Source organism: Bradyrhizobium sp. CCGUVB23 (assembly GCF_024199885.1).
Lineage (GTDB): Bacteria > Pseudomonadota > Alphaproteobacteria > Rhizobiales > Xanthobacteraceae > Bradyrhizobium.
The window spans coordinates 1,250,080-1,307,750 of sequence record NZ_JANADQ010000001.1; the positions used below are offsets into that span (position 1 = coordinate 1,250,080).

Annotated in this window: 49 protein-coding genes (2 of these 49 only partly in view); 19 read left to right on the plus strand and 30 right to left on the minus strand. The window is 64.4% G+C overall.

All coding sequences use genetic code 11. The features are described 5' to 3' along the window. The 3 genes from NLN62_RS05905 to NLN62_RS05915 all read left to right on the plus strand — a co-directional run. Positions 1–336, plus strand: partial view of an HAD family hydrolase gene (locus NLN62_RS05905; protein WP_027522830.1) — the 3' end only. 402 nt of this gene lie to the left of the window's left edge; 336 of the gene's 738 nt are visible here — the last part of the coding sequence; its start codon lies beyond the left edge, outside the window; its stop codon occupies positions 334–336. 267 nt (positions 337–603) lie between these two features. Beyond that, positions 604–1,542, plus strand: a complete 939-nt coding sequence (locus tag NLN62_RS05910; protein ID WP_254107919.1) for a hypothetical protein — start codon at positions 604–606, stop codon at positions 1,540–1,542. A 104-nt stretch (positions 1,543–1,646) separates the two neighbouring features. Further along, positions 1,647–1,874, plus strand: a complete 228-nt coding sequence (locus NLN62_RS05915; protein WP_254107921.1) for a DUF2158 domain-containing protein — start codon at positions 1,647–1,649, stop codon at positions 1,872–1,874. Between the two features lie 272 nt (positions 1,875–2,146). Here NLN62_RS05915 and NLN62_RS05920 read toward each other — a convergent pair whose 3' ends face one another. Genes NLN62_RS05920 through NLN62_RS05940 form a run of 5 tightly spaced genes read right to left on the minus strand, consistent with a single transcriptional unit; the run spans position 2,147 to position 5,720 of the window. Next, positions 2,147–2,917 (minus strand): TSUP family transporter, encoded by a 771-nt coding sequence (locus tag NLN62_RS05920; RefSeq protein WP_254113349.1) that lies wholly within the window; start codon positions 2,915–2,917, stop codon positions 2,147–2,149. After that, on the minus strand, positions 2,914–4,179 hold the full coding sequence (locus NLN62_RS05925) for a CCA tRNA nucleotidyltransferase (RefSeq protein ID WP_254107923.1): 1,266 nt from the start codon (positions 4,177–4,179) through the stop codon (positions 2,914–2,916). The genes NLN62_RS05920 and NLN62_RS05925 overlap by 4 nt, the downstream gene beginning before the upstream one ends. 10 nt (positions 4,180–4,189) lie before the next feature. Continuing rightward, positions 4,190–4,453: a DUF6111 family protein gene (locus tag NLN62_RS05930; protein WP_027522823.1), complete on the minus strand. Its 264-nt coding sequence runs from the start codon at positions 4,451–4,453 to the stop codon at positions 4,190–4,192. Continuing rightward, positions 4,450–5,121, minus strand: a complete 672-nt coding sequence (locus NLN62_RS05935; RefSeq protein WP_027522822.1) for a CoA pyrophosphatase — start codon at positions 5,119–5,121, stop codon at positions 4,450–4,452. Before NLN62_RS05935 ends, NLN62_RS05930 begins: the two co-directional genes overlap by 4 nt. Next, positions 5,118–5,720: a DUF1285 domain-containing protein gene (locus NLN62_RS05940; RefSeq protein WP_027522821.1), complete on the minus strand. Its 603-nt coding sequence runs from the start codon at positions 5,718–5,720 to the stop codon at positions 5,118–5,120. The genes NLN62_RS05935 and NLN62_RS05940 overlap by 4 nt, the downstream gene beginning before the upstream one ends. A gap of 247 nt (positions 5,721–5,967) precedes the next feature. Here NLN62_RS05940 and NLN62_RS05945 point away from each other — a divergent pair, with 247 nt between their 5' ends. The 6 genes from NLN62_RS05945 (at position 5,968) to NLN62_RS05970 (ending at position 15,764) form a co-directional block, all read left to right on the plus strand. After that, positions 5,968–6,966, plus strand: coding sequence for a MoxR family ATPase (locus tag NLN62_RS05945; protein WP_027522820.1), 999 nt, complete (start codon positions 5,968–5,970; stop codon positions 6,964–6,966). After that, the gene (locus NLN62_RS05950; protein WP_027522819.1) at positions 6,966–7,910 is read left to right on the plus strand and encodes a DUF58 domain-containing protein; all 945 of its coding nucleotides are present in this window, start codon (positions 6,966–6,968) and stop codon (positions 7,908–7,910) included. Before NLN62_RS05945 ends, NLN62_RS05950 begins: the two co-directional genes overlap by 1 nt. After that, positions 7,907–10,717, plus strand: coding sequence for a DUF4159 domain-containing protein (locus NLN62_RS05955; protein ID WP_254107925.1), 2,811 nt, complete (start codon positions 7,907–7,909; stop codon positions 10,715–10,717). The genes NLN62_RS05950 and NLN62_RS05955 overlap by 4 nt, the downstream gene beginning before the upstream one ends. Before the next feature lie 15 nt (positions 10,718–10,732). After that, positions 10,733–12,796 carry a hypothetical protein gene (locus NLN62_RS05960; RefSeq protein ID WP_254107927.1) on the plus strand — a complete coding sequence of 688 codons (2,064 nt, stop codon included), beginning with the start codon at positions 10,733–10,735 and terminating at the stop codon, positions 12,794–12,796. 158 nt (positions 12,797–12,954) lie between these two features. Next, positions 12,955–13,347, plus strand: a complete 393-nt coding sequence (locus NLN62_RS05965; protein WP_254107929.1) for a DUF2946 domain-containing protein — start codon at positions 12,955–12,957, stop codon at positions 13,345–13,347. A gap of 170 nt (positions 13,348–13,517) precedes the next feature. Further along, on the plus strand, positions 13,518–15,764 hold the full coding sequence (locus tag NLN62_RS05970) for a TonB-dependent receptor (protein WP_254107931.1): 2,247 nt from the start codon (positions 13,518–13,520) through the stop codon (positions 15,762–15,764). A 92-nt stretch (positions 15,765–15,856) separates the two neighbouring features. Here the strand turns inward: NLN62_RS05970 and NLN62_RS05975 are convergent, their stop codons facing one another. Then, positions 15,857–18,859 (minus strand): hypothetical protein, encoded by a 3,003-nt coding sequence (locus tag NLN62_RS05975; protein WP_254107933.1) that lies wholly within the window; start codon positions 18,857–18,859, stop codon positions 15,857–15,859. A gap of 449 nt (positions 18,860–19,308) precedes the next feature. Between NLN62_RS05975 and NLN62_RS05980 the strand changes: the two genes are divergently transcribed. Beyond that, positions 19,309–20,274 carry an AraC family transcriptional regulator gene (locus tag NLN62_RS05980; RefSeq protein WP_254107935.1) on the plus strand — a complete coding sequence of 322 codons (966 nt, stop codon included), beginning with the start codon at positions 19,309–19,311 and terminating at the stop codon, positions 20,272–20,274. Between the two features lie 200 nt (positions 20,275–20,474). Here NLN62_RS05980 and NLN62_RS05985 read toward each other — a convergent pair whose 3' ends face one another. The 7 genes from NLN62_RS05985 to NLN62_RS06015 all read right to left on the minus strand — a co-directional run bounded on the left by NLN62_RS05985 (position 20,475) and on the right by NLN62_RS06015 (position 27,982). Continuing rightward, on the minus strand, positions 20,475–22,094 hold the full coding sequence (locus NLN62_RS05985) for an amidohydrolase family protein (protein WP_254107937.1): 1,620 nt from the start codon (positions 22,092–22,094) through the stop codon (positions 20,475–20,477). 9 nt (positions 22,095–22,103) lie between these two features. After that, positions 22,104–23,423, minus strand: a complete 1,320-nt coding sequence (locus NLN62_RS05990; RefSeq protein ID WP_254107939.1) for an MFS transporter — start codon at positions 23,421–23,423, stop codon at positions 22,104–22,106. 271 nt (positions 23,424–23,694) lie between these two features. Beyond that, positions 23,695–24,465 carry an IclR family transcriptional regulator gene (locus NLN62_RS05995; protein ID WP_027522811.1) on the minus strand — a complete coding sequence of 257 codons (771 nt, stop codon included), beginning with the start codon at positions 24,463–24,465 and terminating at the stop codon, positions 23,695–23,697. 124 nt (positions 24,466–24,589) lie between these two features. Then, positions 24,590–25,105 carry a GNAT family N-acetyltransferase gene (locus NLN62_RS06000; RefSeq protein WP_254107941.1) on the minus strand — a complete coding sequence of 172 codons (516 nt, stop codon included), beginning with the start codon at positions 25,103–25,105 and terminating at the stop codon, positions 24,590–24,592. Beyond that, on the minus strand, positions 25,102–26,091 hold the full coding sequence (locus NLN62_RS06005; protein WP_254107942.1) for a glycosyltransferase family 2 protein: 990 nt from the start codon (positions 26,089–26,091) through the stop codon (positions 25,102–25,104). Before NLN62_RS06005 ends, NLN62_RS06000 begins: the two co-directional genes overlap by 4 nt. Further along, a complete protein-coding gene (locus tag NLN62_RS06010) occupies positions 26,088–27,239 on the minus strand; it encodes a hypothetical protein (RefSeq protein ID WP_254107944.1) in 1,152 nt (383 codons plus the stop codon). The genes NLN62_RS06005 and NLN62_RS06010 overlap by 4 nt, the downstream gene beginning before the upstream one ends. 251 nt (positions 27,240–27,490) lie before the next feature. Then, positions 27,491–27,982, minus strand: a complete 492-nt coding sequence (locus tag NLN62_RS06015; RefSeq protein WP_027522809.1) for an NUDIX domain-containing protein — start codon at positions 27,980–27,982, stop codon at positions 27,491–27,493. A 118-nt stretch (positions 27,983–28,100) separates the two neighbouring features. On the opposite strand from NLN62_RS06015, the gene NLN62_RS06020 reads away from it, so the two are divergent. Next, the gene (locus NLN62_RS06020) at positions 28,101–28,985 is read left to right on the plus strand and encodes a metallophosphoesterase (protein ID WP_254107946.1); all 885 of its coding nucleotides are present in this window, start codon (positions 28,101–28,103) and stop codon (positions 28,983–28,985) included. Positions 28,986–29,078: 93 nt separating this feature from the next. Here the strand turns inward: NLN62_RS06020 and NLN62_RS06025 are convergent, their stop codons facing one another. The 3 genes from NLN62_RS06025 to NLN62_RS06035 all read right to left on the minus strand — a co-directional run bounded on the left by NLN62_RS06025 (position 29,079) and on the right by NLN62_RS06035 (position 31,778). After that, entirely contained in the window at positions 29,079–29,633 is a 555-nt protein-coding gene (locus NLN62_RS06025; RefSeq protein WP_027522807.1) for a hypothetical protein, read from the minus strand. Positions 29,634–29,903: 270 nt separating this feature from the next. Continuing rightward, on the minus strand, positions 29,904–30,116 hold the full coding sequence (locus tag NLN62_RS06030) for a hypothetical protein (RefSeq protein WP_027522806.1): 213 nt from the start codon (positions 30,114–30,116) through the stop codon (positions 29,904–29,906). A 24-nt stretch (positions 30,117–30,140) separates the two neighbouring features. Then, positions 30,141–31,778, minus strand: coding sequence for an isocitrate lyase (locus NLN62_RS06035; protein ID WP_254107948.1), 1,638 nt, complete (start codon positions 31,776–31,778; stop codon positions 30,141–30,143). A gap of 233 nt (positions 31,779–32,011) precedes the next feature. On the opposite strand from NLN62_RS06035, the gene NLN62_RS06040 reads away from it, so the two are divergent. After that, positions 32,012–33,457, plus strand: coding sequence for a short-chain fatty acyl-CoA regulator family protein (locus NLN62_RS06040; protein ID WP_027522804.1), 1,446 nt, complete (start codon positions 32,012–32,014; stop codon positions 33,455–33,457). Between the two features lie 193 nt (positions 33,458–33,650). On the opposite strand, the gene NLN62_RS06045 is transcribed toward NLN62_RS06040, so the two are convergent. After that, positions 33,651–33,944, minus strand: a complete 294-nt coding sequence (locus tag NLN62_RS06045) for an antibiotic biosynthesis monooxygenase (RefSeq protein ID WP_027522803.1) — start codon at positions 33,942–33,944, stop codon at positions 33,651–33,653. 193 nt (positions 33,945–34,137) lie between these two features. Here NLN62_RS06045 and NLN62_RS06050 point away from each other — a divergent pair, with 193 nt between their 5' ends. Next, positions 34,138–34,500, plus strand: a complete 363-nt coding sequence (locus NLN62_RS06050) for a hypothetical protein (RefSeq protein WP_027522802.1) — start codon at positions 34,138–34,140, stop codon at positions 34,498–34,500. A gap of 219 nt (positions 34,501–34,719) precedes the next feature. Beyond that, positions 34,720–35,679: an IS5 family transposase gene (locus NLN62_RS06055; protein ID WP_254107950.1), complete on the plus strand. Its 960-nt coding sequence runs from the start codon at positions 34,720–34,722 to the stop codon at positions 35,677–35,679. 147 nt (positions 35,680–35,826) lie between these two features. On the opposite strand, the gene NLN62_RS06060 is transcribed toward NLN62_RS06055, so the two are convergent. Together NLN62_RS06060 and htpX are read right to left on the minus strand one after the other, a co-directional pair. Further along, positions 35,827–36,468, minus strand: a complete 642-nt coding sequence (locus tag NLN62_RS06060; protein WP_027522801.1) for a tetratricopeptide repeat protein — start codon at positions 36,466–36,468, stop codon at positions 35,827–35,829. A 568-nt stretch (positions 36,469–37,036) separates the two neighbouring features. After that, positions 37,037–37,972, minus strand: coding sequence for a zinc metalloprotease HtpX (gene htpX / locus NLN62_RS06065; protein WP_027522800.1), 936 nt, complete (start codon positions 37,970–37,972; stop codon positions 37,037–37,039). A 399-nt stretch (positions 37,973–38,371) separates the two neighbouring features. Here htpX and NLN62_RS06070 point away from each other — a divergent pair, with 399 nt between their 5' ends. The 5 genes from NLN62_RS06070 (at position 38,372) to NLN62_RS06090 (ending at position 44,863) form a co-directional block, all read left to right on the plus strand. Then, the gene (locus NLN62_RS06070) at positions 38,372–39,643 is read left to right on the plus strand and encodes an HlyD family secretion protein (RefSeq protein WP_371260484.1); all 1,272 of its coding nucleotides are present in this window, start codon (positions 38,372–38,374) and stop codon (positions 39,641–39,643) included. Continuing rightward, positions 39,640–41,574, plus strand: a complete 1,935-nt coding sequence (locus tag NLN62_RS06075; RefSeq protein ID WP_254107952.1) for a glycosyltransferase — start codon at positions 39,640–39,642, stop codon at positions 41,572–41,574. Before NLN62_RS06070 ends, NLN62_RS06075 begins: the two co-directional genes overlap by 4 nt. Positions 41,575–41,654: 80 nt before the next feature. Then, positions 41,655–42,953 carry a lytic murein transglycosylase gene (locus NLN62_RS06080; protein WP_027522798.1) on the plus strand — a complete coding sequence of 433 codons (1,299 nt, stop codon included), beginning with the start codon at positions 41,655–41,657 and terminating at the stop codon, positions 42,951–42,953. Positions 42,954–43,059: 106 nt separating this feature from the next. After that, positions 43,060–43,563, plus strand: a complete 504-nt coding sequence (locus tag NLN62_RS06085; RefSeq protein ID WP_027522797.1) for a DUF1993 family protein — start codon at positions 43,060–43,062, stop codon at positions 43,561–43,563. 196 nt (positions 43,564–43,759) lie between these two features. After that, positions 43,760–44,863: an alkene reductase gene (locus tag NLN62_RS06090; RefSeq protein ID WP_027522796.1), complete on the plus strand. Its 1,104-nt coding sequence runs from the start codon at positions 43,760–43,762 to the stop codon at positions 44,861–44,863. Positions 44,864–45,039: 176 nt separating this feature from the next. Here the strand turns inward: NLN62_RS06090 and NLN62_RS06095 are convergent, their stop codons facing one another. The 11 genes from NLN62_RS06095 to NLN62_RS06145 all read right to left on the minus strand — a co-directional run. Beyond that, positions 45,040–46,182: an alpha-hydroxy acid oxidase gene (locus NLN62_RS06095; RefSeq protein ID WP_254107953.1), complete on the minus strand. Its 1,143-nt coding sequence runs from the start codon at positions 46,180–46,182 to the stop codon at positions 45,040–45,042. Next, positions 46,182–47,042 carry an IclR family transcriptional regulator gene (locus NLN62_RS06100; RefSeq protein WP_027522794.1) on the minus strand — a complete coding sequence of 287 codons (861 nt, stop codon included), beginning with the start codon at positions 47,040–47,042 and terminating at the stop codon, positions 46,182–46,184. Before NLN62_RS06100 ends, NLN62_RS06095 begins: the two co-directional genes overlap by 1 nt. A gap of 16 nt (positions 47,043–47,058) precedes the next feature. Continuing rightward, positions 47,059–47,964: a 4-hydroxy-tetrahydrodipicolinate synthase gene (dapA, locus tag NLN62_RS06105; RefSeq protein ID WP_027522793.1), complete on the minus strand. Its 906-nt coding sequence runs from the start codon at positions 47,962–47,964 to the stop codon at positions 47,059–47,061. A 31-nt stretch (positions 47,965–47,995) separates the two neighbouring features. Further along, positions 47,996–49,804 (minus strand): ABC transporter permease subunit, encoded by a 1,809-nt coding sequence (locus tag NLN62_RS06110; protein WP_254107954.1) that lies wholly within the window; start codon positions 49,802–49,804, stop codon positions 47,996–47,998. A gap of 4 nt (positions 49,805–49,808) precedes the next feature. Beyond that, positions 49,809–50,903, minus strand: coding sequence for an ABC transporter ATP-binding protein (locus NLN62_RS06115; protein WP_254107955.1), 1,095 nt, complete (start codon positions 50,901–50,903; stop codon positions 49,809–49,811). 21 nt (positions 50,904–50,924) lie between these two features. After that, positions 50,925–52,010, minus strand: a complete 1,086-nt coding sequence (locus tag NLN62_RS06120; RefSeq protein ID WP_254107957.1) for an ABC transporter substrate-binding protein — start codon at positions 52,008–52,010, stop codon at positions 50,925–50,927. A gap of 2 nt (positions 52,011–52,012) precedes the next feature. Beyond that, a complete protein-coding gene (locus NLN62_RS06125) occupies positions 52,013–53,488 on the minus strand; it encodes an FAD-binding oxidoreductase (protein WP_254107959.1) in 1,476 nt (491 codons plus the stop codon). Positions 53,489–53,866: 378 nt separating this feature from the next. Beyond that, positions 53,867–55,663: an ABC transporter substrate-binding protein gene (locus NLN62_RS06130; RefSeq protein WP_035662217.1), complete on the minus strand. Its 1,797-nt coding sequence runs from the start codon at positions 55,661–55,663 to the stop codon at positions 53,867–53,869. Positions 55,664–55,735: 72 nt separating this feature from the next. Next, the gene (locus NLN62_RS06135; RefSeq protein ID WP_254107961.1) at positions 55,736–56,065 is read right to left on the minus strand and encodes a DUF2160 domain-containing protein; all 330 of its coding nucleotides are present in this window, start codon (positions 56,063–56,065) and stop codon (positions 55,736–55,738) included. Positions 56,066–56,075: 10 nt separating this feature from the next. Further along, a complete protein-coding gene (locus NLN62_RS06140) occupies positions 56,076–56,882 on the minus strand; it encodes a carbohydrate ABC transporter permease (protein WP_027522785.1) in 807 nt (268 codons plus the stop codon). After that, positions 56,882–57,671, minus strand: the 3' portion of a protein-coding gene (locus NLN62_RS06145; protein WP_027522784.1) for a carbohydrate ABC transporter permease. Its footprint extends 185 nt past the window's final position; 790 of the gene's 975 nt are visible here — the last part of the coding sequence; the start codon falls outside the window, past its right edge — the gene reads right to left on this strand; the stop codon is at positions 56,882–56,884. Before NLN62_RS06145 ends, NLN62_RS06140 begins: the two co-directional genes overlap by 1 nt.

The following is a 57,671-nucleotide window of genomic DNA, read 5'->3' on the forward strand; positions in this document are numbered from 1 at the left end:
GTCAAGCTCGCGCTGGTGACAAATGGCGCCGCCGACATGCAGCGCGCCAAGGTCGAGCGTTTCGAGTTGACCCACCGCTTCGACCACATCCAGATCGAGGGCGAGCATGGTTTCGGCAAGCCCGAGGAGCGCGCCTATCTGCACGCGATGGACACGCTCGGCGTCAGCGCCGGGGATACCTGGATGATCGGCGACAATCTGGAATGGGAAGTCGTGACACCGCAGCGCCTCGGCATCTACGCTGTCTGGATGGACGTGCATGGCGAGGGCTTGCCTGCGGGATCGCCGATCAAGCCCGACCGCATCATCCGCTCGCTGACCGAGCTGTTGCCCTGACCGGTTGGATGATGGTCCTGCGGACGGGCGGCGGCGATTTCACCGTGCCGTGATGTATGACCTAGCTCACAGTGCAAGGAGCGGCAATCGGAGATCGTATCGGCTCGGTTCCTGACCGAACACCCTTGGAGGTCACCGGTGTCCCAGGACGATGCAGCCAAGCCAGGCTCTGACGCGAAAGCGCCTCCGCCATCCGAACCGCCACTATCGTGGCTGGAGAAATTCGATCGCGGATTTACGCTCTTCAAAAGCCTCTCGCTGGTGACGATGCTGGGCAGCCTCCTCGTCGGCTCCTTCCAGTATCTGAACTCCTATCAGGATAAGGTGAGCGCCCAGGCCAAGGAAAACATGCTGGCTGCGGCGAAGACGTTCGACGATATCTCGACGAAATTCTCCCTGGTGCAGGCGCTGCAACAGCAGCTGTTCTCTGATTATTCGGCTGCGCTCGACGATCGCGCCGACGCCAACGAACGGATCCTTGCCGTCAAGAACGCTCAGGACGTTCTCAAGGTCTACGAAACGGCCCAGCTGGCGTTGTTTGAAACCGGCGATCTGCTGGCACGAAACGCAGAGATATACATCGACTGGGCTTCGAACTTCAAAGGCGATCCGGAAGTACGGCTGACCCCAAACAGTGACCCGCTCGACCAATCCCTGCTTCGCGCCTATGACTTCGATTGCGATCACCACTTGCCGCAATTCACGCCCACGAATGGCAGCGCGTCGACCACCCCTCGCATAACTGCCGAGGATGCCTGTTCGATCGATGCCCGATACAATTGGGACCCGGCATATTCGTATGTCGATGTTTGCCCGAAGAACCGGGAAAAGGCGGGAACGAACGATTCCGTCGCGATTCACTGGTTCAGCGCGAAGCATCAGGTGCTGGTGATGCACTATTGTCTCCGCAACCTGCACGAAAGACTGGCGCCGGTGCGCTACTGGGCCTCGCAACCCGAGGCGAAGTCCGCGAGCAAGGCTTCACTCCAGGTCGACCGCGACCGCCTTCAGACCGCGATCGACCTTCAAGCCAAGCGCCTCAATGCCTTTATGAGCCTCGCGACCTTCCAGATGGACGGGATTCGCGAGAGCTATCGCCCGGACAGCTTTGCCTGCCATGTGCCGGTCGTCACAACCGTGGTGGGCTTTTTCAACGATGCATGCACCCCGATCAAGACGACGCCGATCATCGTCGCCAGGCGCTGATTCGGCATCACCTTGCGATCGACCGATCGCAGCCGTCCGTGATCGCCCTGTCATGACGGCTTGCTAGCGTCGAGCCCGTGTCGATCAACACGGAGAAGAAATCCATGGAACTGAAAGCCGGCGATGTCGTGATGCTGAAATCCGGCGGCCAGCCGCTGACCGTCGTCGATGTCAAGGAGGAGGACGTGCTCTGCCTCTGGATGGGCATGGAAGGCAATCTGTTTCGCGAGACGCTGCCGCTCGCCGTACTCGAACAGGCCGGGCCCGAAGAGGACGAAGACGACGAGGATGAGGAAGAGGACGAAGAGGAAGACGACGAGGACGAGGAATAGGCACACCCAATCGCGGTCCAGGAGAACGCCACCTGGACCGCGACGTTCCGAAAAGCGCGATCAGATCGGGTTCAGCCTCGGACTTTCGCCCGGTCCGGCAAAAACCCCGAAAACAACCCCATGCAAAGTAGCCGGCGACGGTCGACGCGACGCCTTGCGGACGACGTGAACGCTTTGCGGATTTTACGAAATTGCTTCACGCGTCGGGCAAATCAGGGGCAAGATGCCATCATTGCAAAATTTGGGATGACCGACCCCAATCTCGTCATGCCTTAGGCGACGAGTTGCTTCACCGCAGCCGAGATCATCACGAGCCCGCCCGTGATCACCGCAACGTCGAGGATCGCGGCGTGGATATGCACCGGCATCCGCTCGACAAAGGCCTTTGCCAGGAACGCGCCCGGCACTGCCATCCCGCCGATCAGAAGCGCGAACGCCAGCACCTGCGCGGTCAAAGCGCCAGCGAGGCCGAACACCGAGATCTTGATGAGGCCGGTACCGAGCGAGATCATCGCGTCGGTGGCGATCACCGCCGCGCCTTCGAGGCCCGCGGCCATCAGCAGCGAGAGCAGGATCACGCCAGAGCCCGAGGTGCCGCCGACCAGCACGCCATAACCGACCGACCCTGCTGCAAGACCCGTATTGCCGATCTTGACCTGGCGGCGGCGTAGCACGCGGCGCAGCGGCACACTCAGGATCAGCATGGTGCCGATCACCAGCGCCGCGCCGGCATTGGTGAGGCGCGTGTAGCCGTAGGCACCGAGTGCCGTCGTCAGCGCCGCGCAGGCGAGCACGACGAGCGCGCGGCGACGATCCGCATAGCTGACATAGGCAATGGCGCGGCTGAGATTGGTGAAGATCGCGGAGATCGCGATGATCGGCACCACGGGCTCGGCGCCGACCATCGGCACCAGCGCCAGCGGCATCAGCGCGCCGGTGCCGTAACCTGCAAGCCCACCGATGATCGAAGCAAACAACGCCATCAACGCGACCAGCAGAAGCTGCAGAAGCGAGATATCGGCGAAGGCTGATACGATGGTCAGATTCTCTGATCGCGGCTGACGCGTGCCGCAGCTTGATCGGCGATGGAAGCGAGCGCCGCCTCCTCTAGGGGAAAATCCGCGGCAAGCCAAGCGTCCTCAGCGAGCGTCAACACACGTCCGAGCGCGGGGCCTTCCGCCATGCCGCGCGCGATGAAGTCGGCGGCTTTCAGCGGGAATTTCGGCGGTGTCCAGCGTTGCGGCAGCTCGGCGAGCTCGCGCCAGCGCGCCGAATTCACCTCGCCGGCGTCCCTCGCCCAGGCCAGCAACACGCGATCGTGATAGCGCTCGGCGCCTAAGCGATAGAGCAGCCGCCGCGCATTGGACTCGTCCTTGTTGGCGAAGTTGGCGAACCGCCACCAGCGGTGCCCCATCGAATCCAGCGCCTTGGCCTCGGCATTGCTGAGCCGGAGCCGCGACGCGACGCGCTTGGCGTCCTCGGTGACGGCGACGGTCAACCCGGCGAGACGCCGGGTCGCGCTCGCCGGCAGGCCGAGCTCGTGCTCGATCGCAATCATCCTCGCCAGCGGGCCGGTATAGGCGACGCCGCCGATCAGCGACTGCAGGAGGCCCCCGTCGGCCATGGCGAGCGCCGCGGCCGCAGCACCGCCGGCGACCAGCAGCTTGAGTATTTCCATGCGCACCCGCTCGGCCGAGAGACCGGCAAGCCCGGCGCGGCCGCGGATGCAGGCGAGATAGCCGTCGCGGTCCGGCTCACCGGCGCCGAAGGCGGCGTGGATGCGGAAGAAGCGCAGGATGCGCAAGTAATCTTCCGCGATGCGCTGGTCGGGATCGCCGATGAAGCGCACGCGCCGCGCGGCGACGTCGGCAAGCCCGCCGACGTAGTCGTGCACCACGCCGTGTCCGTCGACCGACAGCCCGTTCATCGTGAAGTCGCGCCGCTCGGCGTCCCTCACCCAGTCGCGGCCGAACGCGACCTTGGCCTTGCGGCCGAAGGTCTCGGTGTCCTCGCGCAGCGTGGTGACTTCATAGGGGTGCCCGTCGATGACCAGGGTGATGGTACCGTGGTCGATGCCGGTCGGCACGCTCTTGATGCCGGCGCTCTTTGCACGCCGCATCACCTCCTCCGGCAGTGCGGTGGTCGCGATATCCATGTCGCCCGGCCGCAAGCCGAGCAGTGCGTTGCGCACGGCGCCGCCGACCACGCGCGCCTCCTCGCCGTCCGCGTTCAACAGTTGCAGGACGCGCGCGGTCCCGCCGGAGGTCAGCCAGGAAGCATCGGCAAGCAGCGGCTCCGCGCTCATCGGCCCGCCCCTATTTCTCGACGCCCGGCACGAGCCTGCCGTTCTCGACATGCGCGGGGACGTAGGTCGAGTTCGGCGATGCGCCGGTGAAATGCGCAAGGCCCACCAGGCTGGCGATCACCAGCACCAGCGCGACCAGCCCGAGGCGGGCGATGGTATAGACCGGCCAGGACGACTGCACGAACAGGCCGGAGCGCGTCGCGACCAGGAACAGGGCATAGACCGCGAAGGGAACGAGGAAGATTCCGATCTCGGTCAGCGCCGGCCGGATCATGGCAAATAGATCCGCTCATACAACACACGCAATATGCCGGCGGTCGCGCCCCAGATGTACCGCTCCGCGAACGGCATCGCGTAATAGAAGCGCTCCATGCCGCGGAATTCCTTGCTGTGCACCTGGTGGTTCGCCGGATTCATCAGGAAGGATAGCGGCACCTCGAAGGCGTCATCAACCTCGGAATGGTTGATCACAAGCTCAAATCCAGGCCGGATCCTTGCAACCGTCGGCAGGATGCGGAAGCCGAAGGCGGTGCCGTAGAGATCGAGATAGCCGACCGGCTCGACGAAGTCACGCAACAGCCCGACCTCTTCCTCGGCCTCGCGCAACGCCGCATCGCGCGGCGAGGCGTCGATCGCGTCGATCTTGCCGCCGGGAAAGGCGATCTGCCCGGCGTGGTCGTTCAGATGCGCCGAGCGCTGCGTCAGCAGCACGGTCGGCTCGGGCCGATCGACGACCGGGATCAGGACCGCCGCGGGGCGGACCGGCTGCTCGCGCGCAACGATCTCGAGCATCTTGTCGGTGCCGGGATCACCCGACATCGGCACGATGTTGGGATCATAGAGGGCCGGCGGCACGTCGAAGGTCAGCCGCGCCTTGGAGCGGGCGAAAAAATCCGCCGCGCCCAACCGGGCAGGTTCGTCCTTCGGTAGCGGCTTGGTCAAAGCGCGGCCCTCACCTGCTCAGCATCCGCCATGGCGAAGAATTCGCCGGCCGACTCGACACCGAACATTGGCTGGCCATCGACCACCCGCTCCTCGCCCATGTCAACCAGATCGTAATAGAGCGCGCGTGTCACCTTGGCCCAAAGGTCAGAGCGCACGTGCAGATAGGGTGTCAGCCCGCCGTCGGCCGCCTGCTCGAAGCGCAAGCGATGCGCAGCATCGCACCTCACCCAGTCGTCGACATTGGTGCGGAAGCTCAGCACGCGATGGTTGCCCTCGCCTTCCGTCAGCATCTCGACCGCCATGAACGGCGCGTCATCGACGCGAATCCCGACCTTCTCGACAGGCGTGACGAGAAAGTGCTTGTCCCCTTCGCGTTTCAGGATGGTCGAGAACAGGCGCACCAGCGCCGGGCGGCCGATTGGCGTGCCCATGTAGAACCATGTACCGTCGGAGGCGATTCGAATGTCGAGATCGCCGCAAAACGGTGGATTCCACAGATGCACCGGAGGCAGCCCTTTTTGGGCAGCGCCGGCGTTCTTGGCGGCGGCGGTCAGCCCGTCAAGACCCCGATTGGTGCTCTGCCCTTGGTTCGCCATGGTTTGCCCTGACTTTGTCTTTGGCACGATTGGTGCAGGTCTACGTTGTACCTCGGTGAGCGGTTCCACACCGGAATCATCCGGTGTGCAAGGTCGCCACTTCGTGATGCCGTACATATCCCGAAGCCGATAAGGTGGGGATAGGTTAATTCAGCGAATACAGAGCCTTCCTGCAAGCCTAGCATGGGGGCCATGAGCTGACATGACGACGCAAGCAGGCCGCGTAAGAGGCTTAAGGAGCTGACGGATGGCGGAAAGTGTCGAAAAACTCGAGGACGTGATCGTCCGCTCGGCAGAGCAGGTGTCGGGGCAGATTCGCGCCGCCAAGGACGCGATCGCAACCGTCATCTTCGGCCAGGACCGCGTGATCGAGAACACGCTGGTGACGATCCTCTCCGGCGGTCACGCGCTGCTGATCGGCGTTCCGGGTCTCGCCAAGACCAAGCTCGTCGAGACGCTCGGCGTCACGCTGGGTCTCGATGCCAAGCGCATCCAGTTCACGCCCGACCTGATGCCATCGGACATTCTCGGCGCCGAAGTGCTCGACGAGAGCACCGCCGGAAAGCGCTCGTTCCGCTTCATCGCCGGCCCGGTCTTCGCGCAGCTCCTGATGGCCGACGAAATCAACCGCGCCAGCCCGCGCACGCAGTCCGCGCTCCTGCAAGCGATGCAGGAGCAGCACATCACGGTAGCCGGCGCGCGTCATGACCTGCCGAAACCGTTCCATGTGCTCGCGACCCAAAACCCGCTGGAGCAGGAAGGCACCTATCCGCTGCCGGAAGCGCAGCTCGACCGCTTCCTGATGGAAATCGACGTCGACTATCCCGATCGCGACGCCGAGCGGCGCATCCTGTTCGAAACCACCGGCGCCGAAGAGACGCTGGCAAAGGGATCGATGACGGCGGATGCGCTGATCACGGCCCAGCGGCTGGTGCGGCGGCTGCCGGTCGGCGATTCCGTGGTGGAGGCCATCCTGTCGCTGGTGCGCTCGGCGCGTCCCGGCCCCGACGGTGGCGAAACCGGCAAGCTGATTGCCTGGGGACCCGGTCCCCGCGCCAGCCAGTCGCTGATGCTGGCGGTGCGCGCACGTGCGCTGCTCGACGGCCGCCTCGCGCCGTCGATCGACGACGTGCTCGACCTCGCCGAGCCGGTGCTGAAGCACCGCATGGCACTGACGTTCCAGGCGCGCGCCGAAGGCCGCACGATTCCGGACGTGATCCGGCAATTGAAGACACGGATCGGTTGATGGCCGCAGACAACGGGCACACGGCGAGGGAGATCATTGCGATCCGACGTGCCGATGGCGAAAGCCGTACGCTCGCCGCTTCGCTGCCGCGCCTGGTGTTAGAGGCCCGTCGCATTGCCGCCAACGTCATCCACGGCCTGCATGGCCGCCGTCGCGCCGGCTCGGGCGAAAGTTTCTGGCAGTATCGCCGCTTCGTCTCCGGCGAGCCGTCGCAGAACGTCGATTGGCGCCGCTCGGCGCGTGACGACCATCTCTATGTCCGCGAGCAGGAATGGGAGGCCGCGCACACGGTATGGATCTGGCCCGACCGCTCGCCTTCGATGGCATTTGCATCAAGGAACGCACGCGACTCCAAGCTCGAGCGCACGCTGATCGTGGCATTCGCGCTGGCCGAGCTGCTCGTCTCCGGCGGCGAACGCGTCGGCATTCCCGGCCTGATGGCGCCGACCGCGAGCCGCAGCATCATCGACAAGATGGCGCAGGCGATGCTGCATGACGACGCCGAGCGGCCGAGCCTGCCGCCGTCCTTCGTGCCCTCGGCACTCGCCGAGACTGTCGTGCTGTCCGATTTCTGGTCGCCGATCGCGGAGATCAGGAGCACGCTCGCGGCGCTCTCCGGCTCCGGCGCCCATGGCACGCTGGTGCAGATCGTCGATCCCGCCGAGGAGACCTTCCCCTATTCCGGCCGCGTCGAATTCGTCGAGCCCGAGGGCTTTGGCGAGATCACGGCGGGGCGCGCCGAAAGCTGGGCCCAGGATTACACCGCGCGGCTCGCGCTGCATCGCGACCAGATCCGCGACGAGACCAACAAGCTCGACTGGCTGTTCGCCACCCACGTCACCGATCGCTCCGCCGCCGAACTGCTGCTGTTCCTGCATGCCGGCATGCAGGTGAGCAAGTCGGGCGCGCGCTCGACCACCGTCAAAGCGGGACCAGCCGCATGATCGGAAGCCTGCCGCTCGCCTTCACCGAACCGCTGCTCCTGATCGGGCTCGTCAGCCTGCCGGTGCTGTGGTGGCTGCTGCGCGTGATGCCGCCGCGGCCGCGCCGCATCGAATTCCCACCGACGCGCCTGCTGTTCGACATCGCGCCGAAGGAAGAGACGCCCTCGCGCACGCCCTGGTGGCTCACCGCGCTGCGCCTGCTCGCCGCGGCGCTGGTGATTTTCGCTGCCGCCGGCCCGATCTGGAATCCGCAGACTGGGCTAGCCGGCAGCAAGGCGCCGCTGATGATCCTGTTCGACGACGGCTGGAGCGCGGCCTCGAACTGGGACACGCGGATCAAGGCAGCCGACGAGCTGATCGCGAATGCCGACAGCAACCGCCGCGCCATCGCGCTGGTGCCGCTCTCGGAGCCGAACCGCGACATCACGTTGATGCAGGCCGGGGCGGCGCGCGTTGCGCTGCGGCAACTCGCACCAAAACCCTATTCCATCGAGCGTGTTGAAACTCTCACCGCGATTGATCGTTTCCTCAAGGCAACCGGCGATTGCGAGATCGCCTGGCTCTCGGACGGTGTCGATACGGGCCGCGGTGAGGAGTTCCTGCAAGGCCTGACGAAGACGATCGGAGACCGCAGCTTGACGGTGTTTGAAGGCGGCACACCCTCCCCGCTGGCGCTGGTCGCCGCCGAGAATGCGGCCGCCAAGATGGTCGTGAAGGTGCTGCGCACCGACAGCGGCATTGCCGCCGGCACCGTGCGCGCACTGGACCAGAAGGGCTCGCCGATCGGCGAAGCCCGCTACACCTTCGCCCCGCAGGACAAAGAGACCGAGGCCGCCTTCGACCTACCGGTCGAGCTGCGCAACGACATCACCCGTCTCGAAATCTCCGGCGAGCGCTCCGCCGGCGCCGTGCAACTGCTCGACAAGCGCTGGCGGCGCCGCGCCATCGGCATCGTCTCCGGCGCAACCAGCGAGACCGCGCAGCCGCTGCTGGCACCGACCTTCTATCTCACCCGCGCGCTGGCGCCGTTCGCCGACGTCCGCCTCGCCGACAAGGGCGCGCCGCAACAAGGCATCACGCAATTCCTCGACCAGAAGCTGCCCATGATCATCCTGGCCGATGTCGGCACCATCGCCCCTGAAATTCGCGAGCGCCTCAACGCCTGGGTCGACCAGGGCGGCGTGCTGGTGCGCTTCGCAGGTCCCCGCCTCGCGCAGGCCGAGGATGACCTCGTGCCGGTGAAGCTGCGCAAGGGGGGCCGCACGCTCGGCGGCAGCCTGACCTGGGAGAAGCCGCAGCATCTCGCCGCCTTCACCGCGGACGGTCCGTTCGCCGGCGTCCCCGTCCCCAAAGACGTCACCGTGAGCCGCCAGGTGCTCGCAGAGCCCGATGCAGTGCTGGCGACCAAGAGCTGGGCCTCGCTCGAAGACGGCACGCCGCTCGTCACCGGCGAGCATCGCGGCAAGGGTCTGGTCAGCCTGTTTCATGTCTCGGCCGACATGCGCTGGTCGGACCTGCCGATGTCGGGCACCTTTGTCGACATGCTGAGGCGGATCGTCGACATGTCCGGCTACACCTCCAAGCCCGGCCCCGGCGTCGCCGGTGAGGCCAGCACCGAGACAGTGGCGCCGCTGCGCATCCTCGACGGTTTTGGCGCCTTCGGTCCGCCGCCTGCGACCGCAAAGCCGCTGTCGGCCGATTACCGCGACCGCGCGACATCAGATCATCCGCCCGGCTTCTACGGCCCGGCCGAGGGACCACTGGCCGTGAACACGCTCGCCGCCGCCGACCGCATCGCCCCGCTCAACACCGCGAGCCTGCGCGCCCGGCACGCAACCTACACCAACGCCGAGCCGCGCGATTTGCGCGGCTGGCTGCTCTCGACCTCGCTGGCGCTGTTCCTGATCGACGCCATCATCGTCGCGCTGCTCGGCGGCGGCCTCGCCGCGCTCCTGCGCCGGCGCGCGGCACCCGCCGTGCTCGCGATCGGACTGGTACTCGCCAGCCTCGCCTCGCCTGCACCATCGCGCGCCGACAGCCCTGCCGACGATTTTGCGATGAAAGCGGTGTCGCAGACTCGCCTGGCCTATGTCGTGACTGGCAATGCCGACGTCGATTCCATCGTCAAAGCCGGCATGTCCGGGCTGACGCTGTTCCTGGCGCAACGCACCGCGCTCGAGGCCGGCGATCCCGTCGGCGTCGATCCGGCGCGTGATGAGCTCGCCTTCTTCCCGCTGATCTACTGGCCGATCGTGCCGGGCGCGCCAAAACCGCCGCAGGACGCCATCAACAAGATCGACGCCTACATGAAGCAGGGCGGCACCGTGATCTTCGACACCCGCGACGCGGTCGAGGCGCCGCCCGGCGACAACGGCGCCTCGCAGACGCCGGGCATGCAGGCGCTGCGCGAGATCCTCTCCTCGCTCGACGTGCCCGAGCTCGAGCCGGTGCCGCGCGAGCACGTGCTGACCAAGACGTTCTATCTGCTGCGCGACTTCCCCGGCCGCTTCAACACCGGCCAGACCTGGGTCGAGACCCTGCCGCGCGAGGAAGAGGACGAGAGCGCGCAGCGTCCAGCGCGCGGCGGCGACGGCGTCTCGCCGATCATCATCACCTCGAACGATCTTGCCGGCGCCTGGGCGATCCGTCCCGACGGCCAGCCGATGCTGCCGCTGACCCAGAGCGAGCCGCGCCAGCGCGAATTCGCCTTCCGCGCCGGCGTCAACATCGTGATGTACACGCTGACCGGCAACTACAAGGCCGACCAGGTGCACGCGCCGGCGCTGATCGAGCGGCTCGGGCAATAGGAGCGACATGAATACATGAATTACGGCATCGCGTTCACGCCGCTTGTTCCCACGATCGTCTTGTGGATCGCGCTTGCCGCGATCGTGGTCATCGCTATTTTCCTGCTGCTTGCGCGCGCACGAGGCGCGGCGGTGCGCGTCGCCGCGCTGGCGCTGTTCCTGCTTGCGCTCGCAAACCCCTCCTTCACCCGCGAGGACCGCGATCCCCTCACCTCGGTCGCCGCCGTCGTCGTCGACAAGAGCCCGAGCCAGAACTTTGGCAATCGCACCAAGGAAGCCGCCCAGGCGCAGGAGGCGCTGGTCGACAGCCTGAAGCGGATCAAGGGACTCGAGGTGCGCGTCGTCGAGGCTGGACAGGCCGACGGCGAGACCGACGGCACAAAACTGTTTGGCGCGCTCACCTCCGCGCTCTCCGACGTGCCGGTCGATCGCGTCGCCGGCGCGTTCCTGATCACCGACGGCCGGGTGCATGACATCCCGGCGAATGCCGCCGCGATCGGCTTCCAGGCGCCGGTGCATGCGCTGATCACCGGGCAGAAGAACGAGCGCGACCGCCGCATCGCAATCACCGCCGCACCGCGCTTCGGCATCGTGGGCCAGACCCAGACCATCACCTACCGTCTCGACGACCAGGGGGTGACTGGCGAACGCGCCAAGGTCACCATCCGCCGTGACGGCGAGACGATCAGCGAGCGCACGCTGTCGAGCGGCCAGACCGCAAGCGTCGACGTCGACATCAAGCATGCCGGTCCGAACATCGTCGAGATCGAGGCCTCGCCGCTCGAGAAGGAGCTGACGCCGGTCAACAACCGCGCCGTGGTGGCGATCGACGGCGTGCGCGACAAGCTGCGCGTGCTGCTGGTCTCCGGTGAGCCGCATTCCGGCGAGCGTACCTGGCGCAACCTGCTCAAGTCCGACGCCAGCGTCGATCTCGTGCATTTCACCATCCTGCGCCCGCCGGAGAAGCAGGACGGCACGCCGATCAACGAATTGTCGCTGATCGCGTTTCCGACCCGCGAATTGTTTCAGCAGAAGATCAACGAATTCCAGTTGATCATCTTCGATCGCTATGCCCGCCAGGGCGTGCTGCCGATCGCCTATTTCGACAACATCGCGCGCTATGTGCGCTCGGGCGGCGCGGTGCTGGTCTCGGCCGGTCCCGACTACGCCTCCAACACCAGCATCTGGCGCACGCCCCTGGATTCGGTGCTGCCGGCCGAGCCGGTCGGCGTCACCGAGAAGCCGTTCTATGCGCACCTCTCAGACACCGGCAAACGCCATCCCGTGACGCGCGGCCTCGAAGGCTCGGCGAGCGAGCCGCCGCATTGGGCCCGATTCTTCCGTACCGTCGACACCAGGAATGCGACCGGCTCGCCAGTCATGACCGGCGCCGACGGCAAGCCGCTGTTGTTCCTGTCGCGGTTCGGCGAAGGCCGCGTCGCGCTGCTGCTCTCCGACCACATCTGGCTGTGGGCGCGCGGCTATGAGGGCGGCGGACCGCATCTCGATCTGCTGCGGCGGATGTCGCACTGGCTGATGAAGCAGCCGGATCTCGACGAGGAGGCGTTGCGTCTTCAGGTGCAGGGCAAGGATCTCGTCGTGGTGCGCCAGACCATGTCCGACAGCGTGCAGCCGGTGACAGTGACCTCGCCCTCCGGCGTGACGCGCGATCTCACGCTCAACGCTGGCGACCCCGGCGAATGGCGCGCCAGCCTGCCGGCCGGCGAGTTAGGTCTCTGGCAGGCCACCGACGGCACCCTGAAGGCGCTGATCAATGTCGGTCCAACCAATCCGAAGGAATTTTCGGAGGTCACCTCGACCGCCGAGACGTTGAAGCCGCTGACGCAGGCGACCGGCGGCGATGCCGTGCGCGTCGTCGACGGATCGAGCGTCGATCTGCCGCGTGTCGTGCCGGTTCGCTCGGCTAGCGTCTTCCACGGCGACGGCTGGATGGGGGTCAGGATGCGCGATGCCAGCGTGGTGAAAGGCGTCGGCGTGCTGCCGATCTTCGCCGGGCTGATCGGGCTGCTGCTCCTGCTCGGTGCGTTCGCCGCGACCTGGGTGCGCGAAGGGCGCTGAGCCCCACGAATTCCGTTGCATGAAGATCACATCGGGAGGCCGGCCACAGCGGCCGCGCCTCCCGCAGTTGACATGCGCGCCACGATCCTGCGATGTTACATTGTAACATCGTGATGGCCGGGGGATTGGCCCGCCGCGATGCGGGGGTGCGTTTTCGAATGAAGTGGTTCCGCTCGAACGTCAGGCATGGCGCCCGGCTCGCGATCTTCGCGATGCTGATGCAGCTCGCGCTGACCTTCGGCCACAGCCACTGGTTCGCGCAGGCTGCCCCCCTGCTCCAGTCGTCGCAACAGGCGGGCGGCATCGCGTCCGTCGATCGTGCAGCACTGCAGAAGCAGTCGCCGGCCAACCCCGACCACGACCAGCAGGGCGACGACAATTGCGCCATCTGCGCCGTCGTCTCGATGGCGAGCACGGTCGTGTTCGCGACGCCGCCGCTGCTGCATCTGCCGCAGGCGGTCGAATTCCTCTACCGCACCACCGACGCCGAATTCATCCATCTGAAGTCGGCCGGCCACGCGTTCCAGCCGCGCGCCCCACCCGCTTCCTGATCTCCGTCGATTGAACCGCCCAACGGGCTGCCGCCGTCGTGCGCGCAAGCCTCCGTCGGGCTTTCGAAAATTGATCCGCCGCGTGTCGGCGGCAGGCGCTCGTTGTCGAAGCCGGATTTCGGCCGCGCCTGATCGGAATCAGGACGATGTTGGTATCTTCAGGACCCCGCTTGGCGGGCGCAGGCATAGCCACGCTCACGCTTTTCTATCTCAACAGCACCGCCATGGCGCAGACCGCCGCGCCGAGCGCCGCCACGACCTTGCCCAGCGTTGAGGTCACTGCCCCCCCACGCGTGCATCCATCGCGTCCACCGAAGGTTCGCACCGTACGAAAGCGTCTCCAGGCGCCGGAAACGCCGCCGTCGACCGAGGCGCAGACCGTGGCTGGGCAGAATGCGCAGTTCGACCAGACCCGCGACAACGTCGTCGCCCCCATCGGCGCCACCTCGCACACGATGAACCGACAGGCGATCGAGGCGCTGCCCCAGGGCAACAACGCGACGCTGGACAAGGTGCTGCTGCAATTCCCCGGAGTGACCCAGGATTCGGCGGCCAGTGGCGAGTTGCACGTGCGCAACGAGCACGCCAACTTGCAGTACCGCATCAACGGCGTCATGCTCCCCGACGGCGTCGGCGCATTCGGGCAGATCCTCGATACCGGGATTGTCGGCAGCATGAGCCTCCTCACCGGCGCATTGCCCGCGCAGTACGGCTTCCGCACCGCCGGCGTGCTGGACATCCAGACCAAGGCGGACGCCTTCAACAATTCCGGCGTCGTCGGCGTCTATGGCGGCAGCAACGGCACGATCTCGACGAACGTCGAATATGGCGGGACCGCCGGGCAGACACAGTATTTCGTCTCGGGCCGCTTCCTCCAGAACAATCTCGGCATCGAGAATCCGACGGCATCTGTGAACGCGATCCATGACCGCACCAATCAGGAGAAGGGATTCCTCTATATGTCGACGGTGCTCGATCCCACCAGCCGCCTGACCTTCATGAGCGGCGTGTCGAACGCGACGTTCCAGATCCCGAACAATCCCGGACAGACGCCGAACTTCACGGCATTCGGCGTGTCCAATTTCGACTCGTCGAAGCTCAACGAGCACCAGAACGAGTTCAACCAGTTCAACGTCGCTGCCTACCAGAAGTCAGTCGGCGAATGGGACACCCAGATCGCCTATTTCAACCGTTACAGCCAGTTGCACTTCTACCCCGACCCGATCGGCGATCTCGTCTTCAACGGCGTGTCCTCCGACGTCTACCGGCAGAGCCTCGTCAACGGCATCCAACAGGACACCGCCTGGCGCGTCGGCTATGCCCACACGCTGCGCTTCGGCTTCAGCGTCAGCGCGGAGCGGACATTGGTCAACAACGGCTCGACCGTGCTGCCGCTGGCCGACCCGACCGATCCTGCCGCAGGCACGATCGATGCGCCGTTCTCGATCTTCGATTCCAATGCCAAGACCGGCTGGTTGATCGGGACCTATCTCCAGGACGAGTGGCGGATCGCCAGCAATCTGACCCTGAACGCCGGATTGCGTTTCGACCAGATGTACCAGTATGTGAACGCCAACCAGCTCAGCCCTCGCGTCAGCCTGACATGGAAGCCGTTCGACGGTACCACGTTCCATGCCGGCTATGCGCGCAACTTCACTCCGCCGTCGCAGGTGATCGCCTCGCCCACCAATCTTGCGCTGGTGACGCCGCCCAACGTGCCAGCGAACACGCTGACGCCGGAGGTTCCGGTCAGCAGTCCGGTATTGCCGGAGCGGTCACACGTGTTCGACGTCGGCGTGGTGCAGAAGATCTATCCGATCCCGGGCCTCGAGGTCGGGGTCGACGGCTACTACAAGATCGCGCGCAATCTGCTCGACGACGGCCAGTTCGGCGCGGCCTATGTGCTGAACGGCTTCAACTACGATCGCGGCGAGAACATCGGCCTCGAGGTCAAGTCGACCTATCACAATGGCAATTTCAACGCTTATGCCAATCTCGCCTGGGCCAGGCAGATCGCGACCAACATCGTCTCGAACCAGTACCTGTTCGGCCAGGACGAGCTCAACTACATCGCGACCCACTATGTCTCCACCGACCACGCGCAGACGCTGACGGCCTCGGCGGGCGCGTCCTATCTGTGGGACGGCACGCGCTACAGCGTGTCGATGATCTATGGCAGCGGCCTGCGCGCGGGCTTTGCCAACACCGATCACCTGCCCGCCTACACGCAGGTGAACCTCGGCCTGTCGCACGACTTCAACATCGTGGCGCCGAACAAGCCGACGACGGTGCGCTTCGACGTGGTGAACCTGTTCGACACGATCTACCAGATCCGAGACGGCACCGGCATCGGCGTGTTCGCGCCGCAATACGGGCCGCGACGCGGCTTCTATGTCGGCGTCTCGCAGCGGTTCTAGGCGCGCTTCCTGCTCCCGTCGGGGCCGGCCGGCCCCGACGCTTGCGGACGCTTCGTGGCATGCCCACGAGCACCGTCCGCCTTCCGCATCGTTCAACCCCGAATGACCATGCGATGAACCTTCGAACGGTCATGCTTCAGAGCGAAAGCAGATAGAAGCAACCGGTCCCTGCATGCCCTCAGGAGCAGCTCTCCCACTTGCCGCTCGCGCGTCTTGAAGGCATGCGTCGTGCAGCAGTCGGCGAGCACAAAGCCCTCGAGTTCGCCGAAGCAATCGAAGATGATCTCGGCGACCTTCCCTGTGTACTCGACGACATCGAGGCAGGGACTTGGGACTTCGACCGGCGCGCCATTCGGCGACGGTGGAATGGCATTGGGATCGCCCCCAAGCCCGGCGACGCGGTCCGCCAGGAATGCGACATACCGCTGCAGCACGGCAAACCACCGGTTTGACGGCGCAGTCTGCTGCAATCGCCATTTCATGATCGCCAGGGTGTCTTCCTCGGGACGCAGCATCACGGCAGACGTCGAGACTGGAATCTTGATCTGAAACGTTCCAATGACATATCGCCAGGAAAATGGTTGGCGCGGAACAGCGACGTCCGGACTGGCATTCCTCTCGAGAACTGGCCTCTGGATCGAAACGTCGCGTTTCGAGACTTGCCGTCCCACGCGCCTGACGATCACATTGAATTCCTCACCGGTGACGACGGTGGTGGGAAGGTCCACCGTGAGGAGACCTGCGAAGTTTTCGCCCGCATTCATCGGGATCGGCACATAGGTGACGCCGCCCGTGATCTTGCACTGGATCGTATTCGTGTCTCCTGCCGTCAGGGAATGTGCAGGATAAAGCTGCGATGCGAGCGCAAGCACGTCGGTGGCCTGAACCTGCGGCCAATAGATCGAGGCGACGCTCCCATGTGGAATTTTGCCCCAGTCGATCATCAGCTCGTCGACGAGCGTCTTTCGGCTGACCATGGTGCTCGGCCGGATATCGAACGTTTGCGGGATCCGGTGCGTCGAGGCGGGCCCGGGATTGTCCGAGACCGTCACCTGGAGATTGCGCTGCGCCAGCTTGTCCGACGCCTCGGGACGTGCCCCGATGAAGATCGGAGCATCGTCGAACGCGATCTGGGCCACCAGACAGTGGTGAGTTCCGGCAAGCCACGCCAGAGCCTGCTTGCCGTCGATCACGTTGGCGGAATCATAAAGGTTCAGGAAGCACCCGTAGTAGACCCAGATGCTGTCCTTCCCGCTCGTGATCTCGATATCGCGGTTGTTGACGCCACCTTTGTCGTAATCGGTGTTACCGGCGAGATTTCCGGTCGCGAAGAACGGTAGCGTGACGTGACCGGCGCCGACCTGGGGCGAACCGGGCAAGCCCGCCGCATCCGGATTGAAGGGGTAGGTCGTACTCGTTTGATAGTCCGTATCGGGGCTCTGCGTCACGAACAGCCTGAAAAACACGCGGGCATTCTTGGCTTCGCCTGCCGGGCCCGCGGTGCCGCGCATGCGGACTCTCGCCACCGCGAAGTTGTAGTTGTTGAAGATCCTGAACGTCGGCGGGAACGTGGGCGTGAGCTGGATGGTGAATGGGGTCACGGAGGAATCGGCCTGCAATGCCGCCCCCTGGCTCGGAAGAATCGAGTTGAAGGGATCGGCCCCGGCCGGATCGCTGAAATTGTTGTTCAGGAACGTGAGCAGGTCCTGGACATAGGTGAATGCGCCGTTGACGCTGTCACTTGCAAAGGCCGGCGCACCGGCAACCGGATGCTGGGACAGGCCGGGCGTCGCAGTGAAGACCCTGAGGTCCTGGCTCAGATAGAAGACATTGTTCTGGGTCGGATCGACATTGGTGAAATAGGGGTCTGCACCCGCCACCAGTTCAAACAGCGTCGAAGCGTTCGTGCCCGGCACCTGGTTGCCGTCGGTCGCAAGGAAGGCATCGAGCTCTAAGGTCTGACTGCCGGACGCCGGGAAATGCGTGAGGGCCGCGTTCGAGAACGTGATGTCGAACGGGACTCGTATCCTCTGCTGCGCGCCGGGGTCTGCACCGTTCTCAAAATCGATGTTTGAATTTTGAGTGATCGAGATCCCGCTGAGGTTGGCGAACGCTCCTGTCGGCAGCGGGACCGTGACGTTGAGAGAGCTGAACGTGTTCTTGCTGAATCCGTCGACGACGAGCCAGAACGCCTGCTCGAACGTCCCGCCGCTGGTGTTGATGACATCCTGCACTTCATCCTTGCCGAAGGTGTCCTTGTCCACCAGGAAGGTCAAAGTGCCGGTTGGGAGGATGCAGGCGTTGTCCGCCTTGCTCCAGTAAGCCTGGACGGAGCAGCTGACGCCGTTGACGTCGATCGTCGCGAACTGGTTGTTGCAGGTGTCGCCGATCTCGTCGTTCGTGACCGTCGAACCGTCGGGGTTGGTGCCGTTGACCAGAATGCTGTTGTTCGAGGTATCGACGTCGGGGTTGGTGCACGCCTCGATCAGCTCGTGCGAAAAGACCTTGGTGACGCAATTATGCCCCGTCAGCGAACCCGTATTGTCCACCCAAGCATAGTATCCTGTGACGCCCTTGTAGGTGAAACTCTGGTGCTGGCCCACGAAGTTGTTGGTGGTCGTGAGCTTGTTCCTGATGCCCGGCGGCACGATCACGGCGTAGAAGCGATTATGGCCTGATGCCGGAGGCGGCATGCTCGTGTGGTCGAGCCGATCCTTGAGCATCGTCTTCACGTCGTCGTCGGTATATTGATCCACCGGACTCGTGCTGTCGTTGAGATCGGTGAAGATCAGCGTGCCCTGCGCGACGCCGCGATACTGGCGCAGGCCGCCCATGTAGGGACCCGTGAGGATGCCGATAATCGCTTGCTTGTACTCGTCGCTGGAAGGAGACGGAGCAGGCGTCGTGGTCCAGAAGCTGCCCCAGAAGACCAGAATCACCTCGACATCGGTCAGCACGCGTCCGCCGCCGTCGGTTGTGCTGGTCACCGTATAGTCTGCGGAAAACTGCTCATCGCCCGATCTCGGCTGGCTATCCGGATGCGCGCGCTCGACGATCCCGCTCAATTTTCTTGATCGGCTGGCCTTCCTGGGCATCTCTCCCTCCGCTCCACTGGCCACCCCGTTTGAAGAATACTACCTGTACGGGCGTTTCCGTGTGAACTGGCTCACCAGTCGCGACTGCCGAAGCGGGGTTACGTCGGTGGCGTGTGGTCTTGCGGCAATAGCCAGCACCAACGTGGAAGGCGGAGCAGAAGCGCCGCGCCCGGGGCAATGGGGATCCACAACGGAAAGTTGCACAACAGGAAATGGCACACCGAACCCTCGTGAGAGGCTACCGAGCAGGGTTCGCTGTCTTGGAATAGAGCGCCATTCGCTTCGCTCCCAGCGCCCTTCGGAACGTAGCGGCGCGATCAAAGCGCAGGAGATACCGGTTTCGCCACGATAGGACTCCGGCGCCAATCGTGTAGATTGATGCGATATCCACTGGCCCGGCCTTTCGCTCAGGAAACCTCGGGATACGGTTGGCCGTCGAAGGAGTCGTGATGGATAAAGCGGGCGTGCCGAATGTCTTTGTCACTGGCTACTCGGGCCCGCCGCATGGACGCGATTACGAACGATGGCGCGAGGAATTCTGCCGGTCCACTCTCCGCGTCGACGTTCAGCCGGGCAACAGCGGCAACATCGAGTGCACATTGCAAGTCAGCCTGGTGGGCGGTCTCGCGCTGGCTGCTCCCGGCGGATCGTCGGCGCGCTTCTCGCGCACGCGCGAACTCCTGAACGACGGTTACGACGACATGTGCCTCCTCATCGCCACGTCCGGTCGGGTGCGCATATGGCACGAGGGACAATCGATCGAACTGTCGGAATCGCAAATGTGTCTCGGGGACATGAGCGTGCTCTGTGGCGCGCACGTCAGCAACGAAGGCGAGAGCAAGAGCATTCGCATCCCGCGATCCCTGCTCCTCACGATCTGCCCCAAGGCGGAGGACCGGATGGCGCGGGTTCTTGGCGATCAAGATCCCATAAGAGAAGCCATCATACGCTACCACGCACTCGCCACCGAGGTTGGCCCGCAAACAGACGCGATCGGCCAGCACCTGATAGCCCAACACATGGTCGACCTCATCGGGCTGTTGCTGAGAACGGACGCCGACCGCACAGAACTTGCGAACAACAGAGGTCATTCCGCCGTACGGCTCGACCTCATGCGCGCCGAAGCCATCGCCAATTTGAGCCGGGGTGATCTGACGATCCACTCGATCGCTCAGAAGGCGGGCGTCAGTCCGCGGCATGCACAGCGGATGTTCGAACAGGCGGGGACCACGTTCACCGAATTCCTCCTTGAACAACGCCTGCTGCTCGCTCGCAGGCTGCTGCTCGATCCCCGCAACCGAGGGCGCAAGGTCAGCGATCTCGCGCATTCGGCAGGATTCGTGGACATCTCCTATTTCAACCGCGTGTTCCGACGGCGGTTCGATGCCACACCGTCCGACATTCGCCGTGCTTGAAGGAAGCGCGCCATTTCAGGTGTCTGCGCGATCATTAGTACCGTTCGCGCATGAACTCCTGACGCTTGGCGCGCGTAACCGGCACGCTGATCGGCTCTGCTTGAAAGGATCGGACGTCATCGATCAAGAAACTCCGCAACAACAGGTGACGAAGTTCGGATTCGGGACGTCGGAGAGACGAGCCATTGGCGGCGGCTCCGTCATCCGGTGATCAGGGCCCGGCCCGGACGCGCGAAGGTACTGCGTCCGTCGGCGACCACGGCCTCGCCTGCGACGAATACCGAACGGATGCCCGCGGGCATTTCCGTCGGCGCCTCGAACGTCGCCTTGTCCATGATGGTATCGTCGAACAGAGTCATATCCGCGATCATGCCCGGTCGCAGGATGCCGCGGTCGGACAGGCCGAAGCGCTGGGCGGGCATCGCGGTCATTCGCCGCACGGCATCTTCCAAAGTCAGCCAGCCTTGCTCACGCGTCAGCCGGCCGGCGACGCGCGGGAAACTGCCATAGGCGCGCGGATGCGGCTTGGTGCCCGGGCGCGGAATGCCGTCGGAGCCGACCATGTGCAGGCGATGGGTGAAGGCCGCACGCAGGTCAGCCTCATCGAGCTGGAACATGATGATGCCGGTCTGACCCTGGTCTTCCTCGATACACCGAACCATGAGATCGAACGGCGAGATGCCGAGCTCGCGCGCGGCGTCGACCATCGACTTGCCCTCGAGCGGTTTCAGCGCGGGATTGCCGGTGCCGGAAATGCGCACATTATGCCAGCCGATCAGCACGATCTTGGACTGCGCGGCATGCGGATCGGGATCGCCTTCCTCCACCAGCACGCGAAGCTGCTCGCGCTTGCCCGGATCGCGCAACCGCGCGCGCAGCGCGTCGATGCCGCCTTCGAGCGCGGCCGGCGGTAGCAATTGCAGCATGTAGGAGCTGCCGGCAGGATACGGATACATGTCGAAGGAGATATCGATCCCCTCCGCTCGTGCGGCCTCGAGCCGGTCGAGCGCCTTAGGGATAGCGCCCCAGTTCGGCTTTCCTGCCGACTGAAGATGCGACAGCAGACCCGCCGCGCCGGAGACGCGCAGGATCGCGATGAACTCGTCGATGGAGCTCAGCAGGCCCGCTTCGTAGCTGCGGACATGCGCCGTGAGCAGCTTGCCGTGAGCGCGCACGGTCGCTGCCAGTGCGCACAGTTCATTGGTGTCGGCATAGGCGCTCGGCGGATAGACGAGGCCGAGCGACAGGCCGGCTGCGCCCTGGCTGAGCTGCTCTGCGAGCAGTGCCTGCATGGCCGCGACCTCCCGGTCCGTCGCCGCGCGGCGTTCGTAACCGAGAACTGCGAGCCGGATCGCGGCATGCCCGACCAAGGAGACGAGGTTGAGCGCCACGCCCGGCCCTTCCAGGGCCAGCCGGTAGCCGTCGAAACTGTCGAAGACTTCGTTCGCGCGGGTTTCACCCGCGAGGCCCGAGAAGTGCTGGCGCAGCATCTCGGCGGAGTTTGCGGTCGCTGGATAGAGCGAAAAGCAGCAATTGCCGACCACGAGCGTGGTCACGCCTTGCAGTGCCTTCTCGGGCCTATCAGGCTCGCGCAGGCAGATCAGATCGTCATGGCAGTGAGCGTCGATGAAGCCCGGCGCGAGGTAGCATCCGCGCGCGTCGATGATTTCGGACCCGTCCGCGGGCAAGGAGGCGCCGATCGCCGCGATGCGGTTGCCGCTGATGCGCAGGTCGGCCTCGAACCACGGCGCGCCCGTGCCGTCGATCAGCCGGGCATTGCGGATGAGGGTATCCCTACCCTGGTTCGGACCTTGGGGCATGCTCCCTCCTCAGTGAACGGCCACGGCGTCTCGCGGCATTTCCTCGGCGAAATCGGGAATCGATTCGATCCGTCCCAGCACCACGACATAGAAGAAGATGCCGATCAGCAGCACGACGCCGGCGATCATGAAAGCGCCGGCAAAGGATTGAGTCCAGTCGACCACGATTCCGGTCACGATGGGCGCGAGGACGCCCATCATGTTGTTGGTGAAATTGAGAATGCCGCCGACCGTTCCCGCGCCGCCCTTGGGCGCGATCAGCGACACGATCGAGGACCCGACGGGCGCCGCGGCTGACAGCCCCGAGATCGCGATCGACAGCCACAGCAGCGCCCAGCCTGGCTTCACGGTGAACGCGGCGCCGATCACGGCAAGCCCCATCAGCATGCCGACGATGATCACCGACTGGCGCACCCTCGTGCTGTCGTAGCCACGCGCGATCAAATGATCCACCAGGAACCCGCCGATCAGGAGGTCCGACAACGTCGCGAAAATCCAGGGGATCGTCGAATAGCCCGCGGCCGACATCAGATTCATATGCATGGTCTGGGCGAGATAGCCCGGAAGCCAAGTGAGGAAGAGATAGAAGGTATAGCCATAGGCTGAGAACCCGATGGTCAGCCCCCAGACCTTGCGGTTGCGCAAGAGGTAGCCGAGCATGCGGCTCTGCCCCGCCGTCGCCGGGCCTTCCGGCGTGCCGCCGCCGGCGACGATGTAGTGATGCTCCGCCTTGGACAGCTTCGGATCCTCGCTCGGATTTCGATAGATGACGTAGTAGGCGATGAAATACGCAAAGCTCAGCAGCGCCGTGACGCCAAAACCCCAGCGCCAGCCGTAGAGAAAGATCACATAGGCAACCAGCGGCACGCCGATCACGTTGGAGAATTTGGCGGCAGAATCGAAGATCGCGGTCGAACGCGCGCGTTCGTCGAGCGGAAACCAGTGGCCGGTCGCTTTCTGACTTGCCGGAAATGCCGGCGCTTCCGCGACTCCGAGCAACAGACGTGCGGCGGCGATACCCCAAAGTCCGCTGGCGAGCGCAGTGATGGTGGCGGCGACCGCCCAGAGGAAGCTGCTGGCGCGGCCGACCGCGGTGACGCCAAAGCGGTCCAGCACCATGCCGCCCGGGACTTGCAGCAACGAATAGGTCCAGAAGAACGCGCTACCGAGCAGGCCGATGTCGGTGGCGGTGAGGCCAAGCTCCCTGGTGAGCTCGGGCGTCGCGGCGGAGAGCCCGACACGGTCGATGTAGTTGATGAGGATTCCGACGCCGAGGAGACAACCGATCAGCCAGCGTCGCCCGGGTACTTGTCGGCCTGCGTTCGTCATTTCGAATCCTCTCCAAGCCGCGGGACCATGTCTTTCGTCCCGTCGAAATACGGAACCGAGAGAAACCTCGTCGCGCCGGCCATTGTTATAGTCTCTTATAGTGGACAATAGTATCTTATAGCGTCATGCTAGATATTCCCGAGCCGTGATGTCAAGCCTGGACGTTCCGGACCGCCTCACCTGAATGCGTCGCGCACGCGGCGAGAGCAGCGCGAGGACAGCGCACGAAACGATGCGGATGCATCGTGCGTACGCTGCCTGTCGGCTCGGCTCAGCGGCGATCTGAGAGTTCGGTTGCGGTGGCGACGAGATCGTCGAGCAGCGCGGTCCTGCGTTCCTTCAGCGAGTCCGCGGGAACGACGAAGCAGAGCGTCGCGACCGCGACCCCCTTCTTGTCGCGGATGGGCGCGGCAAGACACGACGTAAACCGATCGGACAGTGCCGTCGTCACGCATCTGCCTTCGCGCCTCGCGCGCGCGACGTCCTTGATGAAATCACCGACGTCGAGCAGGCGTCCGTCCGGAAGACGAAAATCCTCCTTCGGAACGAACGCACGAATCTCCGAAGGGCTCATGTGATCCAGCAGCAACCTGCCGGATGCAGTCCACGGCAGCGGCACCTCGATGCCGACATCCGTAGTGATCCGGAACAGGCCCGACCCGTCCCTTGTATCGACCACCACGTATTTGCGGCCACGTAGCGCGCAGAGTTGCGCGGTCGCGCTATGCTCGGTCGCCAGCCGGTCGAGGGCTTCGCGGCATCGGCGATGCAGGGGATTGGCCTCCGCATAGGCCCGGCCGTAGAGATGCACCGCCTTGCCGAAATAGACCTGACCGCCCTCGCCGACGCTCTCCAGCAGGTCCGCCTCGATCAGGCGGTTGGCGATGGCATAGACCGTCGACCGCGGCGCGCCCATCTGCTTCGCGAGGTCGCTGAGCTTGGAGGGCGCGCGCAAATGCAGCAGCGCTTCCAGGAGATCGATGGTCCGATCAATCCCGTTCTGGCGTTCCGCGGGCTCGGCGCCCTTCTTGGATGCGGCCAAACTTCACATGTCCTTCGTCAGCTTCGTGCCCGCGGTTTTGGCACAAACCGCGCCGAAGGTATAGCGTATCCGGCTTTCGCATTCAGGATCGATCAATCGGCGTTGGATGAACCCACGCCCTCTCCTACCCCCGCGCCTTGCTCCAGTCGGGACCGACAGGGCCCGACACGTCTTCGAACGCGCCATCGACGAGTTCGAAGACGAGGATACGGCTGGCGTCGACCGGGCCCGGCATGATGATGCGGCCCTTGGGCACCGGCTTGAAGCCAACGCGGGTGTAATAGGGCTCATCGCCGACGAGCAGCACGAGGGCGTGGCCTTGCGCCTTCGCGTCCTTGAGCGCGCGCTCGAGAAGTAAGTGCCCGACGCCGCGGCCGCGGAACGGCGGCTCGACGGTGAGCGGACCGAGCAGCAGCGCCTTGGTATCGCCGATCGTGATCGGCAGTTGGCGCACCGAGCCTACCATCAGCGTGCCGATGCGGGCGGTAAAGGAGAGCTCGAGCAGGTGATCGACGTGCTCGCGGATGCGGTAGGCGCTGAGCACGAAGCGTCCGGGCCCGAAGGTGCGCTCGTGCAGGCGCTCGATCGCCTGGGCGTCGCCGGCAGCCTCGGGAAGGATGGTGACTGAGAGATCGTTCATGTCAGTTCGCGGGTTAGCATCTGGGAGTGCGAAGGTCCACCGGCAAGGCTTCCGTTCCTTTTCAGCGCCGGCTGGGACAGGTAGGCGAGCATCTTCATTTCCCGCCGTCCTCGCGTGACCGTGTCGAGCACGAGCCCCGACGACACCGACAACAGTGCCATGATCATCAGGCCCATCGCCAGAAAGGCAGTCGGGAAGCGCGGCACGAGACCGGTCTCGATGAAGGTGATCACGATCGGGATCGCCAGGACGATCGACATCAGCGCCAGCAGAATTCCGATCAGCGTGAAGAAGCGCAGCGGCCGCTCGGAGCGGTAGAGCTTGAGCATGGTGCCGAGGATGCGAAAACCGTCGCGCCAGGTGTTGAGCTTGGAGAACGAGCCCTCGGGGCGCGCGTAATAGGGCGTCTCGACCTCGGCGACCGGCAGCGACAGCTCAAGCGCGTAGACCGCGAGCTCGGTCTCGATCTCGAAACCGTCGGAGAGCACGGGGAAGGACTTGACGAACCGGCGCGAGAACACGCGGTAGCCGGACAGGATGTCCTTGAAGGCCTGGCCGAAGCTCGACGACAGGAAGCCCGTCAGCATGCGGTTGCCGGTGCGGTGGCCGAGCCGGTAGGCGGCCTGTGTCTGATCGACGCGAAGGCCGACGACCATGTCGAGATGTTCGTCGAGGAGCTTGTCGATCATGCGGGATGCGCTCGGCGCATCATAGGTCGCATCGCCATCGACCAGCACATAGACGTCGGCCTCGATGTCGGCGAACATCCGGCGTACCACGTGGCCCTTGCCCTGCCGCCGCTCGCTGCGCACGATCGCGCCGGCCTCGCGCGCGACGCTTGCGGTGCGGTCGCGCGAGTTGTTGTCGTAGACATAGATCTCGGCCGAGGGCAGCGCCTTGCGGAAATCGGCGACGACGGTCGCGACCGCCGCCTCCTCGTTGTAGCAGGGCACCAGCACGGCGATGCGAAGCGCTGTCGATGTCATGGCGACAGCGCTCCAACGCTTGCCGCCCTTTCACATAGCGGCGCCTCTTGAGAGGCTTCCACCGGCTGCATCAGCTCGGCAAAGGACAGGCTCCACAGCGTCAGCATCGCGATCGGCACGACGTAATAGGGCGTGAAGACCGGGTGGCTTAGGAAGAAGACGAGATTGACCAGCAGATTGCCGGCGGCAATGAGAGCGACTTGGCGCACGCCGCCCTCGCCCATCCGGAGCTGCCAGGCGGTCGAGCCGATCGCGAGCGCGGTCAGCCCGAGCTGCGGGTCCCCGAGGTATTGGCCGAGCACGCTCACATTGAATTCGGGTGCGGACACGTCGGCGCCGCCATAGGTCGTGGTGAAAGGACTACCGGCATTGATCGCATTCGCGATCAGCGTCGGCGCCATGCCGATGACGAAGGCAACACCGAAGCCCGAACTTTGCACGAACTCCGCAAGCTTGCGCGTCCGAAGAAAGGAGATGCCGAGATACAGGACATAGCCGGAGACCAGAAACAGATTGGACAATCTGAAATTCACGGACAGACCGAGCAGGAGCCCGATCGACATCACCAGCCACAGATTGCGCTTCGCCTTGACCAGCCACAGCGCGGTCAGCAATCCAGCGATGGCGCAGAGCGCCATGGTCGGTGCGATCGAGTAGCTGGCCTTCGCCGGATTAATCATGAGGTAGCTTGCGAGCGCGCCCAAGCTACCTGCTCCCACGGTCAACGGCAGGGTGCGCGCCGCGAGGATGCCGAGCAGCGCGAGGACGCACACGATCAGGTTTGCAAAAACGTAGAGCGGCGCCACCTGATGTCCTTCCGGAAACAGCGCCAGCAGAAAGCCGGTGCCCGGCGGATATTGCAGCACGAACTTGTTGTCGGGCTGCGAGGTATGGCACGGCGCCATTCTCTGCGTATTCCAGTCGGGGAACTCGATCTCCTTCAACTTGCCTTCCAGAAAGTGGTCGTCATTCCGTGAAATATCGGTGTCGATGCCACCGAGCCCGAAGCGCTGGAACAGATGTGCCTGACGCAGATAGCAGATGTCGTCATAGACGCCGCGCGCCTCGTTCCAGCGCGACATCGTCACGATGTTGCTGGCGAGGATCGCAAGGCAGATCAGGCCGAAGGTAATTTTGAGGCTCTTCATCCGTTGTCCCTGGCGCGCTGGGGACGCGGCGCCCTGCCAAAATATCGGGTCTGATTGCGAGCCACGAAGCAGGTGCGCCCCTCTCCCGCTTGCGTGGGAAGGTGGGGTGTGTCCGCAATCGATACTCCCAATTTGGAGAGAGCCCCCACCCGCGCTTCGCGCCGACCTCCCCCGCAAGCGGAAGAGGTTGAGCGAGCCCGGGGCCCCATCCACTCAACCCAGACTCATCCTTGCTTTAGCATAGCCGCGCCTCATCGCCACGTCGCAATCGGCGGGCGGCCCTCCAGCACCTCCGCTATCCGCAGCCGCGTGCCGGGCGTGGTGCCCTCGGGGAGGGCTGAGCTTGCGAAGAACCCGCATTCGATGATCTCGCGGTTGGGCTCCGGCAGGCGCTCCTGGCTGAACTCCCTGACCACATAGACCGCGACATGGTCGCGGCGCGAGACGTGGCTGTTGAGGAAGATGCCGTGCAGCGCCGCACCCCCGGTGAGGTCGATGTCGCCCTCCTCCTTCAATTCGCGCCGCATCGCAGCTTCCATGGTTTCGCCGAGATCGACACCGCCGCCCGGCAGATACCAGCCGTTGACATAGCTGTGCCTGACCAGGAACACGCGATTGTCCCGGTCCAGCACCACGGCGCGGACGCCGAGCGTCATGCCGCGGGCGAGCAGGAAGTAGGAGTGAAAGACACGCCGCAGCAGGTACTCGTATTTCCGTCGCATCTTGTCCAGACGTCCTGCCATCAGGCTCCTTCCAAAACTCCTTGCAAGCTTTCCTTGAAGCTTTCCTTGAAGCTTTCCTTGCGTCGCAAGACAGACCTTGCCATTACAGCACGGGAATAGCGAGGCAATCGCGCATCTGATGGCACCGTTCATACTCGCGCATCTGTCCGATCCGCATCTGGCGCCGCTGCCAAGGCCCCGGCTGATCGAGCTCGCAGGCAAGCGTGCCCTCGGCTACGTCAACTGGGCGCGCAACCGCCACAAATACCAGCGCCGCGAGGTGCTCGACGCACTGGTCGCGGACATGAAGGCGCAAGGCCCCGACCACATCGCGGTGACGGGAGACCTCGTCAACCTGGCGCTGGAGGCGGAGTTCGCGCCAGCGCTGGCCTGGCTCGAAGGCGTCGGTCCGCCGGATCGCGTCACCGCGATCCCCGGCAATCACGACGCCTATGTCAGTGCGACACGCCAGCGCTTTGGCGAAACCTTCCTGGATTACATTGCCGGCGACGAGCCTGCGGCGAGCTTTTTTCCCGCCGTGCGCCGGCGCGGACCGGCGGCGCTGATCAGCCTGTCGACGGCAGTGCCGACGGCGCCGTTGATGGCGACGGGCACGCTCGGCCGCGACCAGCTCGCAGCGCTCGCAGAGGTGCTGGCGCGGCTTTCGAGCGAAGACGTGTTTCGCATCCTCCTGGTCCATCATCCACTCAGGTCGAAGTCGCGCAACAAGCGGCTGACCGATTCGGATGCGTTGCTCGCGCTGATCAGGCAGCACGGCGTCGAGCTGATCCTGCACGGCCACGACCACGTGCATTCGACGATGTGGTTCGAAGGGCCCAACGGCAACGTGCCCGCGGTCGGCGTTCCCTCGGCCTCGGCGCTGGCGCATGGGCGCTACCCGGCGGCGGCGTATAATCTGTTCGCGATCGAAAAGGACAATGCCGGCTGGCGCTGCGAGCAGGCCGTACACAGTCTGGATCATGGGTTGCAGGTTCGGCAGATCAAGCACGTGCGGCTGGTTTAGTTTCGCCGTCATTGCGAGCGCAGCGAAGCAATCCAGAATCCCTCCGCGGAAACATTCCTGGATTGCTTCGCTGCGCTCGCAATGACGAGGTCTTCACCAGCTCTGCAACGCCGCAAGCAAGGCGAGGCCGAACAGGGCGGCGGCGCCGAGGACGAAGCCGAAAACGAAGGGCCAGATGCGGGAGCGACGCGGCTTCTCCGGCTCCGCCGCCTTCGGCTCGGGCGGCACGACCATCGCGTGCTCGCGCTCGATCATGCGGCGCGCGACGTAATCCGTCACCGCCTCGACGATCACGGCCGTGTCGTGCGACTCGGCGAGCACGATACGGCCGAAGCGGGTGTCCTGGACGAAGCGGTACATCCGCTTGTCGCGTCCCATCATGATGTGGGCGACGACGTCGATCCACAGCCGCGGCGTTTCGCCCTGGCTGACGCCGCGGTCGAACAGGTCGATCTGCTCCGGGACCTGAGCGAACAGGGGATCGAGCGCGTCGTTGAGGATCTCCAGCCGCGCCACCTCGGCATCGCGCAGGTCGACCACGACGCCGGTCCGGTCGGCGGCCTCGATCCGCGCCTTCAGAAGCGCATCGCGCAGCCGCACGGTGCGCGGTTGAGGGGCATGGGTCCCGGCGATCTCGGGCTCGGACATGGTTCGGCTCCTGGACGAGGTCCGTTAACCTATCAGCAACCATGATCGCCGCAAAGGCCGTACAATTCCAGATACTTAAGGCCCCGGGGGTCAGTTTTCCCTGTCCAAAAACAGACGATCCCACCCAGGCAAAGCCTGGATGGGACCGTCCGTCCTTGGACGTCTTCTTCGATTTTGGGCCGTCAGAAGCCGTTATTGTTTTGAGCATGATCTTCCGGAAAACCGCTGCACACTTTGCGCTAACGCGGCCCTCCGGGTCCGGATCATGCTCTAGGCTGCCGGAGCGCGGTGCGGCTCTTCCACGATGGAGAAGCGGACGCCGGCCTTGTGGCGGTTCTCTTCCGACACTTCACGCCAGCAGTCTTCGGCCTCCTTGCGGGACTTGAAGGGGCCTTTGACCTGGGCCGAGCCTTCCACGAGCTTGTGGAAGTTCATCGAACCGAACTCGCCGCCGATCACCCAGAAATTGCTGCCTTTGCTCATTGTCAGTCCTCCTCAATTCCACCGTTAGCCGAACTGGTTCATCGTGTTGTGCGCGCCGCCCGCCTTCAGGGCAGCCTCGCCGGCGAAGTACTCCTTGTGATCGTCGCCGATGTCGGAGCCCGCCATGTTCTGATGCTTCACGCAGGCGATACCCTGACGGATCTCGGCGCGCTGGACGTTCTTCACATAGCCTAGCATGCCCTGCTCTCCGAAATATTCCCTGGCGAGATTGTCGGTGGACAGCGCGGCCGTGTGATAGGTCGGCAGCGTGATCAGATGGTGGAAGATGCCGGCGCGCTTGGCGGAGTCGGCCTGGAAGGTCCGGATCCGCTCGTCGGCTTCGATCGCCAGCGGCGTGTCGTCGTATTCCGCCTTCATCAGCTCCGCACGGTTGTACTTGCTGACATCCTTGCCGGCTTCCTTCATCGCATCGTAGACCTGCCAACGGAAGTTGAGCGTCCAGTTGAAGGACGGCGAGTTGTTGTAGGCCAGCTTCGCGTTCGGAACCACCTTGCGGATCCGGTCCACCATGCTGGCGATCTGCTCGATATGCGGCTTCTCGGTCTCGATCCACAACAGGTCAGCGCCGTTCTGCAGCGAGGTGATGCAGTCGAGCACGCAGCGATCTGCACCGGTGCCGGGACGGAACTGATAGAGGTTGGAGGGCAGCCGCTTCGGACGCATCATCTTGCCGTTCTGGTTGATGATGACATCGCCGTTGCGGGCGTTCGCCGCCGTCACTTCCTCGCAATCGAGGAAGCTGTTGTACTGATCGCCGATGTCGCCGGGCTTGTGGCTGACGGCGATCTGCTGCGTGAGGCCTGCGCCGAGCGAGTCGGTACGGGTCACGATGATGCCGTCTTCGACGCCGAGCTCGAGGAAGGCGTGACGGCAGGCGCGGATCTTCGCCAGGAAGACCTCGTGCGGCACGGTGACCTTGCCATCCTGGTGTCCGCACTGCTTCTCGTCGGAGACCTGGTTCTCGATCTGAAGAGCGCAGGCGCCCGCTTCGATCATCTTCTTGGCGAGCAGATAGGTCGCCTCGGCGTTGCCGAAGCCGGCGTCGATGTCGGCGATGACGGGCACGACATGGGTCCGGAAGTTGTCGATCTTCTCGATCAGCTCCTTCTCCCTGGTCTTGTCGCCTTCCTTGCGCGCCTTGTCGAGGCTGCGGAAGATGTCGTTGAGCTCGCGGGAGTCGGCCTGACGCAGGAAGGTGTAGAGCTCCTCGATCAGGGCCGGCACCGAGGTCTTCTCGTGCATCGACTGATCCGGCAGCGGCCCGAACTCGGAGCGCAGCGCCGCGATCATCCAGCCGGAGAGATAGAGGTAGCGGCGATCGGTGTTGCCGAAGTGCTTTTTGACCGAGATCAGCTTCTGCTGGGCGATGAAGCCGTGCCAGCAGCCGAGCGACTGGGTGTACTTGGTGCTATCAGCGTCATAGGCGGCCATGTCGGCACGCATCAGCGCCGCGGTGTAGCGGGCAACATCCAGGCCGGTCTTGAAGCGGTTCTGCAGGCGCATGCGCGCCACGGCTTCAGCGGTAACGCCGTTCCAGGTCTCCTTGGTCTTGAGGAGCGCTTCGGCCGCCTCAATCTCGCTCTGATAGGAAGCCGGACCGTGGAGCGCCCGGTCGCTCATCTCACGCGGTTGGAAATTCATATCCGTGATCCCTTGGCTCGCGACAAACTGCAGTATTGGTTGTCGACATTTTTGACAGTGCATTGCGAAATGCGTGGTGAGAGCTAAACGCGAGAATCCCTAGCTCGTATAGTAGGCTTGTATTTGAATGGTGATGTCATGTAACATAAGAACATGTCACAGGTGTTATTTTGTAAAGTTTGTAAAAAATATGGGTCAGCGAATCTGTCCCTACCGGCTCTGGAGAAGCGCTGATGGCCACCGATTCCGGGAAGAAACTGTTCGTCGGCCCGCGCTTCCGGCGGATCCGGCAGCAATTGGGGCTGTCGCAGACCCAGATCGCCGAGGGGCTCGGGATCTCACCGAGCTACATCAACCTGATCGAGCGCAACCAGCGCCCGGTGACCGCCCAGATCCTGCTGCGGCTGGCCGAGACCTACGATCTCGACCTGCGGGATCTTGCGACCGCCGACGAGGACCGCTTCTTCGCCGAGCTGAACGAGATCTTTTCCGATCCGCTGTTCCGCCAGATCGACGTCCCCAAGCAGGAGCTGCGCGACCTCGCCGAGCTCTGTCCCGGCGTCACCCATGCGCTGCAACGGCTCTACGCCGCCTATACCGAGGCGCGCCAGGGCGAGACGCTGGCCGCGGCGCAGATGGCCGACCGCGACGTCGGCACGCGCTATGAGGCCAATCCGGTCGAGCGCGTGCGCGAACTGATCGAGGCCAACCGCAATTATTTTCCGGAGCTCGAGCAGGCCGCCGAAGCCCTGCGCGACGAACTGAACGTGCCGGCCGAAGGGCTCTATGCCGCCCTCGTGACGCGCTTGCGCGAAAAGCATTCGGTTCAGACCCGCATCATGCCGGTCGACGTGATGCGCGAGACCTTGCGGCGCTTCGACCGCCATCGCCGCCAGCTCCTGATCTCCGAGCTCGTCGATCCGCCCGGCCGCGCGTTCCAGCTTGCGTTCCAGCTCGGGCTCGGCGAATGCACCCAGCATCTCGAAACCATCATCGGCCGCGCCGGGCCGCTGGACGATGCGCCGCGACGCCTGTTCCGCATTACGCTCGGGAATTATTTCGCAGCTAGCGTGATGATGCCCTACCAGCCATTCCTGGCCGCAGCGGACGCGCTGAACTACGACATCCACGTGCTGGCGCAGCGCTTCAATTCCGGCTTCGAGCAGGTCTGCCATCGCCTCACTACCCTGCAGAGGCCGAACGCACGCGGCATCCCGTTCTTCCTGCTCCGCGTCGACAATGCCGGCAACGTCTCAAAACGCTTCTCCTCCGGCACCTTCCCGTTCTCGAAGTTCGGCGGCACTTGCCCCCTGTGGAACGTGCATTCGACCTTCGACACGCCGGACCGGCTTCTGAAGCAGGTGATCGAGCTCCCCGACGGCACGCGCTACTTCTCGATCGCGCAGATGGTGCGCCGGCCCGTCGCGCCCCACCCTCTGCCGCAGCCGCGCTTTGCCATTGGTCTGGGCTGCGAGATCCGCCACGCTTCGCGCCTCGTCTACGCCGCCGGCATGGATCTTGAGAAGGCCGAGGGCACGCCGATCGGCGTCAACTGCCGCCTCTGCGAACGCGAAAACTGCGCCCAGCGCGCCGAGCCGCCGATCACGCGCACGCTTATTTTGGATGAGACGACAAGGCGGGTGTCGAGTTTCGCGTTCTCGAATGCGCGGGAGTTGTGAAGCGGCGGCTGCATTTGTTGCAGTTTGCACGCGACACATTTTTGGTGGTCGTCCTGGCGAAAGCCAGGACCCATTACCACCGGCGTTCGCTGTGAACAAAGGTGGCGGACAATTGTCGCAAAACTACTCCCTGGGGGAATGGGTCCTGGCTTTCGCCAGGACGACATTGGGGCGGGAGCGCAGTGACCGTTTCCTACGCCAGCGTATGCACGATCACCGGCCCCGCGGCGGCACTGGCGTGGCCCGCGAGCAGCGGGCCCAGATCCTTCTCGATCCAGGCGATCGCGCGCCGGTTCGCCTCCTCCGCCTGCTCGAACTTGTCGAAGATGGAGATCGCGGTCACCGTGTCGTCGCCGGCATAGACCACGTAATAGGCGCGGAAGCCATCGACATCGCTGATGATCGGAACGGCGCCTTCCTTGATGCGGCGCGCCAGCTCCTCCGCGCTCCCGCTTTTCGCCTTGGCCTGACGGATGGCGGCATACATGGGGTCCTCCTTCCGGCTCGCTGATGTGGGGCCTGGTGCCCTGCGGCGATGTTACGCCGAAGCGCGTGGCCGATCCACGCCCTCGCGCGAAGTTGTGCAAGCGATCCTCCTGCCCCTTCACATTGCCAAGCGGATGCGGCATCTGCATAGTCCGCGCGCAACAATCGTGACCGTTACGAAGGGGACAAAAGACATGGCGGACGCCGACCTGGATGTCGTGATCCGGCAACTGGCAAGACAGCTCCACACGGGCCTGATGGCCCGCGCCAAGGAACGGCGGGATCGCTTAAATACCCTCGCGGCCAAGGCCAAGGGCAAGGACGCCCGCGAGCGCTACAAGCTGATCGCGAAGAACACCATGGAGCAGGCCAGCACTGCGGCCAAGCGCCTCCAGATGTCCGCCGACAACGTCGCCGACAGCTACGCTAGGTCGATGCGCTTCGCAGCCAGTGCGGCCGCCGAGACGGTTGAGAAGCAGCAGGCGGCGGAGAAGAAGCCGGCAAAGGAGCAGCCGGTGGCCAAGAAGAAATCCGCTAAGAAGAAAAAGAAGGCGTAAGGCACACTCGCTGCCTTCCCTTCTCCCCTTCCGGGAGAAGGTGGCGCGAAGCGCCGGATGAGGGGTTGTCTCCGCGAATGAATCTCACGCAGTCGAATACGCGGAGACAGACCCCTCACCCGGCTTCGATGCTGCGCATCGAAGCCACCCTCTCCCGCAAGGGGCCTGTTGCGTAATCCGCGATTGTGATTCTCTAGGGCAGAAGCCTTGGAGGTAACGATGGCAGTGAAGCAGACTGGGCAGCCGAGTTTTATTGAGGCGTGGTTGCCGAAGGGAGCCGGTGCCAATGCGGCGCTGAATCGGTTGTCGGGCTTGGTCAAATGGTACCGGTTCGAGAAGCTGATGGCGCATTTGCGGGATGAAGGAAGCCCTGGCCGACCGGGCTATCCGGTGCTGGTGCTGTTTCGCGCGCTGCTGTTGCAGTCGCTCTACGGTCTTTCGGAGCGTGAGCTCGAGGAGGCACTGGGGGACCGCCTGTCGTTCAAGCGCTTCGTGGGCCTCAGTCTTGAGGATGCGACGCCTGATCACACGGTCCTGAACCGGTTCCGGAACCAGCTTGTTGAGCAAGGCCTGCTGGAGAAGCTGTTTGGTGAACTCGATCGTCAGCTTGAGAATGCTGGTGTTATCCTCAAGCGCGGCACGATGCTGGATGCGACATTGATCCAGGCGGTGTCAGCGCCTCCAACGGAAGAACAGCCGTCGAACGATCCCGATGCGCGGTTTGCCAAGCGGCGAGGCAAAAGTGGCTCGACCTTTGGTTACAAGGCTCACGTGGGTGTCGATGAGGGCTCGGGCCTGATCCGGTCGGTGCTGACCACGCCCGCCAATGTCAACGACACCACGCCGGCCGACGATCTGATCCGCGGCGATGAAGCCGTGGTGTGGGCCGATGCAGCCTATGACACCCATGCCAGACGGGCTCGGCTGAAGGCGGAAGGTAAGAAGCCTCGTATCGCCCGTCGCCCCAACCGGCATCACCCGCAGCTGCCGCCGCGGCTCAAACGCTACAACCTTCTCATCGCACGACGGCGAGCGCAGGTGGAGACGACCTTCGCCACCCTCAAACGCCGCATGCGATTGACTTGCATCCGATACGTCGGCCTCATCAAGGCAAACGGGCAGGTTCTGCTCGCCTCCATCGCGTTCAACATGAGGCGGTGGGCCGCAATCGCTGCGTGAACCGCCCGCCGAGGAGCATGAGCCGCTCCATCGTCGGCCCGCTACTCCGACAACTAGCTTCTTCCCTGACCTGTCTTGGCCTCAAAAGCCAGTAACGCAACAGGCCCGCAAGGGGAGAGGGTGCACTGCCGAGGCGGCACAAAAAACTCACCGCAGCGGCGCAGAGATGTTGGTCGGCCTTGGTTCGCCCAGCTCGCCGAGCTTGGTGCGGGCGAGCTGATGGGCGGCGCCGTCGGGGCGCTCCGGCAGCGCGAGGACGGCTTCGAAATCGGCGCGGGCATCGTCCGTCCGTCCGCTCGCGAGGAACGCGAGGGCGCGATTGACGCGCGCGTCCGGATCATTGGGCGCGAGGCGGATGGCGGTGTTGTAGCTCAGGATTGCGCGCTGGAGATCGCCCCTGGCCGCAAGGGCGAGCCCCCGCTCGGAATACGACGCCGCAAGCTTCGGATCGAGCGCGATTGCCTGGTCGTAGTCGGCGACCGCCAGATCCAGTTCGCCGTTCTGCCGGTGGGCCAGGCCGCGGTCGCGGAAGGTGGCGGCGCGGTTCGGGTTGAGATGAATGGCCTGGTCGAAATCGACGATCGCCCGTTTGGCGTCGCCGTGCCGCAGCGCGATGCGGCCGCGCCCCTCATAGGCGAACGCGATCAGCGAGCCGCGGAACGGGCTGAAGCCGATCACGGCCGAGCAGACGTCGGGCTCGTTAGCATCGCCGCAATTGACGACGGTGTGCAACGACAATCCGACGAGAATGCCCGACACGATCAACAATGGCGCAGCTAATCTGGTCATCGTCAGCCGTCGCCGGCAACAGGCCGGCCACGCATCCCCTTTCAGACGCTTGAGGTCTGGGCCGGTGTTAGCACCGGCGGAGACGATCTTGTGTGCGCCAGCTCACAAAGCCGACCACAATCTCGGTTGTGCCGGCCTCAGGTCGCCCAGTCAGACGCCCAAGAAAGCGCCCTCGTCAGCCACATTGCCAGCAGACAACACCAGCCGATTGCAGCAAGTGCGAAGGACGTCAGAAGGAGCGCGCCTTCCGCATTGACCAGAAAACTCTCGTGCGAAGCTGCCTCATCCCGCACGGACCGGTTCATGTGCAACATGCGCACCTCCGGCAATTACGTTTAAACAATTGTCACACCCGGCAAGCCGTCCGGCCTGCGACTCGCCGAAAAAGGCGAGTCGCATTGGTGTGAATCAATGCGCGACAAAGCGCAAGAGTCTTTTGGGACAAGGATAAGCGTAAATCGCGGACGCAGAGCTCGAACACCGTCACCAATGCGAGGTTGAATGGCTGGTTTCCCGCATCAATTGTAACGCCATCACGGCACATCTGCGACGGCTGAGCCAACTGGTCTCATCCCCACGGTCCGCGCCTGGACGAGCGGCCCCATGGACTTTGCGGCGGATAGTTTTCGTTGGCGCCGAGCGATGGCGCCCCGTTCGCGCCGAGCTCGGCCGCGAGCTGCTGCAGCGCGTCGATGCGGTTCTGCGTCGAGGGATGGGTAGCGAAGAGACTGTCGACGCCGTGCCCCGACAGCGGATTGATGATGAACATGTGCGCCGTCGCAGGATTGCGCTCCGCGTCGAAGTTCGGCACCTGATGTGCGGCATTCTCGATCTTGACAAGCGCGGATGCGAGCCACATCGGCTGGCCGACGATGCGGCCGCCGAGATCGTCGGCGGCATATTCGCGGGTGCGGCTGATCGCCATCTGCACCAGCATTGCAGCGAGCGGCGCCACGATCATCATCAGGATCGAGGCGACGATGCCGGGGCCGGAATTACTGTTGCGATGGCCGCCGAAGAACATGCCGAACTGTGCCAGCATCGAGATCGCGCCCGCGACCGTCGCGGTGATGGTCATGAGCAGCGTGTCGTGGTTTTTGACGTGCGCAAGCTCGTGCGCGATCACGCCGGCGAGCTCCTCGCGGCTGAGCTGATGCATCAAGCCGGCAGTGACGGCAACCGCGGCATTCTGCGGATTGCGACCCGTGGCGAACGCGTTGGGCTGCGGCTCGTCCATCACAAACACGCGCGGCATCGGTAGCCCGGCACGGCCCGCAAGCTCGGCGACGAGACCGACGAGTTCCGGCGCGCTGGCGCGGTCGACCTCATGGGCTCCGTACATCGAGAGCACCATGCGGTCGGAGTTCCAGTAGGTGAAGAGATTGGTCGCCGCCGCGATGACCAGCGCGATCATGGCCCCAGTGGCGCCGCCGATGAGATAGCCGACGCCCATGAACAGGGCGGTGAGGCCTGCGAGGAGAATTGCCGTGCGAAGATAGTTCATGGCCGCCTCCGTGAGCCGGCCGTGGCCAAGCCTTCAGCCGGCGCAATCAAAGTATGGCGACGCCGTCGCGCCGCAAGACAGGCCGCTGCGTCGGAGAGCCGCGGCGGGTGTTGGCGAGGAAAATTCGGCACTCATAAACCTTACGGCGCATTTGCACCAAACCCCACGCCGAAGTTTACCCGTTGGAAAGGCAGCCGCCGCTTAATCGAGGACAACCGGGCACCCCAGGCCTGCCTGGGCATTACTCGGTTCCATTGCCACCAGTCAGCAAGGTGACTGTTCATGATGGACCGGTCTCGAGCAATTTCCGCCAGTGATACATCCCCGACCCCCGCGCGCGAGGCAGAAAGTGCCCCCGAAGCAAGGAGCTCGGATGCAAGGAGTTCGGATGCCAGGAGCTTGCAGCAGGCGCTGCAGGAACGCCTGTTTGCCGACGAGGAACACCCGCAGGAACCCGCTGCCCGGATGGAGGCCGCGGAACCGGCGTCACGCTGGCCGTATTTGTGGCGGGGCTTGAAGATCGCAGCCGGCCTTGCCGTGATTGCCGTGTTCGGCTGGCTGCCGCTGCGCGCCATGCTGCAGAACTCCAGCGTCGAAGCCGTGCTGAACTCCCGCCTCGTCACCCTGCGTGCGCCGATCGGTGGACGCATCGTCGCAGCCTCCGATCCCATCAAGGATCGGGCTCGGCTTGACGCCGACGCGGTCGTGCTGCGGGTGGTCAACCCGCGCAGTGATCGTACGCGACTCGATGACCTTCGGCGGCAGAAATCGCGGCTGGAAAACGAGCGACCGTCTCTCGCGGCCAAGCTGGCGACGGCACAGGCAGCACAGCAGGACCTCGCGCGGCAGGCCGAGCAGTTCAAGAATGGACGCGTCCTGCAGCTCGAGGCACGCATCGCCGAGATCCAGACCTCGATCGAGGCAGCGGCGGCGCGGCGCGAGGAAGCGAGCGCAGCGGTGGATCGCGCCTCATCGCTGGCGAAATCCGGCAACATCTCCACGGTCGAGCTCGCGCGGCTGACGCGTGAGCTTTCGGTTGCGCAGCAGACCGAGCTCGGCGCGCGCAAGCGGCTGGATGCGGCCAAGGTCGAGCTGACCGCGGCGCAAAGCGGCTCGTTCCTCGGCGACAGCTACAACGACCGGCCAAGCTCGGTGCAGCGCGAGGAGGAGATGCGCCAGCGCGCCAAGGACCTGGAAGCCGATCTGATGCGTATCGACACGGAGATCGCCTGGCTTGCGAACGAGATCATCACGGAGGAGATCCGCTTCACAGACCTCTCCGAAGCCAACATCAAGACGCCGGTCGCAGGCCGCGTCTGGGAGATGATGACCTCGCCGGGCGAGGATGTGCAGGCAGGCCAGCCGCTGCTCAAGGTGCTCGATTGCAGCGGCGCCGTCGTCACCGCCAACGTCACGGAGAGCGTCTATAACCGGCTGCGGCTCGGCGACCACGCCACCTTCGAGCCGAATGACGGCGGCGAGCCGATCTCCGGCACCGTCGTCAATCTGACAGGTTCCGCCGGTGCGCCCGCCAATCTCGCCATCAATCCCGATGCGCTGAACAAGGAGCCCTATCGCGTCACGGTCGCACCGGCCGATGCCGCCGCTCACGACTGCACGGTCGGCCGAACCGGGCGGGTCGTCTTTGGCCGGAACGAGACCACGCCATGATGGCGGCACTGGCGCCCGGCTTTCTCGCGCTCGGCGCCTTCATGGCGATGGTGCCACTTCTCAGACGTGACAACACGCTGGCGCGCTCGCTTTTGACCGGCGTGTCGTTCGTCCTCCTGCTGCGCTACTTCTACTGGCGCGTCACCAAGACCCTGCCTCCACCGGGCCTGACGGCGGATTTTTTCTTCGGCTATCCCTTCATGCTGGCGGAAGCGGCTTCGCTGGTCGCGGTCGCATTGTCGCTTCTGTTCCTCAGCCGCACCACCAGACGCACCACGGAGGTCGACGGCCGCGCCACCGATCCGAAGGCGCCGCTGATCGACGTCTTCATCTGCACCTACAACGAGGAGCGATCGATCCTCGAGCGCACGATCATCGGCGCGACCGGAATGGAGTACGGCAATTACCGCGTCTGGGTGCTCGACGACGGACGCCGGCTGTGGCTGCGGCACCTCGCGAGCGAACTCGGCTGCCACTACCTCACGCGTCCCGACAACCGCCATGCCAAGGCGGGCAACATCAACCACGCACTCAAGTATGTCGGCGGGCTGCCGGAACGGCCGGACTTCATCGCCGTCCTCGATGCGGACTTCGTGCCGCGTCCGGATTTTCTCGCGCGGACCATCAGCTTGATGGACGATGCATCCGTCGGCGTGGTGCAGACGCCGCAGCATTTCATAAATCCTGATCCGATCCAGACCAACCTCGCCGCGTCTGACGTGTGGCCCGACGAGCAGCGGTTCTTCTTCGACATCCTGATGCCGGCCAAGGATGCCTGGGGCGTCGCGTTCTGCTGCGGGACTTCGTCCCTGATCCGCTATTCCGGGCTGATGCAGATCGGCGGATTCCCGACCGACTCGGTGACCGAGGATTATCTCGTTACCCTGCGCCTGAAGGAGCGCGGCCTCAAGACCGTCTATCTCAATGAGCGCCTGACCATCGGGCTCGCGCCGGAGGGCCTGAAGGAATACATCACCCAGCGCGGCCGCTGGTGTCTCGGCTTCATGCAGATCGTGCGCGGCCGCAGTAGTCCGCTGTCGCAGACATCGAAGCTCCCGCTTATCGACCGGCTGTCGCTGGTCGACGCCTTCATGAGCTGGACGACAGTCTATTTCGCCAAGATGTTCGGGCTGGTCGTGCCCTGGCTGTTTCTGCTGTTCGGCATCAAGGCGGTGCAGGCGGACCTCGCCGAGCTCTTGCATTTCTTCCTGCCATTCTACGTCTGGCATGGACTGACGATGGCCTGGCTGTCGCACGGCCGTTCGCTTGCCATGATGACAGACGTGTCGCAGCTCGTGGCGGCGCCCGCCGTGCTGAAGGCCGTCACCACGGGCCTGCTGAGGCCCAAGGGGCACAAGTTCAAGGTCACTGCCAAAGGCGGCGACCGCGACAAGAAATTCGTCGAATGGCCGCTGCTGCGGCTCTACGGCACCGCGCTTCTGATCACGCTCGCGGCGATCGCCTATGCCTTCATCCTGCATTTGCGCGGCGAGAGCATTGCCTATGGCGGGCTGGCGCTGGCCTGGAGCCTGTACAACGCGTTCATCCTCACCGTGGTCTGCTTCGTCTGCATCGAGCAGCCGCGCAAGCGCAAGGCCGAACGCTTCGTCCGCAACGAGGCCATCCTGTTGCGCCAGGGCGGCAAGTCGCACCTCGTCCGGCTCGCCGATATCTCGATCACCGGCGCGCGGCTGATCGATCCCGACCCACCTGCGATCGGCAGCGCGATCGAATGCCAGATCTATGGCCGTTCCATCGCGGCTACCGTGGTGCGGCGGACCACGAACGGCTTTGCCGTGCGGTTCGAAGAGGGCATGGACACGCGCGTGCACGCGGTCCGGGCGTTCTATGCCGGCGAATATGTGCGCGCCTATCGCGGCATCAAGGCGCTGCCAGTCGGGAAAGCCCTGATGCTGCGGTTGTTCGGCTAGCGGCAACGGGGTGGCGTGAGGCCGGCTCTTCACCTAAACTTCGGGAGATTCCTCTCGCCCTTCCCGCTGCCGGAAACCCTATGCTCCAGACCCGATTCGCGATCGCGGCCGTCACACTGCTCGCACTCTCCGCCACCGCTTCCGCCCAGTTGCTGCCGCCGCCCGTAAAACCACAGGCCGCGCCGAGGCCGACCGCGCCGCGCGCAGCCTCGTGCCACAATGGCGCGAGCTTCGACCGCTTCCTCACTGAGGTGAAACAGCAGGCCATCGCCGCGGGCGTGTCGCAGCGCGCGATCAGCGAGGCCTCGCCCTACCTCGTCTACGACCAGGGCATCGTCAACCGCGACCGCGGCCAGCGCGTGTTCGGCCAGCTCTTCACCGAATTCGCCGGCCGCATGGCCGCGACCTATCGCATGCAGAACGGCCAGCAGCACATCAAGCAATACGCGGCGGCGTTCGCGCGCGCCGAGAAGGAATACGGTGTGCCGCCGGCGGTGATCGCCGCATTCTGGGGGCTGGAGAGCGATTTCGGCGCCAACATGGGCAATCTGCCGACGCTGAAATCGCTTGTGTCGCTGGCCTATGACTGCCGACGCTCGGAGATGTTCGTGGGCGAAACCATCGCGGCGCTCAAGGTGATCGACCGCGGCGATCTCAGCCCTGCCGAGATGATCGGCTCCTGGGCCGGCGAGCTCGGACAGACGCAATTTCTGCCGACGCATTACGTCAACTACGCCGTCGACTATGACGGCGACGGCCGGCGCGATCTGCTCCGCAGCGGGCCCGACGTGATCGGCTCGACCGCGAACTATATCGCCAACGGATTGAAATGGCGGCGCGGCGAGCCGTGGCTGGAAGAGATCAAGGTGCCCGCAAATTTGCCCTGGGAGCAGACTGATCTCTCGGTGCAGCAGCCGCGCTCGAAATGGGCGCAGCTGGGCGTGACCTACCCCGACGGCCGGCCGCTGCCGAACGACAATCTCGCCGCCTCCGTGCTCCTGCCGATGGGGCGGTCGGGGCCGGCCTTCATGGCCTATCCGAATTTCGCGGCCTACACTGAGTGGAATAATTCGCTGATCTATTCCACCACCGCCGGTTACCTCGCCTCGCGCATTGCGGGCGCAGCTCCCATGCGCAAGCCGGCGCAGCCGGTGGCGCAACTGCCGTTCAATGAGCTGAAGGAGTTGCAGCAGCTGCTGGTGCGCGCAGGCTTCAACGTCGGCAAGGTCGACGGCGTGCTGGGCCAGCAGAGCCGCAGCGCGGTGAAGGCGATGCAGATCAAGTACGGCCTGCCCGCGGATTCCTGGCCGACGGCGGAACTGCTCGCGCGCATGCGCGGCGGCACCGCGCAGGCGCAGCCGCAAGCGATCGTGCGGTAGAATTTTTAACCCGCGAACGCCACTTCGGCGGTTGTATTTTCCTGCGGTGCTCCCATCTCTTGGGACCAGGATACCTCCTGACATCCCAACGAGAAGAGAGCATCACATGTCCTTTTATGACGCCGTCGTCCCCGCCTATTTGCAGATGCTGAACAGCCTGACCGGCCTGCTCACCAAGGCGGAGGCCCATTGCGCGGCCAGGAAGATCGAGCCAAGCGTGCTGATCGGATCTCGGCTCTTCCCGGACATGCTGCCGTTCAGCAAGCAAATCCAGCTCGTCAGCGACTTCGCAGCCAAGGGCTGTGCACGGCTCACGCACACGGAGCTGCCGTCGATGCCGGACACCGAGACGACGTTCGCGGAATTGAAGCAGCGGCTGGCAAAGACGATCGACTTCGTGAAGTCGTTCAAGTCCGAGCAGTTCGAGGGCGCCGATGCCAAGGACGTCACATTCCCGGCCGGCCCCGACCGGACCGTTACATTGAAGGGGCAGCAATTCTTCAGCTCGGTCTCGCTGCCGAACTTCTATTTCCATGCCGCGACCGCGCACGGGATTCTGCGTCACAACGGTGTCGAGATCGGCAAGCGCGATTTCCTCGGCATGACCTGAGATTTGTGATCCATATTTTCCGCGGCACGGAGATCAACTCCGCTGCCGCGGATGACATTGAAGAAAAACGATCCTCTTTCAGCTTCCCCGCCGTCCCGTCGCGCAGCTCACCTGCACTTTCGGAATGACTCCGGCCTTGCGCGGTGTGTGGCGATGCACAACTGTGCCCTACCTGTCACCGCTGGAAAACATTCCCATGAGCCGTCCGACCAAATTGTATGAGCCCTATCAGCTTGGCCCGATCTCGCTGGCCAACCGCTTCGTGATGGCGCCCCTGACGCGCAATCGCGCAGCGCCCGGGACTTTCGTGCCGAGCCCGCTTGCGGCCGACTACTACGCGCAGCGCGCCTCCGCCGGACTCCTCGTCACCGAAGCAAGCCAGATCTCCCAGCAGGGCCAGGGCTATCAGGATACGCCTGGCATCTACTCGAAAGACCAGGTCGCCGGCTGGCGCAAGGTCACCGATCGCGTGCATGAGCGCGGCGGGCGCATCTTCATCCAGCTCTGGCATGTCGGGCGCATCTCGCACAACGCGCTTCAGGCCAATGGCGGCGCGCCGGTCGCTCCCAGCGCGATCCGCGCCAAGGGCAAGACCTTCGTCAACGGCACCTTCGCCGACGTCTCCGAGCCGCGCGCACTCGAGCTTGCCGAAATTCCAGGGATCATCGACGATTTCAAGCGCGTCACGCGCAACGCGCTCGAGGCCGGCTTTGACGGTGTCGAGATCCACGGCGCCAACGGCTATCTGCTCGACCAGTTTGCGAAAGACGGCGCCAACAAGCGCACCGATGCCTACGGCGGCTCGATCGAGAACCGTGCCAGGCTGATGCTGGAGGTGTCAAAGGCGGTTGCCGCCGAAGCGGGCGCCGACCGTACCGGCATCCGGATCTCGCCGGTGACGCCGGCGAACGACATCTCCGACTCGAATCCGCAAGCGCTGTTCGACCACATCGTCGACGGGCTCAATGCGCTCAAGCTCGTCTATCTGCATGTCGTGGAAGGCGCGACCGGCGGCCCGCGCGATTTCGCGCCGTTCGACTATGCTGACCTGCGCAAGCGCTTCTCCGGCGCCTACATCGCCAACAATGGCTACGATTTCGAGCTGGCGACGAAGGTGCTCGATGCCGGCGCTGCTGACCTCATCGCGTTCGGCAAGCCCTTCATCTCCAACCCCGACCTGGTCGAGCGCTTGCAGAAAGGCGCGCCACTCAACGAATGGGACAAGAACACCTTCTACGGCGGCGGCGCCAGGGGCTACACGGACTATCCGACGCTGGAGGCTGCCGACGCGGCGGAGTAGATCCGCATCTCAGCTCGTCATGCCCCGCGAAGGCGGGGCATCCAGTAGCCACCGGCGGCGAGATTCAACCGATAGGCCGCGGCGTGCTGGATCGTCCGCCTTCGCGGACGATGACTTCCGAGAAAACCGTGAGCGCAACAAGTGCGGAAGGCCGGGATCGCGCCCGGCCTTTTGTCTTATCGAAGCATCGCCCGTAATTCTGCCACGCGCTCCGCGCCCAAAAACGCCATCGCCGTGTCCATCTCGCCGATGATCATCCGCAAGACCGCTTCCGCACCCTCCTCGCCGCCGGCGGCGAGGCCCCAGAGCGGCAAGCGGCCGAGGAGAACGGCCTCGGCGCCGAGCGCGAGATATTTCAACACGTCCGTGCCGCGGCGGACGCCGCTGTCGGCGAGCACCGTCAGTCGTCCCTTCACGGCATCCGCGATAGCCTGAATGCACTCCGCCGGTGCAGGCAGGCAATCGAGATTGCGTCCGCCATGGGCGGAAACCACGATTGCCTCACAACCGAGTCCGGCCGCGGTCTCCGCATCCTTGGCGGCCAAGACGCCCTTGATGATCAGCTTGCCCGGCCAGATCTGGCGCAGCCAGCGCACGTCGTCCCAGTTGAGACGATGGTCGAGCCACACGGCCTCAGCAATGCTTGGCCGGGTAATCGCCGTGCGGTACTCGTCCGGATAATGTCCATAGGTCGGCATGCCTTCGCTCAGGAGATAGCGCGCGAGAACACCGACGAGCCAGCGCGGATGCAGTGCGACGTCGACCGTGCTGCGCAGGCTGGGCACCAACGGAATGCCGAAGCCGTTGCGCTTGTTGTACTCGCGGTTGGGTGAGACCGACGTATCGGCCGTGACGACCAGGGTCTCGCAGCCGCAGGCGCGGGCGCGCTCCAGAAGTCTTGCCGTCAGTGCCCGGTCGCGCCAGACATAGAGCTGAAACCACAGCGTCGCATCGGGCGCGCCGCGCCGGATGGTTTCGACCGTCGTCACCGATTGCGTCGAGATACAGACGGGGATGCCGACGCGCGAGGCCGCGCGCGCCAGTTTGGTCTCGCCATCATGCGCGACAAGACCGGCGAGCGCGGTCGGCGCCACGACCAGGGGTGCTGCGAGGTGCTGTCCAAGAAGCGTCGCGTCGAACGATCGCCCGTCGTGCCCGGTCAGCACCGACGGCATGAGCGTGATCTCGTCGAGCGAGGCGCGCAGGCGCCTCAGCGCGACCTCATCCTCCGTGCCGCGATCGATATAGTCGAACAAGCCGCGCGGCAGGAACTTTTGCGCACGGCTGCGGTAGTCGTCGGCATTCAGCAGCATCCGCATCAGGCGGCGTAGCGGTTGAATTTCGACTTCGAGATCGAGGTCGCGGCGACATGGACATGCTGCACGAGCTCGGCCTCGGCGCGCTCCTTGGTCCAGCGCGTGGTCGGCACGGAGATGTTGACCGCGGCGACCGCGCGGCCGTGCTCGTCGATGATCGGCGCCGCGACGGAAATGTCACCCATGACGCTTTGGTTGATCTGGATCGAGTAGCCGCGCGTGGCGGCGACGCGCACCTGCTCCAGAAGCTTATCTGGATCTGTAATCGTATACGGCGTAAGGGGCTCGAGTTGCGTACGCTTCAACAGATCCTGCCGCATCTCCTCAGGAAGAGCCGACAGGATGGCTATGCCGGACGCCGTGAAATAGGCCGGCAACCGGCTTCCGATCACGAAATCGATGTGGATGAGGTGCCGGCCGGGAAAGCGTGCCACGAACACGACCTCGTGGCCGTCGAGCTCGTGCAGGTTGCAGGTCTCGCCGAGATTACGGCTCATGTCGAGAAGATAGGGCGAGGCCTTGTCGATAAGTTCGTTGGCCTTGAGATAGCTGTGAGAGAACTGCAGCACCTTCGAGGTCAGCCCGTAATTGCGCGTGCCCTCGATGCGCTTGAGATAGCCGAGCGTCTCCAGCGTATAGACCAGGCGCTGGGTGGCGCTGCGGTCGAGATTGGCCGCGCGCGCGATGTCGGCGAGCGTCATGAAGCGTCGCGGGCCATCGAAGGCGTGCAGGACCTGAAAGGCCTTCTCGGTCGAGCCGACGAACAGCGACGAGCGCGCCAGCTCGGCGCTCTTTCCGGCGCTTTTCCGAGTGCTCCTGGCCTTGCGCACCGTCTTCGTGCCGCCCTCGCCGCTACGCGTCATCTGCCATTCCCTTGCCTCACGCAACCCCTTCCGAGATCGCCAATTGCTTGCCGAGCTCGGCCCGGAATGCCGAGACCAGCGCCGGCGCCGGCTGCACCAGCGGCGCCAGCATCCGTGGCGCGTCGACGCCGACCATGTCCATCACCGCCTTCATCGGCCCCGGATTGGTCTCGGCAAACGCCATGTTCATGAACGGGATCAGACGGCGATGCAGGCTCAGTGCCTCGGCCGTCCGACCAGCAATCGCCGTCTCGTAAATCTGTCGCCACGCGCGCGGCAACAGGCAGGCGGTGACGACGATGCCGCCCGTCGCGCCCCCCGCAAGATGCAGCGGGAACAGGCTGTCCTCGCCGCTGAGCACTGCAAAGCTGTCGTCGACGCCGGCCACGACCTGAAGGAAATGGTACATGTCGAGATTACAGGCCTTCATGCCGATGATGTTGGGATGCTTCGACAGCTCATGCAAAATCCTGGGCTCGATCGCGATCCGGGTGCGGTAGGGAATCTCGTAGATCAGGACGGGCACGGGCGAGGCATCGGCATAGCGCAGGAAATAGTCGCGAATGCCGGTCTGAGTCGGATTGGTATAATATGGCGTAAGGACCAGGAGGCCGTCCACGCCCTCGGCGGCGAATTCCTTGCCCGCCTGAAGAGCGTCGTGGAAGCCGGTGTCGAGCACGCCGGCGATCACAGGCCCCCTGCCCGCCATGGCCTTCACCGACAGGCCCGCCATCCGGATGCGCTCGGCGCGCGCGAGTGCACCATATTCGCCGGTGCCGCCGAGCGGCACCACGCCGTCGATGCCCTGCTTGAGCAGCCAGGCAAACAGCGCCGAGACCGCCTGGGCGTCGATCGTGTCGTCGGCCTTCACCGGGGTCGGAATGGCGGGGAGCAGGCCGCGAAGACGATTTGCAGTGAGCATGACGAGAACCTCTGGTTAGAACGCGGGATGACTACCTTGCGGCAGCGCGCCGACGCAGGCGTTCGGCGACGAAGATCAAGAGACCCATGAAGATGAACAGGCAGGTTGAGACGGCGGCGATCACGGGCGAGACCTGAAGCGTCACCTCGTCCCAGAACTGCTTCGGCAGCGTGGCGTTAAGCCCGCCGGTCGCGAACAACGCGATGGTGAGCTCGTCGAACGAGGTCGCGAAGGCGAACAGGAACGAGGAGAACATGCCCGCGCCGAGGATCGGAAAGGTGATGTGGCGCAGCGTCGCAAAGGGGCGCGCGCCAAGGCTTTGCGCGGCATGGTCGAGCCGCGTGTCGTAGTTGCGCAGCACGGCCATCATGGTCATGACGACGTAGGGCACCGCGACGACGGTATGTCCGAGAATGAGGCCAAAGGCGCTGCCGACGAGGCCCATGCTCGCGAACACGTAGAACATGCCGACCGCAATGATCATGCGCGGCACGACGATCGGCGACAGGATGAAGGCGAGCCAGGCGGCCTTGCCGGGGATGTTGCTCCTCACCAGCAGAAACGCCGCCGGCGTTCCAATCAGCATGGCGAGCGCACCCGTCCCCAGACCAACCAGCAGCGAGCGCAGGAACGCCTGGGTCCATACCGGCGAATGCAGCACGGTTTCATACCAATGCAGCGTAAATCCCTGCGGCGGCCAGTTCAGGCCGCCGGTGCCGAACGACAGCGGGATCATCAGGAGCGTCGGCGCGCTGATGATGATCAGCATGGTCCAGACGAAGGCCTGCAAGCCGAGGCCCGCCTGATCCGGATTGCGGTCGCGACGGCGCGACGGCAGCGCGAGAATGATGCGATCGGAGATCATGCCGAGCAGCGTCAGCACGGCATCGCCGATCCTCTGGACAGGCCCGGCGAGGCGCGAGGGCGCCGCGCTGCGCGGCGCTGCCGCGCCCGTCATCGTCGACAGGCCGAGCAGCCGGTCGTAGGCCGCAAAGACGATGAGCACGACGATCAGAAGCAGCACGGAGATTGCACCGGCAAATCCCCAGTTCAGGGTCTGCTGGACCTGGTCGATGATCAATTGCGTGATCATGGTCTCGCGGCGTCCGCCGAGCAGCGCCGGCACGATGAAGAAGCCGATCGCGGTGACGAATACCATGATGCCAGCCGCGGCGACGCCGGGTAGCGAGAGCGGAAAATAGATCTTCCAGAACGCCATGCCCGGCCGCGCCCCGAGCGTCGCCGCCGCGCGCGGCAGGTTGCGGTCGATGTTCTCCATCACAGAGAGCATGGTCAGCACGGCAAGCGGCAGCAGCGCGTTCACCATGCCGACGAGGACGCTGCCGAAATTATAGAGCAGGCTCGCCGGGCTCGAGATGATGCCGAGCGACAGCAGGAGCTTGTTGATGACGCCGTTGCGCCCGAGTAGCACGATCCAGGCAAAGGCGCGCACCAGAAAACTGGTCCAGAACGACAGCAGCACCCAGAACAGCAGCGTCGCCTTACGTTCCTTGCCGACGACGGAAATCAGATAGGCGATCGGGTAGCCGGTGACGACGCACACCAGCGTCGTCACCAGCGAGATCTTCAGCGTGATGAGGAGGACATCGATATAGACCGATGAGGCGAAGAGCTGGCGGTACGGCGCAAGCGTGAATCCGCTGTCGTTGTGGATGCTGAGCAGCAGCAACTGGCCGACGGGGTAGACCAGGAAGAGGACGAGCAGCAGGACGAGCGGGCCCCCCATCGCGGCCCAGGTCCAGGCCTGCGACCGGGCGCGAGAGCGCGTCGCGGTCCGGAGCTGTCCCGACTCGATCGCAGGCGCTTTGGCCAATGCCATGGCGTCAGTGTCCCCTGCCGTCGCGGATCGCCACGGCATCCGCGGAATTCCAGCCGAGCGAAACGCGTTGGCCGATCTCGTAAGGCGCTGCGCTCGCTCGCGTCGGATAGGCCGCGACGAGCTGCGGCATGTCGGCCTTTTCGGGCGCGATGTAGAGCCGCGTCATGCTGCCGCTGATCATCACGTCGACCAGCCTGCCGGTGAGCTTGCCGTCCGCCGCGTCCGCCACATGAAGGTTCTGGGGCCGGACCATGAGCTTGATCGGCTCGCCGGCCGTGAAGCTCGCGCCGTTGCCGACCGCGCGCGACGGCGCCGTCTGGTCGGCCAGCACGATGTCGAGCCCCTGCGCATCGACCTGCCGCACCGTTGCGCTGAGCAGGTTGGACTCGCCGAGAAAGTCCGCGACGAAGACCGATTGCGGCCGGAAGTAGAGATCCTCCGGCGTGCCGAGCTGCTCGATTGCGCCTGCGTTCATCAGGCAGATGCGATCGGACATCGTCATCGCCTCCTCCTGGTCGTGGGTGACGTAGATGATCGTGGTGAGGAGCTCGCGATGGATGCGCTTGATCTCGAGCTGCATCTGGTCGCGCAGCTTCTTGTCGAGCGCGCCGAGCGGCTCGTCCATCAGGATGATCGCCGGCCGGTAAACGATACAGCGCGCGAGCGCAATGCGCTGCTGCTGGCCGCCCGAGAGCTCGCGCGGATAGCGTTTTGCGACATGCGGCAGGCGAACCGTCTCCAGCGCCTCCGCCGTGCGCCGGCGCGCGTCGGCGTCGGCGACCTTCCGCATCTTCAGCGGAAACGCGATGTTGTCCTCCACCGTCATGTGAGGAAACAGCGCGTAGTTCTGGAACACGACGCCGATGTCCCGGTCATAGGCCGGGCTGTGCGTCACATCGGCATCGTCGACCAGGATCTGACCTTCGTCCGGATGCGCGAGCCCCGCGATCAGGCTGAGCAGCGTCGTCTTGCCCGACCCCGAAGGGCCGAGCAGCGTGAGGAATTCCCCCTTCGCGACATCGAGACTGGTCGGCGCCAGCGCAACGAAGTCGCCATAACGCTTGGTAAGGCCTTTGACGCGCAAGCTCGACGAGGTCATGCCCTGCTCCAATCGCGAGGCTCAAGCCAGGATCCAGCTATTGAAGCGCTCGATGACAGCGGCCTGGTTGTCGTACCAGAACTTCGCATCGATCTTCAGGCCCGCCTTGATGTTGTCCGGATAGGTCGGACAGTTCTTGGCGAGCTCCGGCTTGACGTAGTTGAAGGCCTCCGGCTGCGTGAGACCGGCGGGGAAATACTCCATCAGCGCCGCCTGGCGCTTCGGATCGGAGGCGAACTTGATGAACTCGCGGCAGGCATCCGCGTTCGGCGTGCCGGCGAGGATCGACCAGTTGTCGCCGCCCCAGATACCCTGATTCCAGACGATCTCGACCGGTGCGCCGGCCGCCTGCGCGGCCTGGGGACGCGACACCCAGGTCGGCAGCAGATCGATCTCGCCCGAGGTCAGCATCTGCTCGACCTGCGCGCCGCTGGTCCACCACACCGCGACGGAAGACTTGATCTTGTCGAGCGAGGCGAACGCCTTGTTCAAGTCGCACGGATAGACCTGCGCGGTCGGCACGCCGGCGCCCATCAAGGCCTCCTCGATGGTGTCGAACGGATGCTTGCGCACGGCGCGGCGTCCCGGAAACTCCGCCACGTTCCAGAAGTCGGCCCAGGACTGCGGCGCCTTGCGGCCCTTGAAGGCGTCCGTGCGGTAGGCCAGCACGGTGGTGTAGACGTTGGTGCCGACGCCGTAGGGCGACATGAATTCGGCGGGGATCGACTTGATGACGGGCTCGGATTCGAGGCCGTGCTTTTCGAGATATTGCTTGCTGCCGGTGGTCAAGAGCAGGATCGCGGGCCAGCTAATCTTGGCCATGTCCCAGGTGTAGTTCTTGGTATCGACCATGGTCTTGATCTGCGCGACCGGCTCGGCATTGGCCTGCACCCCGACCACCTCGATGCCGGTCGCTTCGGTGAACGGACGGTAGAACACCGCACCATAGGCCTTGGTGTAGATGCCGCCGTCGTCGCGCACCACGATGCGCCTGCCCGCGGCGCGGGACGGCGACCAGATCGAAGGTGCAGCCAGTGCGACGGCGCCGGCACCTGCGCCGAGCAGCAGGCGGCGGCGGGAGGCGATGATCTTCGGAAGATGCGTCATGGTCAGTCCCCTCTATGCGATGTTGCGATGGATGGTGAAGAAACGTGCGCGTCCGCAGATGGCGGCGGCAGAACCTGGCCGGGATTGAAGAGCCCACTCGGGTCGAAGGCCTGCTTCACGGCGCGCATCAGCGCGAGTTCGACCGGCGGCTTGTAGCGGGTCATCTGCTCCATCAACGTGCGGCCGACGCCGTGCTCGGCACTGAAAGTGCCGCGGAGCGATGCCGCAACATCGTTGACCGCATGGCGGACGCGTTCCCCGACCGCGTCGCGGTCCGGCAGGGCATCCCATTCGGCAAAGCCAAAGAAGGGAATGAGGTGGATGTTGCCATCGCCCATATGGCCGACGACCACAAACGGCAGATCCGGAATGATCGCGTGCACCGCGCTCATTGCCTGCGCGATGAAAGCGGGCACCGCTGACACCGGAACGGCGCTGTCCGACGTCAGCCCAACGCCCGCCTTCTTGTTGGCTTCCGACACGCTGTGACGCACCAGCCACATCGCCTTGCGCTGGGCTTCACTCGCGGCGACGACGCCGTCGCTGATCAAGCCGGCCTCGAACGCGCGCTCGAGCACCGCCTGCATGGTGGCGTTGAGCGCCCCCGCATCGCCGGTGTCGGACAGTTCGACGAGGACATGCCAGCTATCGACTTGCGCGACCGGGCAACGGCGGCCCGGCACCTGTTCAAGGACAAGCTGGATCTGTTTGGCGTTCATCAGTTCGAAAGCGGAAAGCCGCGAATTGCAAGAAGCCTGCAACAGGCCGAGCACGTCGAGCGCCTGCTGCGGACTGTCGACCGCGAGCCAGGCGACGGCCTCGGCGGTCGGCAGCGAATGCAACTTCAGCACCGCGCCGGTGATGATGCCGAGCGTGCCTTCGGAGCCGATGAAGAGATGCTTGAGGTCGTAGCCGGTGTTGTTCTTGCGCAGCACATAGAGGCCGTCCCAGATCGCGCCGTCCGGCAGCACGACCTCGAGACCGAGCACGTTGTCACGCGTATTGCCATAGCGCAGCACGCCGGTGCCGCCGGCATTGGTGGCGATGTTGCCGCCGATCTGGCAGGAGCCCTCGGCGCCGAGGCTCACCGGATAGAGCCGCCCGCTGGCTGCCGCGGTCTCCTGGATCGTGGCCAGTACGCAGCCGGCATCGACCACCATGGTGTTGTTGACGGGATCGATCGACCTGATCCGCCGCATGCGCGTCAGCGCGATGATGACCGGCGGCTTGCCCTGCCCGGTCGGCGTCGCGGCACCGCACAGGCTGGTGTTGCCGCCCTGTGGCAGCACGGGCGTGCCGCTCTCGACGCAGAGGCGAACGATGGAAGCGACCTGCTCGGTCGTGGACGGCAGAACGGCGCAGAGCGCCGGCGCACGATAACGACCGCGCCAATCCTCGGTGAGGCCCGCAAGATCCTCCTCGCGAACAAGCACGGCCGTGTCGCCCAGCAAGCGCTTGAACGCCTCGATCAATGCCATCAACCGGCCTCCCGGATGGGACCGCCAGTGGCCCCGACCGCCTGTTTGATCTTAATTGCTATGCGATTATTTCAATCGCATTATGCTGATCATGGATTTGAGGCCGGGCGGAGTCAAGCGGGTGTCGATCGATGCGCCGCGATGGAGACAGTGCTGGCGTCCGCCAGGACGACGTTGAGGATACTCGGCGCTTCAACACACGCCGTCATTGCGAGGAGCGAAGCGACGAAGCAATCCAGACTGCTGCGGCGGATGCATTTCTGGATTGCTTCGCTTCGCTCGCAATGACGATGTGGAGGCGGTGTACTTGTACAGCGCAAAAGAAAAAGGCCGGGATCGCTCCCGGCCTTTCATGTTGGATGACGTGATGCGCGAGGCTTACTTCACTTCCGCGCGCTTGGGCGGGGTGGCCGGCCACGACTTGATCAGCGTGTCGTAGTCGATCGTTTCGCCCTTCGGCTTCTCGTTGGCGAGCTTGCGCTGGGGCGCGATGGTGCCGTCCTTCTCGGCCTTCGCGAACCAGAACTCGGCCGACTCCTTCTTGTGGAGCTTCGGACCGCAGGCGCCCTGCACGCCGGACTTCTCAAGACGCTCCATGACGGCGTCCTGGGCAGCAGCGAGCGAGTCCATCGCGGCCTGCGCCGTCTTGGCACCCGACGACGCATCGCCGATGTTCTGCCACCAGAGCTGCGCGAGCTTCGGATAGTCAGGCACGTTGTTGCCGGTCGGGGTCCACTGCACGCGCGCGGGCGAGCGGTAGAACTCGATCAGACCGCCGAGCTTCGGCGCGCGCTCGGTGAACGACTTGTCCCAGATGTCGGATTCACGGATGAAGGTGAGACCGACATGGCTCTTCTTCAGCGACACCGACTTGGAGACGATGAACTGGAGATAGAGCCAGGCCGCCTTGCGGCGGTCAGCCGGGGTCGACTTCAGCAGCGTGAGCGAGCCGGCGTCCTGGTAGCCGAGCTTCATGCCTTCCTTCCAGTACGAGCCGTGCGGAGACGGAGCCATACGCCACTTCGGCGTACCGTCCGCGTTCATCACGGGAATGCCCGGCTTCACCATGTCGGCGGTGAAGGCGGTGTACCAGAAGATCTGCTGGGCGATGTTGCCCTGAGCCGGCACCGGACCCGACTCGGAGAAGGTCATGCCTTGCGCCTGCGGCGGGGCATACTTCTTCAGCCAGTCGAGATACTTCGAGATGGCGTAGACCGAGGCCGGACCGTTGGTGTCGCCACCGCGATCCACGCTCGAGCCGACCGGACGGCAGCCTTCCATGCGGATGCCCCATTCGTCGACCGGCAGACCGTTCGGAATGCCCTTGTCACCGTTGCCGGCCATCGAGAGCCAGGCGTCGGTGAAACGCCATCCGAGCGAGGGGTCCTTCTTGCCATAGTCCATATGGCCGTAGACCTTGACGCCGTTGATCTCCTTGATGTCGTTGGTGAAGAACTCGGCGATGTCCTCATATGCGGACCAGTTCACGGGCACGCCGAGCTCGTAGCCGTACTTGGCCTTGAACTTGGCCTTGTAGTCGGGGTTGGTGAACCAGTCGTAGCGGAACCAGTAGAGGTTCGCGAACTGCTGGTCGGGCAACTGATAGAGCTTGCCGTCCGGCGCCGTGCCGAACGACTTGCCGATGAAGTCGTTGACGTCGAGCATCGGATCGGTGACGTCCTTGCCTTCGCCGGTCATGTAATCCGACAGCACGATGGTCTGGCCGTAGCGGAAATGCGTGCCGATCAGGTCGGAGTCGTTGATCCAGCCGTCGTACACGTTCTTGCCCGACTGCATCTGGGTCTGCAGCTTCTCGACGACGTCACCTTCCTGGATGATGTCGTGCTTGAGCTTGATGCCGGTGAGTTCGGTGAACGCCTTGGCGAGCGTCTGCGACTCGTATTCGTGAGTCGTGATCGTCTCCGAGACGACGTTGATCTCCATGCCCTTGAAGGGTTCGGCGGCCTTGGCGAACCACTCGAGCTCCTTCTTCTGGTCGTCCTTCGACAGCGTTGAGGGCTGGAATTCCGCGATCCACTTCTGGATCGTGGCGTCATCGGCGGCGCGAACCGGCGCCGAGGTCGCGAATGCAGCCGCAATGATAGCTGCGGCACTAGATACCGTCAGAAAGCTGATCTTGGTCAATGGACCTTTCCTTCTCCTAAACTGTCGCATGTTGTTCCTCCGTTGCAGCGACAAACTCTAACAGGCCCGGGTTGACCCCGGATCTGGTCTTCTTCGCGAGCTTCAGACCGTGCGGAATATGAGCGCGGCCGTGACAAGCGAAATTCCTGATGCGAGCCACAGGCTCGACAGTTCAAAACCCTCCTCGCCGATCGGCAGCGTGCCGATCGTGTCGGTGCCGACGAGGCCGATCCACGCGAGATGGATGACGGCAGCCGCGATCAGCGAGATGAACAGGCGATCGCCGCGCGTGGTCGGAATGCGCAGGACCCCGACGCGCTCCGCCTCGGGATAGACCGCGGCGAGACACGTCATCACCGCAAGCGTGCAGGCGAGCGCGGCGAAGAAGATCGCGGTTGGTATCGTCCAGGCCATCCATGCGATGGATTCCATGGTCGCCTCCTTACACCCGGCCGAGCGCGAAACCACGCGCGATATAGTTGCGGACGAACCAGATCACGAGCGCGCCCGGAATGATGGTGAGCACGCCGGCGGCAGCCAGCAGCCCCCAGTCCATGCCGGCCGCGGACACCGTGCGCGTCATGATCGCCGCGATGGGCTTTGCCTGCACCGAGGTCAGCGTGCGCGCGAGCAGGAGCTCGACCCAGGAGAACATGAAGCAGAAGAAAGCGGCGACGCCGATGCCGCTTGCGATCAGCGGGATCAGGATCTTCACGAAGAATCGCGGGAAGGAATAGCCGTCGAGGAACGCCGTCTCGTCGATCTCGCGCGGCACGCCGGACACGAAGCCTTCGAGGATCCACACCGCGAGCGGCACGTTGAAGATGCAGTGCGCGAGCGCAACCGCCCACGGCGTATCGAACAGGCCGATCGCCGAATAGAGGTTGAAGAACGGCAGCGCGTAGACCGCAGCAGGCGCCATGCGGTTCGACAACAGCCAGAAGAACAGGTGCTTGTCGCCGAGGAACCGATAGCGCGAGAAGGCGTAGGCCGCCGGCAAGGCCACGGTAATCGAGATGATGGTGTTCAGGACGACGTATTCCAGCGAGTTGATGTAGCCGGAATACCAGCTCTCGTCGGTGAAGATGCGCTTGTAGTGCTGCAGCGTCGGAGTGTGCGGCCACAGCGTCATCGTCGACACGATCTCGCTGTTGGTCTTGAAGCTCATGTTGACGAGCCAGTAGATCGGCAACAGCAGGAAGATCAGGAACAGCGCCATGATGACGCGTCGGCCGGGGATCGAGTGCATCAGGCCACTCCTTCCTTGGGCTGAAGCGCATGCGCGGGCTGGAGCGCACCGGCGGGCTTGAGCTCCGCCGCAGGCTCTTTCTCCGCCTGCGTCTTGCGCTCGACGCCGGCATTGGTCATCACGGTGTAGAACACCCAGCAGACGATCAGGATGATCAGGTTGTAGACCAGCGACAGGGCCGCGGCCTTGCCGAGATCGAACTGGCCGAGTGCGATCTTGACGAGCTCGATCGAGACGAAGGTCGTAGAGTTGCCAGGACCGCCGCCGGTGACGACGAACGGCTCGGTGTAGATCATGAAGCTGTCCATGAAGCGCAGCAGCACCGCGATCAGCAGCACGCGATTCATCTTCGGGAGCTGGATCGCGGTGAACACCGCCCAGCGCGAGGCGCCGTCGATCTGCGCCGCCTGGTAATAGGCGTCGGGGATCGACTTCAGGCCGGCATAGCACAGAAGCGCAACCAGGCTCGTCCAGTGCCAGACGTCCATGACGATGACGGTGACCCAGGCGTCAATTTCGTTCGACACGTAGTTGTAGTTGATGCCGAGACTGTTCAGCGTGTAGCCGAGCAGGCCGATGTCGGGCCGGCCGAAGATCTGCCAGATCGTGCCGACGACGTTCCACGGAATCAGCAGCGGGAGGGCGAGGATCACGAGGCAGGCCGCCACCGTCCAGCCCTCGCGCGGCATCGACAGCGCGATGACGATGCCGAGCGGCACCTCGATCGCGAGGATCACCAGCGAGAAGAACAGGTTGCGGCCGAGCGAGGCCAGGAAGCGGCCGCCGAGG

Bases quoted from the DNA above. Each gene is read 5' to 3' on its own strand.
- NLN62_RS05910 (WP_254107919.1), top strand. From the start codon at position 604: ATGCTGGGCAGCCTCCTCGTCGGCTCCTTCCAGTATCTGAACTCCTAT.
- NLN62_RS05915 (WP_254107921.1), top strand. From the start codon at position 1,647: ATGGAACTGAAAGCCGGCGATGTCGTGATGCTGAAATCCGGCGGCCAG.
- NLN62_RS05925 (WP_254107923.1), bottom strand. From the start codon at position 4,179: ATGAGCGCGGAGCCGCTGCTTGCCGATGCTTCCTGGCTGACCTCCGGC.
- NLN62_RS05930 (WP_027522823.1), bottom strand. From the start codon at position 4,453: ATGATCCGGCCGGCGCTGACCGAGATCGGAATCTTCCTCGTTCCCTTC.
- NLN62_RS05940 (WP_027522821.1), bottom strand. From the start codon at position 5,720: ATGGCGAACCAAGGGCAGAGCACCAATCGGGGTCTTGACGGGCTGACC.
- NLN62_RS05945 (WP_027522820.1), top strand. From the start codon at position 5,968: ATGGCGGAAAGTGTCGAAAAACTCGAGGACGTGATCGTCCGCTCGGCA.
- NLN62_RS05950 (WP_027522819.1), top strand. From the start codon at position 6,966: ATGGCCGCAGACAACGGGCACACGGCGAGGGAGATCATTGCGATCCGA.
- NLN62_RS05955 (WP_254107925.1), top strand. From the start codon at position 7,907: ATGATCGGAAGCCTGCCGCTCGCCTTCACCGAACCGCTGCTCCTGATC.
- NLN62_RS05960 (WP_254107927.1), top strand. From the start codon at position 10,733: ATGAATTACGGCATCGCGTTCACGCCGCTTGTTCCCACGATCGTCTTG.
- NLN62_RS05965 (WP_254107929.1), top strand. From the start codon at position 12,955: ATGAAGTGGTTCCGCTCGAACGTCAGGCATGGCGCCCGGCTCGCGATC.
- NLN62_RS05975 (WP_254107933.1), bottom strand. From the start codon at position 18,859: ATGCCCAGGAAGGCCAGCCGATCAAGAAAATTGAGCGGGATCGTCGAG.
- NLN62_RS05980 (WP_254107935.1), top strand. From the start codon at position 19,309: ATGGATAAAGCGGGCGTGCCGAATGTCTTTGTCACTGGCTACTCGGGC.
- NLN62_RS05985 (WP_254107937.1), bottom strand. From the start codon at position 22,094: ATGCCCCAAGGTCCGAACCAGGGTAGGGATACCCTCATCCGCAATGCC.
- NLN62_RS05990 (WP_254107939.1), bottom strand. From the start codon at position 23,423: ATGACGAACGCAGGCCGACAAGTACCCGGGCGACGCTGGCTGATCGGT.
- NLN62_RS06000 (WP_254107941.1), bottom strand. From the start codon at position 25,105: ATGAACGATCTCTCAGTCACCATCCTTCCCGAGGCTGCCGGCGACGCC.
- NLN62_RS06005 (WP_254107942.1), bottom strand. From the start codon at position 26,091: ATGACATCGACAGCGCTTCGCATCGCCGTGCTGGTGCCCTGCTACAAC.
- NLN62_RS06010 (WP_254107944.1), bottom strand. From the start codon at position 27,239: ATGAAGAGCCTCAAAATTACCTTCGGCCTGATCTGCCTTGCGATCCTC.
- NLN62_RS06015 (WP_027522809.1), bottom strand. From the start codon at position 27,982: ATGGCAGGACGTCTGGACAAGATGCGACGGAAATACGAGTACCTGCTG.
- NLN62_RS06020 (WP_254107946.1), top strand. From the start codon at position 28,101: ATGGCACCGTTCATACTCGCGCATCTGTCCGATCCGCATCTGGCGCCG.
- NLN62_RS06025 (WP_027522807.1), bottom strand. From the start codon at position 29,633: ATGTCCGAGCCCGAGATCGCCGGGACCCATGCCCCTCAACCGCGCACC.
- NLN62_RS06030 (WP_027522806.1), bottom strand. From the start codon at position 30,116: ATGAGCAAAGGCAGCAATTTCTGGGTGATCGGCGGCGAGTTCGGTTCG.
- NLN62_RS06035 (WP_254107948.1), bottom strand. From the start codon at position 31,778: ATGAATTTCCAACCGCGTGAGATGAGCGACCGGGCGCTCCACGGTCCG.
- NLN62_RS06040 (WP_027522804.1), top strand. From the start codon at position 32,012: ATGGCCACCGATTCCGGGAAGAAACTGTTCGTCGGCCCGCGCTTCCGG.
- NLN62_RS06045 (WP_027522803.1), bottom strand. From the start codon at position 33,944: ATGTATGCCGCCATCCGTCAGGCCAAGGCGAAAAGCGGGAGCGCGGAG.
- NLN62_RS06050 (WP_027522802.1), top strand. From the start codon at position 34,138: ATGGCGGACGCCGACCTGGATGTCGTGATCCGGCAACTGGCAAGACAG.
- NLN62_RS06055 (WP_254107950.1), top strand. From the start codon at position 34,720: ATGGCAGTGAAGCAGACTGGGCAGCCGAGTTTTATTGAGGCGTGGTTG.
- NLN62_RS06060 (WP_027522801.1), bottom strand. From the start codon at position 36,468: ATGACCAGATTAGCTGCGCCATTGTTGATCGTGTCGGGCATTCTCGTC.
- htpX (WP_027522800.1), bottom strand. From the start codon at position 37,972: ATGAACTATCTTCGCACGGCAATTCTCCTCGCAGGCCTCACCGCCCTG.
- NLN62_RS06075 (WP_254107952.1), top strand. From the start codon at position 39,640: ATGATGGCGGCACTGGCGCCCGGCTTTCTCGCGCTCGGCGCCTTCATG.
- NLN62_RS06080 (WP_027522798.1), top strand. From the start codon at position 41,655: ATGCTCCAGACCCGATTCGCGATCGCGGCCGTCACACTGCTCGCACTC.
- NLN62_RS06085 (WP_027522797.1), top strand. From the start codon at position 43,060: ATGTCCTTTTATGACGCCGTCGTCCCCGCCTATTTGCAGATGCTGAAC.
- NLN62_RS06090 (WP_027522796.1), top strand. From the start codon at position 43,760: ATGAGCCGTCCGACCAAATTGTATGAGCCCTATCAGCTTGGCCCGATC.
- NLN62_RS06095 (WP_254107953.1), bottom strand. From the start codon at position 46,182: ATGCGGATGCTGCTGAATGCCGACGACTACCGCAGCCGTGCGCAAAAG.
- NLN62_RS06100 (WP_027522794.1), bottom strand. From the start codon at position 47,042: ATGACGCGTAGCGGCGAGGGCGGCACGAAGACGGTGCGCAAGGCCAGG.
- dapA (WP_027522793.1), bottom strand. From the start codon at position 47,964: ATGCTCACTGCAAATCGTCTTCGCGGCCTGCTCCCCGCCATTCCGACC.
- NLN62_RS06110 (WP_254107954.1), bottom strand. From the start codon at position 49,804: ATGGCATTGGCCAAAGCGCCTGCGATCGAGTCGGGACAGCTCCGGACC.
- NLN62_RS06115 (WP_254107955.1), bottom strand. From the start codon at position 50,903: ATGACCTCGTCGAGCTTGCGCGTCAAAGGCCTTACCAAGCGTTATGGC.
- NLN62_RS06120 (WP_254107957.1), bottom strand. From the start codon at position 52,010: ATGACGCATCTTCCGAAGATCATCGCCTCCCGCCGCCGCCTGCTGCTC.
- NLN62_RS06125 (WP_254107959.1), bottom strand. From the start codon at position 53,488: ATGGCATTGATCGAGGCGTTCAAGCGCTTGCTGGGCGACACGGCCGTG.
- NLN62_RS06130 (WP_035662217.1), bottom strand. From the start codon at position 55,663: ATGCGACAGTTTAGGAGAAGGAAAGGTCCATTGACCAAGATCAGCTTT.
- NLN62_RS06135 (WP_254107961.1), bottom strand. From the start codon at position 56,065: ATGGAATCCATCGCATGGATGGCCTGGACGATACCAACCGCGATCTTC.
- NLN62_RS06140 (WP_027522785.1), bottom strand. From the start codon at position 56,882: ATGCACTCGATCCCCGGCCGACGCGTCATCATGGCGCTGTTCCTGATC.